52 protein-coding genes (2 of these 52 running past the window's edge) are annotated in these 55,591 nt (G+C 68.9%); 28 read left to right on the top strand and 24 right to left on the bottom strand.

Translation table 11 applies throughout. The features are described from left to right. The 8 genes from BW39_RS17710 to BW39_RS17745 form a co-directional block, all read left to right on the top strand. Positions 1 to 273: the 3' portion of a 5-carboxymethyl-2-hydroxymuconate Delta-isomerase gene (locus tag BW39_RS17710; protein WP_043823359.1), read on the top strand. The gene continues 162 nt to the left of window position 1, outside the view; the window shows 273 of its 435 coding nt (coding positions 163-435); its start codon lies beyond the left edge, outside the window; it ends in the stop codon at positions 271 to 273. A 1-nt stretch (position 274) separates the two neighbouring features. Next, a complete protein-coding gene (hpaH, locus tag BW39_RS17715) occupies positions 275 to 1,108 on the top strand; it encodes a 2-oxo-hept-4-ene-1,7-dioate hydratase (protein WP_043823361.1) in 834 nt (277 codons plus the stop codon). Between the two features lie 45 nt (positions 1,109 to 1,153). After that, positions 1,154 to 2,608, top strand: coding sequence for an NAD-dependent succinate-semialdehyde dehydrogenase (locus BW39_RS17720; RefSeq protein ID WP_043823364.1), 1,455 nt, complete (start codon positions 1,154 to 1,156; stop codon positions 2,606 to 2,608). 18 nt (positions 2,609 to 2,626) lie between these two features. Next, positions 2,627 to 3,448 carry an aldolase/citrate lyase family protein gene (locus BW39_RS17725; RefSeq protein ID WP_012202038.1) on the top strand — a complete coding sequence of 274 codons (822 nt, stop codon included), beginning with the start codon at positions 2,627 to 2,629 and terminating at the stop codon, positions 3,446 to 3,448. An 86-nt stretch (positions 3,449 to 3,534) separates the two neighbouring features. After that, positions 3,535 to 4,023 carry a homoprotocatechuate degradation operon regulator HpaR gene (gene hpaR, locus BW39_RS17730; RefSeq protein ID WP_013800005.1) on the top strand — a complete coding sequence of 163 codons (489 nt, stop codon included), beginning with the start codon at positions 3,535 to 3,537 and terminating at the stop codon, positions 4,021 to 4,023. A 44-nt stretch (positions 4,024 to 4,067) separates the two neighbouring features. Beyond that, positions 4,068 to 4,703 carry a 3'-5' exonuclease gene (locus BW39_RS17735; RefSeq protein WP_043823367.1) on the top strand — a complete coding sequence of 212 codons (636 nt, stop codon included), beginning with the start codon at positions 4,068 to 4,070 and terminating at the stop codon, positions 4,701 to 4,703. Positions 4,704 to 4,893: 190 nt separating this feature from the next. Continuing rightward, the gene (locus BW39_RS17740; RefSeq protein WP_012202035.1) at positions 4,894 to 5,397 is read left to right on the top strand and encodes a flavin reductase family protein; all 504 of its coding nucleotides are present in this window, start codon (positions 4,894 to 4,896) and stop codon (positions 5,395 to 5,397) included. A 210-nt stretch (positions 5,398 to 5,607) separates the two neighbouring features. Next, on the top strand, positions 5,608 to 7,023 hold the full coding sequence (locus BW39_RS17745; protein WP_043823369.1) for an amino acid permease: 1,416 nt from the start codon (positions 5,608 to 5,610) through the stop codon (positions 7,021 to 7,023). Here the strand turns inward: BW39_RS17745 and BW39_RS17750 are convergent. Then, a complete protein-coding gene (locus BW39_RS17750; RefSeq protein ID WP_043823465.1) occupies positions 7,020 to 8,219 on the bottom strand; it encodes a DUF5666 domain-containing protein in 1,200 nt (399 codons plus the stop codon). The two genes, BW39_RS17745 and BW39_RS17750, sit on opposite strands and share 4 nt — an antisense overlap. Before the next feature lie 149 nt (positions 8,220 to 8,368). Between BW39_RS17750 and BW39_RS17755 the strand changes: the two genes are divergently transcribed. The 3 genes from BW39_RS17755 to BW39_RS17765 are packed head-to-tail and all read left to right on the top strand — an operon-like array spanning position 8,369 to position 11,086. Next, positions 8,369 to 9,079 carry a PepSY domain-containing protein gene (locus BW39_RS17755; RefSeq protein ID WP_224986229.1) on the top strand — a complete coding sequence of 237 codons (711 nt, stop codon included), beginning with the start codon at positions 8,369 to 8,371 and terminating at the stop codon, positions 9,077 to 9,079. Further along, positions 9,079 to 9,759, top strand: coding sequence for a response regulator transcription factor (locus BW39_RS17760; RefSeq protein WP_013800000.1), 681 nt, complete (start codon positions 9,079 to 9,081; stop codon positions 9,757 to 9,759). Before BW39_RS17755 ends, BW39_RS17760 begins: the two co-directional genes overlap by 1 nt. After that, entirely contained in the window at positions 9,749 to 11,086 is a 1,338-nt protein-coding gene (locus BW39_RS17765) for a sensor histidine kinase (protein ID WP_043823372.1), read from the top strand. The genes BW39_RS17760 and BW39_RS17765 overlap by 11 nt, the downstream gene beginning before the upstream one ends. Before the next feature lie 19 nt (positions 11,087 to 11,105). Here the strand turns inward: BW39_RS17765 and minE are convergent, their stop codons facing one another. From minE to BW39_RS17800, 7 genes are all read right to left on the bottom strand, one after another. After that, the gene (minE, locus tag BW39_RS17770) at positions 11,106 to 11,369 is read right to left on the bottom strand and encodes a cell division topological specificity factor MinE (RefSeq protein WP_012202033.1); all 264 of its coding nucleotides are present in this window, start codon (positions 11,367 to 11,369) and stop codon (positions 11,106 to 11,108) included. 6 nt (positions 11,370 to 11,375) lie between these two features. Continuing rightward, positions 11,376 to 12,188, bottom strand: coding sequence for a septum site-determining protein MinD (gene minD, locus BW39_RS17775; protein ID WP_012202032.1), 813 nt, complete (start codon positions 12,186 to 12,188; stop codon positions 11,376 to 11,378). A gap of 49 nt (positions 12,189 to 12,237) precedes the next feature. Next, positions 12,238 to 12,984, bottom strand: a complete 747-nt coding sequence (gene minC, locus BW39_RS17780; RefSeq protein ID WP_043823374.1) for a septum site-determining protein MinC — start codon at positions 12,982 to 12,984, stop codon at positions 12,238 to 12,240. A gap of 168 nt (positions 12,985 to 13,152) precedes the next feature. Further along, positions 13,153 to 13,941, bottom strand: a complete 789-nt coding sequence (locus BW39_RS17785) for a crotonase/enoyl-CoA hydratase family protein (RefSeq protein ID WP_043823377.1) — start codon at positions 13,939 to 13,941, stop codon at positions 13,153 to 13,155. A 24-nt stretch (positions 13,942 to 13,965) separates the two neighbouring features. After that, positions 13,966 to 14,982 carry an acyl-CoA dehydrogenase gene (locus BW39_RS17790; RefSeq protein ID WP_043823379.1) on the bottom strand — a complete coding sequence of 339 codons (1,017 nt, stop codon included), beginning with the start codon at positions 14,980 to 14,982 and terminating at the stop codon, positions 13,966 to 13,968. A 196-nt stretch (positions 14,983 to 15,178) separates the two neighbouring features. Further along, positions 15,179 to 16,336, bottom strand: a complete 1,158-nt coding sequence (locus BW39_RS17795) for an acyl-CoA dehydrogenase family protein (RefSeq protein WP_043823381.1) — start codon at positions 16,334 to 16,336, stop codon at positions 15,179 to 15,181. Positions 16,337 to 16,424: 88 nt separating this feature from the next. Continuing rightward, positions 16,425 to 18,488, bottom strand: coding sequence for an acetoacetate--CoA ligase (locus BW39_RS17800; RefSeq protein WP_043823383.1), 2,064 nt, complete (start codon positions 18,486 to 18,488; stop codon positions 16,425 to 16,427). A 195-nt stretch (positions 18,489 to 18,683) separates the two neighbouring features. Between BW39_RS17800 and BW39_RS17805 the strand changes: the two genes are divergently transcribed. The 3 genes from BW39_RS17805 to BW39_RS17815 all read left to right on the top strand — a co-directional run bounded on the left by BW39_RS17805 (position 18,684) and on the right by BW39_RS17815 (position 22,317). Continuing rightward, the gene (locus BW39_RS17805; protein ID WP_012202026.1) at positions 18,684 to 19,991 is read left to right on the top strand and encodes a solute carrier family 23 protein; all 1,308 of its coding nucleotides are present in this window, start codon (positions 18,684 to 18,686) and stop codon (positions 19,989 to 19,991) included. Between the two features lie 207 nt (positions 19,992 to 20,198). Continuing rightward, positions 20,199 to 21,713, top strand: a complete 1,515-nt coding sequence (locus BW39_RS17810) for an acetyl-CoA hydrolase/transferase family protein (protein ID WP_043789488.1) — start codon at positions 20,199 to 20,201, stop codon at positions 21,711 to 21,713. Positions 21,714 to 21,843: 130 nt separating this feature from the next. Beyond that, positions 21,844 to 22,317, top strand: coding sequence for a hotdog fold thioesterase (locus BW39_RS17815; protein WP_043823386.1), 474 nt, complete (start codon positions 21,844 to 21,846; stop codon positions 22,315 to 22,317). Here the strand turns inward: BW39_RS17815 and BW39_RS17820 are convergent, their stop codons facing one another. The 6 genes from BW39_RS17820 to BW39_RS17845 are packed head-to-tail and all read right to left on the bottom strand — an operon-like array spanning position 22,318 to position 28,555. Then, positions 22,318 to 23,031, bottom strand: a complete 714-nt coding sequence (locus tag BW39_RS17820) for an ABC transporter ATP-binding protein (protein WP_442854785.1) — start codon at positions 23,029 to 23,031, stop codon at positions 22,318 to 22,320. It lies immediately after the preceding gene. Further along, positions 23,024 to 23,782, bottom strand: a complete 759-nt coding sequence (locus BW39_RS17825; protein WP_043823391.1) for an ABC transporter ATP-binding protein — start codon at positions 23,780 to 23,782, stop codon at positions 23,024 to 23,026. The genes BW39_RS17820 and BW39_RS17825 overlap by 8 nt, the downstream gene beginning before the upstream one ends. Then, a complete protein-coding gene (locus tag BW39_RS17830) occupies positions 23,775 to 24,860 on the bottom strand; it encodes a branched-chain amino acid ABC transporter permease (RefSeq protein ID WP_043823393.1) in 1,086 nt (361 codons plus the stop codon). Before BW39_RS17830 ends, BW39_RS17825 begins: the two co-directional genes overlap by 8 nt. A gap of 3 nt (positions 24,861 to 24,863) precedes the next feature. Beyond that, a complete protein-coding gene (locus BW39_RS17835) occupies positions 24,864 to 25,736 on the bottom strand; it encodes a branched-chain amino acid ABC transporter permease (protein WP_043823395.1) in 873 nt (290 codons plus the stop codon). 40 nt (positions 25,737 to 25,776) lie between these two features. Continuing rightward, the gene (locus BW39_RS17840) at positions 25,777 to 26,940 is read right to left on the bottom strand and encodes an ABC transporter substrate-binding protein (RefSeq protein WP_013799988.1); all 1,164 of its coding nucleotides are present in this window, start codon (positions 26,938 to 26,940) and stop codon (positions 25,777 to 25,779) included. 58 nt (positions 26,941 to 26,998) lie between these two features. Further along, on the bottom strand, positions 26,999 to 28,555 hold the full coding sequence (locus BW39_RS17845; RefSeq protein WP_043823397.1) for a benzoate-CoA ligase family protein: 1,557 nt from the start codon (positions 28,553 to 28,555) through the stop codon (positions 26,999 to 27,001). Between the two features lie 174 nt (positions 28,556 to 28,729). Here BW39_RS17845 and BW39_RS17850 point away from each other — a divergent pair, with 174 nt between their 5' ends. The 4 genes from BW39_RS17850 (at position 28,730) to boxA (ending at position 34,332) form a co-directional block, all read left to right on the top strand. Continuing rightward, the gene (locus BW39_RS17850; protein ID WP_013799986.1) at positions 28,730 to 29,644 is read left to right on the top strand and encodes a helix-turn-helix transcriptional regulator; all 915 of its coding nucleotides are present in this window, start codon (positions 28,730 to 28,732) and stop codon (positions 29,642 to 29,644) included. Positions 29,645 to 29,837: 193 nt separating this feature from the next. After that, positions 29,838 to 31,508, top strand: coding sequence for a 2,3-epoxybenzoyl-CoA dihydrolase (gene boxC, locus BW39_RS17855; protein ID WP_043823398.1), 1,671 nt, complete (start codon positions 29,838 to 29,840; stop codon positions 31,506 to 31,508). Positions 31,509 to 31,546: 38 nt separating this feature from the next. Continuing rightward, positions 31,547 to 32,974, top strand: a complete 1,428-nt coding sequence (boxB, locus tag BW39_RS17860) for a benzoyl-CoA 2,3-epoxidase subunit BoxB (protein ID WP_043823400.1) — start codon at positions 31,547 to 31,549, stop codon at positions 32,972 to 32,974. Positions 32,975 to 33,000: 26 nt separating this feature from the next. Further along, positions 33,001 to 34,332 (top strand): benzoyl-CoA 2,3-epoxidase subunit BoxA, encoded by a 1,332-nt coding sequence (gene boxA, locus BW39_RS17865; protein WP_043823402.1) that lies wholly within the window; start codon positions 33,001 to 33,003, stop codon positions 34,330 to 34,332. A 170-nt stretch (positions 34,333 to 34,502) separates the two neighbouring features. Here boxA and BW39_RS17870 read toward each other — a convergent pair whose 3' ends face one another. Together BW39_RS17870 and BW39_RS17875 are read right to left on the bottom strand one after the other, a co-directional pair. Next, positions 34,503 to 35,270, bottom strand: coding sequence for an aspartate/glutamate racemase family protein (locus BW39_RS17870; RefSeq protein WP_043823403.1), 768 nt, complete (start codon positions 35,268 to 35,270; stop codon positions 34,503 to 34,505). A gap of 14 nt (positions 35,271 to 35,284) precedes the next feature. After that, positions 35,285 to 36,166, bottom strand: coding sequence for an amino acid ABC transporter substrate-binding protein (locus BW39_RS17875; RefSeq protein WP_012202010.1), 882 nt, complete (start codon positions 36,164 to 36,166; stop codon positions 35,285 to 35,287). Between the two features lie 222 nt (positions 36,167 to 36,388). On the opposite strand from BW39_RS17875, the gene BW39_RS17880 reads away from it, so the two are divergent. Continuing rightward, positions 36,389 to 37,618, top strand: a complete 1,230-nt coding sequence (locus BW39_RS17880; RefSeq protein WP_043823408.1) for a D-amino acid dehydrogenase — start codon at positions 36,389 to 36,391, stop codon at positions 37,616 to 37,618. A gap of 12 nt (positions 37,619 to 37,630) precedes the next feature. Here the strand turns inward: BW39_RS17880 and BW39_RS17885 are convergent, their stop codons facing one another. Next, entirely contained in the window at positions 37,631 to 38,536 is a 906-nt protein-coding gene (locus BW39_RS17885) for a LysR substrate-binding domain-containing protein (RefSeq protein ID WP_016452275.1), read from the bottom strand. A gap of 53 nt (positions 38,537 to 38,589) precedes the next feature. Next, a complete protein-coding gene (locus BW39_RS17890; protein WP_043823410.1) occupies positions 38,590 to 39,162 on the bottom strand; it encodes a cob(I)yrinic acid a,c-diamide adenosyltransferase in 573 nt (190 codons plus the stop codon). A gap of 181 nt (positions 39,163 to 39,343) precedes the next feature. On the opposite strand from BW39_RS17890, the gene BW39_RS17895 reads away from it, so the two are divergent. Together BW39_RS17895 and BW39_RS17900 are read left to right on the top strand one after the other, a co-directional pair. Beyond that, positions 39,344 to 39,697 carry an EF-hand domain-containing protein gene (locus BW39_RS17895; protein ID WP_043823412.1) on the top strand — a complete coding sequence of 118 codons (354 nt, stop codon included), beginning with the start codon at positions 39,344 to 39,346 and terminating at the stop codon, positions 39,695 to 39,697. Positions 39,698 to 39,779: 82 nt separating this feature from the next. Further along, on the top strand, positions 39,780 to 41,204 hold the full coding sequence (locus tag BW39_RS17900) for an FAD-binding oxidoreductase (protein WP_013799978.1): 1,425 nt from the start codon (positions 39,780 to 39,782) through the stop codon (positions 41,202 to 41,204). Here BW39_RS17900 and BW39_RS17905 read toward each other — a convergent pair. Then, positions 41,194 to 42,099, bottom strand: coding sequence for a LysR family transcriptional regulator (locus tag BW39_RS17905; protein WP_043823415.1), 906 nt, complete (start codon positions 42,097 to 42,099; stop codon positions 41,194 to 41,196). The two genes, BW39_RS17900 and BW39_RS17905, sit on opposite strands and share 11 nt — an antisense overlap. Positions 42,100 to 42,228: 129 nt before the next feature. Here BW39_RS17905 and BW39_RS17910 point away from each other — a divergent pair, with 129 nt between their 5' ends. Both BW39_RS17910 and BW39_RS17915 read left to right on the top strand, forming a co-directional pair. Then, positions 42,229 to 43,437 (top strand): CaiB/BaiF CoA transferase family protein, encoded by a 1,209-nt coding sequence (locus tag BW39_RS17910; RefSeq protein WP_013799976.1) that lies wholly within the window; start codon positions 42,229 to 42,231, stop codon positions 43,435 to 43,437. 71 nt (positions 43,438 to 43,508) lie between these two features. Continuing rightward, the gene (locus BW39_RS17915) at positions 43,509 to 44,510 is read left to right on the top strand and encodes a Bug family tripartite tricarboxylate transporter substrate binding protein (protein WP_013799975.1); all 1,002 of its coding nucleotides are present in this window, start codon (positions 43,509 to 43,511) and stop codon (positions 44,508 to 44,510) included. A gap of 314 nt (positions 44,511 to 44,824) precedes the next feature. Here BW39_RS17915 and BW39_RS17920 read toward each other — a convergent pair whose 3' ends face one another. Together BW39_RS17920 and BW39_RS17925 are read right to left on the bottom strand one after the other, a co-directional pair. Next, positions 44,825 to 46,114, bottom strand: a complete 1,290-nt coding sequence (locus BW39_RS17920; RefSeq protein WP_012202000.1) for a M20/M25/M40 family metallo-hydrolase — start codon at positions 46,112 to 46,114, stop codon at positions 44,825 to 44,827. A 157-nt stretch (positions 46,115 to 46,271) separates the two neighbouring features. Next, positions 46,272 to 47,546: an MFS transporter gene (locus BW39_RS17925; RefSeq protein ID WP_043795639.1), complete on the bottom strand. Its 1,275-nt coding sequence runs from the start codon at positions 47,544 to 47,546 to the stop codon at positions 46,272 to 46,274. Positions 47,547 to 47,611: 65 nt separating this feature from the next. On the opposite strand from BW39_RS17925, the gene BW39_RS17930 reads away from it, so the two are divergent. The 5 genes from BW39_RS17930 (at position 47,612) to sorU (ending at position 51,634) form a co-directional block, all read left to right on the top strand. After that, positions 47,612 to 48,634, top strand: coding sequence for an AraC family transcriptional regulator (locus tag BW39_RS17930; protein ID WP_043823416.1), 1,023 nt, complete (start codon positions 47,612 to 47,614; stop codon positions 48,632 to 48,634). 98 nt (positions 48,635 to 48,732) lie between these two features. Further along, positions 48,733 to 49,308: an RNA polymerase sigma factor gene (locus tag BW39_RS17935; RefSeq protein ID WP_043823418.1), complete on the top strand. Its 576-nt coding sequence runs from the start codon at positions 48,733 to 48,735 to the stop codon at positions 49,306 to 49,308. Further along, complete coding sequence (locus tag BW39_RS17940) at positions 49,305 to 49,892, top strand: hypothetical protein (RefSeq protein ID WP_043823419.1); 588 nt, start codon at positions 49,305 to 49,307, stop codon at positions 49,890 to 49,892. The genes BW39_RS17935 and BW39_RS17940 overlap by 4 nt, the downstream gene beginning before the upstream one ends. Positions 49,893 to 49,948: 56 nt before the next feature. Continuing rightward, on the top strand, positions 49,949 to 51,190 hold the full coding sequence (gene sorT, locus BW39_RS17945) for a SorT family sulfite dehydrogenase catalytic subunit (RefSeq protein ID WP_043823468.1): 1,242 nt from the start codon (positions 49,949 to 49,951) through the stop codon (positions 51,188 to 51,190). A 96-nt stretch (positions 51,191 to 51,286) separates the two neighbouring features. Next, positions 51,287 to 51,634, top strand: coding sequence for a SorU family sulfite dehydrogenase c-type cytochrome subunit (gene sorU / locus BW39_RS17950; RefSeq protein ID WP_043823421.1), 348 nt, complete (start codon positions 51,287 to 51,289; stop codon positions 51,632 to 51,634). A gap of 16 nt (positions 51,635 to 51,650) precedes the next feature. Here the strand turns inward: sorU and BW39_RS17955 are convergent, their stop codons facing one another. The 3 genes from BW39_RS17955 to BW39_RS17965 form a co-directional block, all read right to left on the bottom strand. Continuing rightward, positions 51,651 to 53,951, bottom strand: coding sequence for an IPTL-CTERM sorting domain-containing protein (locus tag BW39_RS17955; protein ID WP_161786998.1), 2,301 nt, complete (start codon positions 53,949 to 53,951; stop codon positions 51,651 to 51,653). A gap of 336 nt (positions 53,952 to 54,287) precedes the next feature. Further along, positions 54,288 to 55,112, bottom strand: coding sequence for a hypothetical protein (locus BW39_RS17960; RefSeq protein WP_043823423.1), 825 nt, complete (start codon positions 55,110 to 55,112; stop codon positions 54,288 to 54,290). Between the two features lie 24 nt (positions 55,113 to 55,136). Further along, positions 55,137 to 55,591 carry the final stretch of a peptidoglycan-binding domain-containing protein gene (locus BW39_RS17965; RefSeq protein ID WP_013799966.1) on the bottom strand. Its footprint extends 580 nt past the window's final position, so 455 of the gene's 1,035 nt are visible here — the last part of the coding sequence; its start codon lies beyond the right edge, outside the window; the stop codon is at positions 55,137 to 55,139.

Raw genomic sequence — 55,591 nt, forward strand, 5'->3', positions numbered from 1 at the left:
CACAGCGCCGTGGCCGATGGCGGGGCTGCGGGCCGCGCAGCGGGCGGCGATGGCGACTACGGCTTCATCTACATCAACCTGCGCATGGGCCGGGGCCGCTCGGCCGCCGTGCAGCAGCAGGCCGGCGACGCCCTGCTGGCCTGCGCGCGCCGCCACCTGCAGCCGCTGTTCGCGCAGCGCCACCTGGGCCTGACCGTGCAGGTCGATGAAAGCCCGGGCCAGGTCTACGACGGCAAGCACAGCACACTCCACCCCCTCTTTTCCAAGCCTTGAAATGTTTTCCCAAGAACTGTTGACCCAACTGGCCCAGGAGCTCGACCGCAGCGAGAAGACGCGCGTGCAGGTCGAGCATTTCTCCAAGCGCTTTCCCGGCATGACCGTGGAGGATGGCTACCGCGTCTCGCGCGAATGGGTGCGCCTGCAGATCGCGGCGGGCCGCAAGGTGATCGGCCACAAGATCGGCCTGACCTCGCGCGCCATGCAGATATCGAGCCAGATCGACGAGCCCGACTACGGCACCCTGCTCGACAGCATGCTCTACCGCTGCACGCCGGGCCAGGTGCTGGACATCCCGGCCGCCCACTTCATCGCGCCGCGCGTGGAGGTGGAGCTGGCCTTCGTGCTCAAGGCGCCGCTGCGCGGCCCGGGCCTGCCCGGCGGCAAGGAGATCACGCTGCAGGACGTGCTGGACGCCACCGACCATGTGACGCCGGCCATCGAGATCATCGACGCGCGCATCGAGCAGTTCGACCGCCACACCAAGGCCATGCGCAAGGTCTACGACACCATCAGCGACAACGCGGCCAATGCGGGCATCGTGGTCGGCGCCGGGCAGGCTGTTCCCGGGGTGCTTGACCTGCCCTGGTGCGGCGCCATACTGCGCCAGAACGGGGTGGTCGAGGAGACCGGCCTGGCTGCCGGCGTGCAGGGCCATCCCGCCATCGGCGTAGCCTGGCTGGCCAACAAGCTCTCGCCCTGGGGCGAGGCCCTGGAGGCCGGCCAGACCGTGCTGGCCGGCTCGTTCACGCGCCCCGTGGCGGCCAGGGCCGGCGACCTGTTCGATGCCGACTACGGCCCGCTGGGCCGCCTGCAATTCCGTTTTGTCTAGGCGCCGTCGTCCCGACGCCTGCCCCGCCCTTATTGGAGATTTCCCATGCCGCTTGCCCTGCGTGACCCCAGCCTGCTCAAGAACCTCTGCCTGATCGACGGCCAATGGCTGGCCGCCGACGATGGCAGCCGCATCGACGTCCACAACCCCGCCACGGGCGAGTCCGTGGGCCATGTGCCCCGCATGGGCGAGGCCGAGACGCAGCGCGCCATCGCCGCCGCCGAGCGCGCCTTCACCCTCTGGAAGCAGCAGACCGCCGAGGCCCGCGCGCGCCTGCTGCATCGCTGGTTCGAGCTGATGATGGAGAACCAGGAGGACCTGGCCCTGATCATGACCAGCGAGCAGGGCAAGCCCCTGGCCGAGTCGCGCGGCGAGATCGCCTACGCGGCCTCCTACGTGCAGTGGTTTGCCGAGGAAGCCCGCCGCATCTACGGCTCCACCGTGCCCGCGCCCTGGGCCGACAAGCGCATCATCGTAACCAAGGAGCCCGTGGGCGTCTGCGCCGCGATCACGCCCTGGAACTTCCCGGCCGCCATGATCACGCGCAAGGTCGCGCCGGCCCTGGCGGCGGGCTGCACCATCATCGTCAAGCCCGCGCAGCAGACACCGCTGTCGGCCCTGGCCATGGCCGAGCTGGCCCAGCGCGCCGGCATTCCCGAGGGCGTGTTCAGCGTGATCACGGGCTCCTCGCGCGCCATCGGCGGCGTGCTCACGGCCAGCATGGCCGTGCGCAAGCTGACCTTCACGGGCTCCACCGAAGTGGGCCGCGTGCTGGCCGAGCAATGCGCGCCCACGCTCAAGAAGATGTCGCTGGAGCTGGGCGGCAACGCGCCCTTCATCGTCTTCGATGACGCGGACCTCGATGCCGCCGTCGAAGGTGCCATGGCCTCCAAGTACCGCAACACCGGCCAGACCTGCGTGTGCGCCAACCGCCTGCTGGTGCAGGACGGCGTGTACGACGCCTTCATGGCCAGGCTCAAGGTCGCCGTGCAGGCCCTCAAGGTGGGCAACGGCCTGGAGGCCGGCGTGGGCCAGGGCCCGCTGATCGACCAGGCCGCCGTGGACAAGGTCGAGGAACTGGTGGCCGATGCCGTGAAGAACGGCGCCGAGGTCGTGCTGGGCGGCAAGCGCCACGCGCTGGGCGGCACCTTCTACGAGCCCACCATCCTGGCCAACGCCACGGACCGCATGCGCATCGCCAGGGAAGAGGTCTTCGGCCCCGTGGCGCCCGTGTTCCGCTTCAAGACCGAGGAAGAGGCCATCCGCATGGCCAACGACACCGAGTACGGCCTGGCCGCCTACTTCTACGCCCGCGACGTGGGCCGCGTGTGGCGCGTGGGCGAGGCGCTGGAGTACGGCATGGTGGGGATCAACAGCGGCATCATCAGCACGGCCGTGGCGCCGTTTGGCGGCGTCAAGCAGTCGGGCATGGGCCGCGAGGGCGGCGCCGCCGGCATAGAGGAATACGTGAGCACCAAGTACCTGTGCATGGGCCACTGAGGCCCGGACAATCACACCATGCAGACACCTGTGAACCGCTTCAAGGCCGCCATTGCGGCCGACCAACCCCAGATCGGCCTGTGGCTGGGCCTGGCCGACGCCTATTCGGCGGAAATCTGCGCGGGCGCCGGCTTCGACTGGCTCCTGATCGACGGCGAGCATTCGCCCAACGACACGCGCACCCTGCTGGCGCAGCTGCAGGCCATCGCGGCCTATCCCGACAGCCATGCCATTGCCCGCGTGCCCATGGGACACGGCGAGGTCGGCGAGATGCTGATCAAGCAGTACCTGGACATCGGCGTGCAGACCCTGCTCGTGCCCATGGTGGACACGGCCGAGCAGGCCGCACGCATCGTGCGCGCCGCGCGCTATCCGCAGGCCGACGGCCAGGGCGGCATCCGCGGCATGGGCGGCGCACGCGCCTCGGCCTGGGGCCGGCGCGCCAACTACGCCCATGAAGCCAACGCCCAGGTCTGCGTGCTGGTGCAGGTGGAGACGCGCCAGGCGCTGGCCCACCTGGACGCCATTGCCGCCACCGAGGGCGTGGACGGCGTCTTCATCGGCCCGGCCGACCTGTCGGCCTCCATGGGCCACATCGGCAACCCCGGCCACCCCGAGGTGCAGGAGGCGATTGCCGACGCCATCGCCCGCATACGCCGCGCGGGCAAGGCGCCCGGCATCCTCACGCCCAACGAGGCCCTGGCGCGCAAGTACCTGGAGCTGGGCTGCACCTTCACGGCCGTGGGCCTGGACACCAGCGTGCTGGTGCAGGCCACCAGCGCGCTGGCTGCGCGCTTCAAGCAGGCAGCAGCCCCCGCGCCGAAAAGCCAGACCTATTGAGGCCCCGGCCTGACAAGGCGCCCGCAACGCCGCTCCGGGGAGGGAGCGGCGGCTGCATAGAATCCAGCCGACAGATGCTGCCGAACATGCCCCAGACCACGCCCTCTTTTGCCCCCGAGCCGCTGCGCGCCTTCTCGCGCTCCCTGCCCATGGCGCTGCTGCGCGCCCGCGAATCGGTCATGGTGCGCTTTCGGCCCATGCTGCGCGCCCATGGCCTGACCGAACAGCAGTGGCGCGTGCTGCGCGCCATGGCGGCGGTCACGCACAGGCTGCGGCCCATGGAGCTGTCGCAGGCCACCTACATCAGCATGCCCAGCCTCTCGCGCCTGCTCAAGACGCTGGAAGGCCGGCAGCTGGTGGAGCGCTCGCGCCACGCCAGCGACATGCGCGGCGCCGAGTTCGAGCTCACGGCGGCCGGCCACGCCATCGTGGCCGAGATCGCGCCGCACTCCTCCGAGACCTATGCCGAGATCGAGCGCCTGGTGGGCCATGAAGAGATCGAGCAGCTCTACGCCCTGCTCGACCAGGTCGTGCAGCGCCTGGGCGCGGCCGACGGCAGCCAGGCCGAGGAATAGCCGCCCCGGCACGCCGGTCGGGCACTGCCGGGCACAATCGCCCCATGCCGCAGCCGATTGCCGTCATCGACTTTGAAACCACGGGCATGGCGCCCGCCCAGGGCGCGCGTGCCACCGAGGTCGCCATCGTGCTGATCGAGGGCGGCCAGGTGGTGGACCGCTTCCAGAGCCTGATGCGCACGGGCGCCTGGATACCGCCCTTCATCACGCGGCTGACGGGCATCACCAATGCCATGGTCGCAGCCGCGCCGCCTGCCGAGGAGGTGATGCGCGATGCCGCGCGCTTCGTGGGCAGCGCCCCCATGGTGGCGCACAACGCGGCCTTCGACAGCAAGTTCTGGCAGTCCGAACTGGCCCTGGCCGGCGAGGCCGCACCCCAGCCCTTTGCCTGCACCGTGCTGCTGTCGCGCCGCATCTACCCGGAGGCGCCCAGCCACAGCCTGAGCCGGCTCACCGCCCACCTGGGCCTGCCCGTGGCCGAGCGTGCCCACCGGGCGCTGGCCGATGCCGAGATGGCCGCCGCCCTGCTGGCGCGCATGCAGCAGGACCTGTGCCTGCGCCATGCGCTGGCCTGGCCCGAGCATGCGCTGCTGATGCAGCTGCAGCGCTGCACGCGGGCCCGCATGAAGGCCTGGCTGAACGAGAACGCCGCGCCCGCCCAGATGAGCATGGCGCTGTGAGCCGGCGCCGCGCACACAGGGCAAAGACCTCCCTGGCAGAGGCCCCATCGGCCGCTTCTGCCGGCATCCGCACCCATAATGCAAGGTTGCTGCCCGGCTCCGGGCGCCCGTCCCAAACGCTGCAGCCCTGCTGCGGCCTTGCTGCCGCCTGGTTCTTGCACCCGTGAATTCCGCACTGCCTCCCGCCGCCATGGCCGCCCTGCCTCCACAGTCCCCGTTCTCGTCGCGCGAGTTCCGCGACGCGCTGGGCCAGTTCGCCACGGGCGTGACCATCGTCACCGCACGCAGCCCGCAGGGCCATCCGGTGGGCGTCACCGTGAGCTCGTTCAACTCCGTCTCGCTCACGCCGCCGCTGGTGCTGTGGAGCATGGCGCTGTCGGCGGCCTCGCTGCCCGTGTTCCAGCATTGCTCGCACTACGCCATCCACGTGCTGTCGGCCTCGCAAAAGCCCCTGGCCGAGCTGTTCGCGCGCAAGGGCGTGGACCGCTTCGCCAACACCGCCTGGCGCAGTTCGGCCCAGGGCGTGCCGCTGCTGTCCGAAGCCACCACCGTCTTCGAGTGCCGCAACCGCCATCGCCATGAAGAAGGCGACCATGTGATCTTTATCGGCGAGGTCGAGCAGTGCAGCCACCAGGCCGGCCACACGCCGCTGCTGTACCACGCAGGCCGCATGCACACGGGCGGCCTGGGCTGATACCGGGGCCTGCGGCAGCACTCCCGTCGGCTCTTTCGGCGCCTCCCCCATTCCCGTTTCTTCCCGCCTCCGGGTAATCCCCGGTCCGGGAAATTGCTGTCTGCGCATATTGTATATACAGGCTTATACATCTGATCGCAGACCCATCCGCAGGCTGATGCAGCCTGTGGATGCGGCAGCCATTTCACCAATGACGGGGGGAGACAGCGCATGAGTTCACCATCTGCAGGCAGCCTGCACCGAGGGCTGTCGGCCCGCCATATCCGCTTCATGGCACTGGGCTCGGCCATAGGCACGGGGCTGTTCTACGGCTCGGCCAAGGCCATACAGCAGGCGGGGCCCTCGGTGCTGATCGCCTACCTGCTGGCGGGCGCGGCGGTCTACATGGTGATGCGCGCGCTGGGCGAGATGGCCGTGCACAACCCCGTACCCGGCTCCTTCGGCCAGTACGCCAGCGACTACCTGGGGCCGTTCGCGGGCTTCGTCACGGGCTGGACCTATACCTTCGAGATGGTCATCGTCTGCCTGGCTGACGTGACGGCCTTCGGCATCTACATGGGGTTCTGGTTTCCCGAGGTGCCGCGCTGGATCTGGGTGCTGTCCATCGTCTGCTTCATCGGCGCGCTCAACCTGTGCTCGGTCAAGGTGTTCGGCGAGATGGAGTTCTGGCTGTCCCTGCTCAAGGTGGCGGCCATCATCGCCATGATCGGCGGCGGCCTGGGCATCATGGTGTTCGGCTTCGGCATGGCGGCCGACCAGGCGCCGACCGGCGTGCAGAACCTGTGGGTGCACGGCGGCTTCATGCCCCATGGCGTCTCGGGGCTGATTGCATCGCTGGCAGTGGTGGTGTTCGCCTTCGGAGGCATCGAGATCATCGGCATCTCGGCCGGCGAGGCCAAGGACCCGGCGCGCGTGATCCCGCGCGCCATCAACGCCGTGCCGCTGCGCATCCTGCTGTTCTATGTGCTCACGCTGTTCGTGCTGATGAGCATCTTCCCCTGGCCGCAGATCGGCAGCCAGGGCAGCCCCTTCGTGCAGATCTTCAGCGGCCTGGGCATTTCCTCGGCCGCCACCATCCTCAACATCGTGGTGATCTCGGCGGCCGTGTCGGCCATCAACAGCGACATCTTCGGCGCCGGCCGCATGCTGTACGGCATGGCGCACCAGGGCCAGGCCCCCGCCGGCTTCGGCCGTGTCTCGCGCCATGGCGTGCCCTGGATGACCGTGGTGGTGATGGCCGTGGCGCTGCTGGCCGGCGTGGTGCTGAACTACCTGATCCCCGAGGACGTGTTCCTGCTGATCGCCTCCATCGCCGCCTTCGCCACGGTCTGGGTCTGGCTGATGATCCTGCTGTCGCAGTTCGCGGCGCGCCGCCGCATGAGCCCGCAGCAGGTGGCCGCGCTGAAGTTCCCGGTCCCGCTGTGGCCCGCCGCGCCGCTGGCCGCCATCGGCTTCATGCTGCTGGTGCTGGGCGTGCTCGGCTACTTCCCCCACACCCGTGCAGCCCTGGTCGTGGGCGGCCTGTGGATCGTGCTGCTGGGCGCTGCCTACCTGCTGTGGGTGCGCCCCGCCGCCGCGCGTGCGCAAAGCGAGGCCATGCGGCCTGCGGCGAACGCGAACCCTTAGTCGAACTCGACCTCGGTGGCCACCACCATCGCGCCATCGACCGAGAGCCGGCCCTTGACCTCGACCACGCGCCCCACGGCAATTTGGGCAGCGCTGCCATCCTCGAAGCGCGCATTGCGATAGTCCACGCGCACGCCGCGCAGCTCGAAGATGCCGGCCAGGCTGTCGACAGCGGTGATGCGGCCCTCGATCTCGAAGCCATCGTCACTGTCCAGCCGCAGCTTGCGCTCGACCTCGGAGGCGCGAAGCACCCCGTCCTGGAACATACCCTCGACCTCGACCAGGTCGCCCACGGCAAGGCCGGCGGGCAGGCGTGTGGCGCTGCCCGCGTCCACGCTCAGGCCGTCCACGACGAAGCGGGTCGGCGAATCCATGCGGGTGATATGGCCGGTGACGTCGGCCTCCACGCCTGCCTGTTCGGGCAGCGTGGGACGCTGCACCGACAGTGCGGTGGCCACCCACAGGCCGGCGGCATCGGGCTGGCGCGCCAGGCGCAGGCTGACCACGTCGCCGGCAGCCAGCGCGGCGGCAACCTGCACGCCGCTCCAGTTGACGACGGCCTCGCCGATGCGCAGGGTGCGGCGCGACATGTCAACGGCATCGACAGGCGCGCGCAGGCGCCAGGGCTCGTCGGCGTCATCCTCGATCTCGATGCGGCTGGCAAGAATGCGGCCCTGCGCATCGCGCAGGCCGTGGACTTCCAGCACACGGCCGACCTGCAGCGCCGCCGCGCGGCCGTCCTCGAACACCGTGGCCGCATCGACGATCACGGTCTGGCCCAGTACGGTCAGCCGGTCGCCCACGACCGCGCTCAACGGACCTTCCAGATCGCTGCGCACAAGAATCTGGCGGGCCATGGCGCGCGCCACACCATCGCTTCCGGTGGTCACGGGGTCGGCCGTGACATGGACCGCCATGCCCAGCTTGAGCGCATCGCTGGCCAGCAGGACGCCATCGCCATCGGTGATCCGGGCCTGGCGCTCGTCATACCGCACCCCATTGACCAGGATGGAGCCGAAGCCGTCAATGGTGCCCGACGCATAGCTGGCGCTGGGAGTGACCGGCGTGGGGGCGGGCTTGTCAGCCCCGCCGCCGCCACCGCCGCAGGCGGCCAGCAGCACGGACAGCGAGAGCGCGCCAGCGCCCAGGGCCCGGTGCAATGGCGTGGCGGAGCGGGAAAAGCGAAGAAAGTGCATGGTGTTCGATGCCAGAAAGAAACAGATGAAAAAGGCACCGCGGCGGGGCCATCGGTGCAACCGCCTGCAGTGTCGGCAAAGGCGCCTAAACCGCGCATGAATGGCGCGTTCATGTACTGTTTAAGAACGTGCACATAAGATGCGTGGCCGTGAAACTCCGCCTCGCACTTGCTGCCTTGCTGGCCCTGCCGCTGGCGCCCGCCTCTGCCACCACGCCAGCGGAGCATGAAAGCGTGCGCCGCGAGGTGCAGTCGAAGCGCCTGCGGCCCTTGGCGGAAATCCTCCAGGACGTGCAGCAGCGCCACAAAGGGCGCGTCATCGACATCGAACTCGAGCGCGGCGCCGACGGCCGGCGCTGGTACGAAATCAAGCTCGCCAATGGCCAGCGCACGGAGATCTATATCGATGCAGTCACGGGACAGGACATCCCCCGGCCGGGCGCGACCACCGCCGTGCTGATACCCATGTCCGCCGTGGCGGCAGCCGTCACCCGCTTGCATCCCGGCACCGTGCTGCAGATCGAGCTGGAGGAAACGCGCAGCCCCAGGCCCTACTACGAGATCCAGCTGCTCACGCGAGAAGGCCGTGAGCAGCTGCTGCGCGCCGACGCCCAGACGGGCCGCATCCTGGTGGAGCCTGTCCTGAGCCGGGAGCAGGCCGCCACGCTGCAACCGCTGCCGCGCATTCTTGAGGAACTGGAGCGCAAGTACCAGGCCCGCGCCACAGAGGCCGAGCTCAAGATCGACGTCCGGCAGCGCGCCTACTACGAGGTCGAGTTGCAGCTGAGCGCCGGCCGCAGCATCGAAGTGCATGTGGATGCGTACAGCGGCCAGCCCATCGAAGAGGACGGACTGCGCTGATGCGGGTGCTCATCGTCGAAGACGACGCCGATCTTGCTGCAGGCCTGCAGGCCATCCTGCAGGAGGCCGGCATGCTGGCCGAGTGCTGCGCGGACGGCCGCCTCGCCCAGGAACTGGGCAGCGTCGAACACTATGACGCCGCCTTGCTGGACCTGGGGCTGCCAGGACAGGACGGCGTCTCGGTGCTGCGCCATTGGCGCGAGCAGGGCCGCTCCTTTCCCGTGCTGGTGCTCACGGCCCGCAACCGCTGGAGCGACAAGCTCACGGCCTTCCAGGCCGGCGCGGACGACTACCTGACCAAGCCCTTTCTGCACGAGGAGGTCGTCACGCGGCTGCGCGTGCTGCACCGGCGCGCAGCAGGCGGCAGCCGGCCCCTGGTGCAGATAGGCCCGCTGGCCTACGACACCATGGCAGACCGCTTCACGCTCGAAGGTCGGCCGCTTGCGCTGACCGCGCAGGAGCAACGCATCCTGAGCTTTCTGACCAACCGGCATGGACAGCTCGTCAGCCGCGCCGACATCAGCGAGCATGTCTACGCACGCGACCTGGACCCGGACTCCAACACCGTGGACGTGCTGGTCGGCCGCATCCGCCGCAAACTGTCCCCGCATGGCCTGATCCATACCGAGCGCGGACGGGGCTTTCGCCTGCAGCAGGCCAGCGGCGACCATGCGTCCTAGGCACTGGGGCCTGTCGGAGCGCCTGCTGGCACTGAGCCTGGTGGCCACGCTGGCCTGCGGCACGGCCGCCAGCTGGCTGCTGCGTGAGCAGTTGCACGATGCGGTGCTGCGCAGCTTCAAGGCCGGCCTGCAGGACCGCGCCGAGCGGCTGCAGGCCGAGCTGCAGTCCCCGGGACCCCTGACCGGACAGGGCACGCGGCTCAATCGCGGCGAGTTCGGCCGCATTTTCTCGGGCTGGTACTGGACACTGGAGCAGGACGGGCGCCTGCAGCAGTCGCGCTCGGTCTGGGACGACAGCCTGGAGCTGGACGACGCCCGTCCCTGGCCCCGGCACAAGGGCAGCGAGACGCTGCTGTCGCTGCGCGGGCCGCAGGGGCGCGAACTGCTGGGCCTGCGCCGCAGCTTCGATGTCGCGGGCCGGCGCGTGCAGCTGCACGTCTTCGGCCCACTGGACGGTACGCGCCAGGAATGGCGCCGCATCGACCGCATCCTGCTGGTCACCGAGCTGGGCCTGGTCGCCGCGCTGCTGCTGTGCACGGTGGCGCTGGTGCGCCTGGGATTGCAGCCGCTGCGCAGCCTGCAGCAGGCGCTGCAGGACATGGAAGACGGCACACGCACGCAGCTGGGGCGGCACTTCGGCCCCGACCTGGACCCGATTGCCGAGGCCGTGGACCAGGTGCTGCAGCGCAATGCCCAGGTCGTGGAGCGCGCGCGCCACCAGGCAGCCGACCTGAGCCATGCGCTCAAGAAGCCGCTGGCCGTGCTCGGCATCCAGGCACGCGGCCATCAGGTCGATGGCCCGTGGCTGCGTGACCAGGTACAGGCCATGTCCCACACCATCGACCGCCATCTGGCGCGCTTCGCCAGCGGCGCCGGCAGCGCCGGCAGCGTGGCGCTGGATGAGGTGCTGGCCCGGCTGCTGGATGCCATGCGCCAGATCCACGCCCAGCGGCGCCTGTCCTGGTCCATCCAGACCTCCACGCCGCTGCCCGGCCATGGGCTGCGTTGGCGCGGCGCGGCCTCGGACCTGGAGGAGATGGCGGGAAACCTGCTGGACAACGCCGGCAAGTGGGCGCGCAGCCGCGTCACGCTGGCCGTGCGCCAGGATGGCACGACGACGCTGCTGCAGATCGATGACGACGGCCCAGGCCTGGCGCCGGAGCATCTCGCGCAGGCCATGGAGCGCGGTGTCCGCTTCGACGAACAGGCCCAGGGCCACGGCCTGGGCCTGGCCATCGTGCGCGACATCGCCGAGACCTATGGTGGATCGCTGGAGATGGGGCCGAGCCCGCTGGGCGGGTTGCGCTGCACGCTGCGCCTGGGCTGAGCACGGCGCCGGGCAGCGCTCAACGCGAGGCGTCGGGCAGTTCGATCTTGACTTCGAGCACTTCGAGGTTTTCCTGGCGCTCCAGGTGCACCTTGATATCGTTGACGTCGATGTCCACGTACTTGGAGATCACCGCCATCAGCTCCTTTTGCAGCGCAGGCAGGTAGTCGGGACCGCCGCCATTGCCGCCCACGCGTTCGCGCGCGAGGATGATCTGCAGGCGCTCCTTGGCCACCGAGGCCGTCTTCTTCTTTTCTCCGAGCAGGAAAGAGAGCATGGACATGGCCGCTTACCTCCCCCCGAACATGCGTTTGAAGAAGCCGGGCTTTTGCGCTTCGGTGAAGCGCATGGGCTTTTCCTCGCCCAGGAAGCGCGCGACCACGTCCTGGTAGGCCTCGGCCACGTCCGAGCCCTGCATGTGCACGGCGGGAATGCCCTGGTTGGAGGCCTGCAGCACGGTTTCGGATTCGGGCACGACACCGATCAGCTCGATGCGCAGGATGTCCTGGATGTCCTCCAGCGACAGCATCTGACCGTCCTGCACGCGGTTGGGGTTGTAGCGCGTGATCAGCAGGTGTTCCTTGACGCTCTCGCCCGCGATGGCGCGCGCGGTCTTGGAGCTGAGCATGCCCAGGATGCGGTCGGAGTCGCGCACGGAGGAGACTTCCGGGTTGGTCACGACCAGGGCCTCGTCGGCGAAGTGCATGGCGATCAGGGCGCCGCTTTCGATGCCGGCCGGCGAGTCGCAGATGATGTACTCGAAGTCCATGCCCGCCAGGTCGTCCAGGATCTTCTTGACGCCGTCCTGCGTCAGCGCATCCTTGTCACGCGTCTGGGAGGCGGCCAGCACGAAGAGGTTGTCGCACTGCTTGTCCTTGATCAGGGCCTGGTTGAGGTTGGCCTCTCCCTGGATGACGTTGATCAGGTCGTAGACCACGCGGCGCTCGCAGCCCATGATCAGGTCGAGGTTGCGCAGGCCCACGTCGAAATCGATGACGGCGGTCTTGTGCCCGCGCAATGCGAGGCCCGATGCGAAGCTGGCGCTGGTGGTGGTCTTGCCCACGCCACCCTTGCCGGAGGTCACGACGACTATTTTGGCCATGTTTGCACGGTTCCTTAAAGACTGGAGAGCAAAGAAGAGGGGTCCGGTGTCATACCGGCTCGATGAGGATTTTCTCGCCGTCGAGACGCACCTTGGCGGGCCTGGCAGCCACGTCCGCCGGGAGATCGGTCTCGATTGTGCGATAGATGCCGGCAATCGACAGCAGCTGTGCTTCCATGCAGGTGCTGAAGATGCGCGCCTCGGTGTTGCCGCGTGCCCCGGCGATGGCCCTGCCGCGCAGCGGCGCGTAGACATGGACGTTGCCGTCGGCGATGACTTCGGCGCCATAGCTGACCATGGCCAGCACCACGATGTCGGTGCCGCGCGCATAGACGCGCTGGCCCGAGCGCAGCGGCTTGTCCACGATGAGGGCGTCGGCCTGGGGAGCAGGCACCTCGCGCACCACCTCGATCTCGCGCACGACTTCCTGGATCTCGATCTCGGGCACCGTGGGCCGCACGGGTGCGGCCTCGGGCGCGGGCGCCAGGCCTGCGGCACGCGCCGCCTCCATCTGCGCCGGGCTGCCGCCGCGCACGGCCACGGGCACGGTGCGGTGAAAGCGCAGTGCCTCCACGAGCACGGCGAAGTCGATGGCCTCCTCGGCATCACGCACATGGGCCAGGTCGATCAGTACGGGGTCGTTGTCGAAGAAATCCGGGTCGTCGGCCAGGCGCTGGGCCAGGTCGGCCACGAGCGCACGTACGTCGGTATCCCGCAGGGTCACGGCCACCACGGGCAGCTGCGCACTCTTGAGGTCGAAGCTGGGGCGGGCAGTACTCGTCGTTTCAACGGCCATGGGACTGGGAGTGCGGTGGATGGGAGAGTTGCCTCTCGACGCGCAAAGTGTACTGTGTGCGCAGTACATGGGCGCCCACTCCCGCCGGGAGGCCGGCACCGGGGAGTGTCCATTTGTGTTGTGTCACACACGGCCCATGCCCCCGTGGCGGGGGCCGGGCGGGCCCGGTCACTGAAACCGGGGCTTACGCTTCTCCACGAAGGCCATCACGGCCTCGCGGTGGTCGGCGGTCTTGTGGGCCAGGGCCTGGTAGCCGGCGGACAGCTCCAGCAGCGACTCCAGCGTGCTGTGCTCGCCCTCGCGCAGCAGGCGCTTGGTCATGCGCATCACGGCGCCGGGGTTGGCGGCGATCTTGTCGGCCAGCGCGCGCGCCGTGGCCAGCAGCTGGTCGGCCGGCACGACGCGGCTGACCAGGCCGCAGGCCAGGGCCTGCTGCGCGTCGATGGCCTCGCCCGTGAACGCCATCTCGGCCGCCTTGGCGCGGCCCACGGCGCGCGGCAGCAGCCAGGCGCCGCCGTCGCCCGGCACGATGCCCACGCGCACGAAGCTCTCGGCAAAGGTGGCCGTCTCGCTGGCGATGCGGATGTCGCACATGCAGGTCAGGTCCAGCCCCGCGCCGATGGCCGGGCCGTTGATGGCGCAGATCACGGGCACGTCCAGCTGGTTGAGGGCGCGCGGAATGCGCTGTATGCCCTGGCGGTACTCCTCGCGGATGGCGTCGGGCGTGAGCGCGTCGTCGAAGAAGCGCTGCATGTCCTTGACGTTGCCGCCCGAGCTGAAGATGGGGCCGGCGCCCGTGAGGATGACGGCCTTGACCGAGGCATCGCGCCGGATCTCGTCGCAGACCTGCACGAATTCCTCCACGGCCGTGTTGCCCGTGAGCGCATTGCGCGTCTCGGGCTGGTTCATGGTGAGGGTCCAGATGGCGCCGTCGCGCTCGATGTTCAGAAAGGGCATGGATGGGGTTCCTTCGAGAGCCTGTCAGGCGGTGATATCGGTGGTGGAGCGGATCAGGTCCAGCGTGCTGCCCGCGTGGCCATGGACCAGCGCGGCACCCGCCACGCCATGCCAGTACGACTCGGAGCCGGCCGTCTGGCGCCAGGCATGCAGGCGGCGCGTGAGCAGTTGCAGGTCGTATTCCTCGGTGAAGCCCATGGCGCCGTGGATGGCGTGGGCCGCCTCGGCCACGGCCAGCGCGGCCTGGCTGCAGCGCGCCTTGGCCACGGCCACGCGCAGCCGATCGGGAAAGAGGCCCTGCCCCGCGCAGCCCAGCCGGGCCGCCATGCGCGCGGCGAAGACATGCTCGCTCATCACCGCCAGCTGGTGCTGAATGGCCTGGAACTTGCCGATGGGGCGGCCGAACTGCTGGCGGTCATTCGCGTACTGCAGCGTGCGCTGGAACACCTCCATGAGCGCGCCCGCGAGCTGCGCCGCCACCAGGCCGGCCTGCAGCGTGCGCAGGTCCAGCCCATCCGGCAGGGCGATAGCGGGAGCAGGCACCGCGCGGACCTGATCGGCGCTCCAGCGCAGGTTCACGTCCAGGCAGAAGGCCGCTGGCTCGGACTGCGCCTGCGCCACGGGCAGCAGGCTCCAGCCCTGCGCATGCTGCACCAGCGCGCTGTCCGCCACCGCGCCCAGGCGCACGGGTGCGCAGTGCAGGCTGCCATCCGGCTGGAGCAGGCCTTGCGCCAACGCGATGGCGCCTGGTGGACGCTCCGCCCCCGCGCCCGCCAGCAGCGCGCGCGCCAGCATGGTCTCGCCCAGCGGCACGGGCAGCGCATGGGCGCCTACCTGCGACCACACATCGAACAGCTGCGCCAGCGCCAGCCCCGCGCCGCCCGCATCCTCAGGCACCAGGGCATCGGCAAAGCCAGCCTGCTCCAGCGATTGCCACAGCGCCCGGGGCGAGCCCCCGCCCTCGATGGCGCGCACCCGCGCGGGCGTGCACTCGCCCTGCAGCAGCTGGCGTGCGGCGTCGGCAAACAAATCGTCTTCCATGTCTCTCTCCATTCATGACACATGACGCCAGGCCTTGGGCGTTCCGTTTGAAACTGGCGCGCCTTTAACACCAGGGACACCGAGGAAGGGCCTACGCCGGCCGCGCCGCCCCGCACCGAGGGTGTCGTCCCCCCGCGAAGCGAGAGGGGGCGCCGTGCAACGGGAAGACGCGCAGCGGCTCAGGGGGCGCTTCGTGTCAACGAAGTCCCAAACCTCGCGCGATCATTCCGCGCAGGATGTCGCGCGTGCCGCCGCGCAGCGAATACGAAGGCGCAACCTCCGTCACGTAGTTGAGGGTGCGCAGCAGCTCCAGCGGAACCTCGGACGCCTCGCGTGCGAACAGGTCGTCGGCGATGGCGGCGGGAATGGACTGCTCCAGCGTCGTGCCCAGCTCCTTGACCAGGGCCGCCTCGACGATGGGGCTTTCGCCGCGCACCAGCTTGTCCTGCACGGCCACCGACATGGCGCGCAGCGGGGCCAGCTCGGTGAACACGCGGCCGGCCAGGCGCAGCGCGCCTTCGCTGCGCTCGCCCGTTGCACGCAGCCAGGCCAGCCATTCGTCGAACAGCACGATGCTGGAGAGCAGCCGCTCGGGTCCGCTGCGCTCGAAGGCCAGCTCGGCCGTGACCTGCTCCCAGCCCTGGCCTTCCTGGCCGATCAGGGCGTCGGGCGGCAGCTGCACGTTGTCGAAGAAGACTTCGCAGAAATGGCTGTCGCCCGAGAGGTCGGTGATGGGCCGCACGGTCACGCCCGGCAGCGACAGGTCCACGATGACCTGGGACAGCCCCTTGTGCCGGTCACCCGCCTCGCCCGAGGTGCGCACCAGGGCGATCATGTAGTGGCAGTGGTGGGCGTTGGTGGTCCAGATCTTCTGGCCGTTGAGCACGAAGCCCTTGCCGTTCGGCGCGGCGCGCGTCTTCACGCTGGCCAGGTCCGAGCCCGCGCCGGGCTCGCTCATGCCGATGCAAAAGAAGGCCTCGCCCCGGCAGATGCGCGGCAGGTAGAACCGCTTTTGCGCCTCGGTGCCGTACTTGAGGATCAGCGGACCGCTCTGGCGGTCGGCAATCCAGTGCGAGCCCACGGGCGCGCCGCAAGCCAGGTATTCCTCCACCAGCACGTAGCGCGTGAAGGCGCTGCGCCCGCCGCCACCGTACTCGCGCGGCAGGGTGACGCCTATCCAGCCCTTTTCGCCCAGCTGCCGACTCAGTTCGGCGCTGTAGCCGCCCCAGGAGCGCGCACGCACATGGGGCGGCAGGCCGCTTATGGCCTGGGCGAGGAAGGCGCGCACCTCGGCGCGCAGGGCTTCGTCCTCGGCGGGGATGCGGGTCAGGGCAAGGGAATCAAGCACGCTCATTGCAGGGCTCCATGGTTGGACCCCACTCTAGGCAGCCGGTCTGTCGCAGTCCAATATTAAAAACCGCGCCACTGATACCGTTTGAATATCAGGCAGCCTGTGCCTTGGCATGCTGCGCCGCAAAGCCCACGTACCAGTCCAGGCAGCCCGGGTTGGCCATGGCCTCCTTGTTGACCACCTTGTCCAGCGGCTGGCCCAGCATCAGCTTCTTGATGGGCAGCTCCTGCTTCTTGCCGCTGAGCGTGCGCGGGATTTCGGCCACCTGCACGATCTCGTCGGGCACGAAGCGCGGCGACAGGGCCTGGCGGATGGCGCCCTGCAGGCGGGCGCGCAGGGCGTCGTCCAGCACCACGCCCGGGCGCAGCACCACGAACAGCGGCATGTAGCTTTCGCGGCCCAGGTATTCGAGGTCCACGACCATGGAGTCCAGCACTTCGGGCAGGGCCTCGACGGCGCTGTAGATCTCGCTGGTGCCCATGCGCAGGCCGTGGCGGTTGATGGTGGCGTCGCTGCGGCCGTAGATGATGCAGCCGCCCTCCGGGAGGATGCGTATCCAGTCGCCGTGGCGCCAGACCGGGCCCATGGCGGCAGGGCCGTCGCCGCCACCGGGCGCGCGGCCATGGCCGGCCGGGTACATGTCGAAGTAGCTGGACAGGTAGCGCTTGCCGTCCGCATCGCCCCACAGGTACAGAGGCATGGACGGGATGGGCTGGGTGCAGACCAGCTCGCCCACCTCGTCGATGACGGGCTGGCCCTGCTCGTTCCACGCCTCGACGGCCGCGCCCAGCTGGCGGCACTGCATGATGCCCGGCTGCTGGGGCAGCTCGCGGTGGCCGCCGATGAAGGCGCCCGCGAAGTCGGTGCCGCCGGAAATATTGTTCCACCAGATATCAGGCCGCCCCATGCCTGCGAACTGCGCCGTGCCCCAGCTTTGCACCTCGGGCGACAGCGGCGAGCCCGTGGTGCCCAGGCTGCGGATGCGCGACAGGTCGCCGCACTGGGCCAGGTCCACGCCGGCCTTCATGCAGTTGGCGTAGAAGGCCGCGCCCGAGCCGAAGCTGGTCACGCCGGTCTCGGCCGCGAAGCGCCACAGCACGCCCCAGTCGGGCCTGTCCTTGCTGCCGCCGGGGCTGCCGTCGAAGATCACGCAGGTGGTGCCGCCCAGCAGGCCCGAGACCTGGGCATTCCACATCACCCAGCCCGTGGAGCTGTACCAGTGGTAGCGCTCGCCCCAGCTGTTGGGGTGGTAGCTGCAGCCCACGTCGTTGTGCAGGGCCTTGAGCTGCAGGGCCACCAGCACCATGCCGCCATGGCCGTGGACGATGGGCTTGGGCAGGCCGGTGGTGCCGCTGGAGTAGACGATCCACAGCGGGTGGTCGAAGGGCAGCCATTCGGGCTCGAAGGCCGCCGTGGCCGCGTCGTCGCGGGCCGTGACCTGGCCGTAGTCGGCGGCATCGGCCAGGCTGGCCTGCAGGTCCAGGTTGGGCACAAGGACCACATGCTCCACGCTGGGCAGGCCTGCGCGCAGCTCGGCCAGCACGGCCATGCGGTCGATATCGCGCCCGGCGTAGTGCACGCCATCGACGGCGATCAGCGCCTTGGGCGCGATCTGGCGAAAGCGGTCCAGCACCGCGTTGGTGCCCATGTCGGGCGCGCAGATGCTCCAGACGGCGCCCAGGCTGGCCGTGGCCAGCAGGGCGACCATGGCCTCGGGGATGTTGGGCAGGTAGGCGGCCACGCGGTCGCCGCGGCCCACGCCCTGGGCTTTCAGGTGCAGGGCCAGGGCGGCCACCTGCCGGCGCAGCTCGGGCCAGGACAGTTCGCGGTGGCGGCCCGTCTCGTTGCGGCTGACCACGGCGGGCATGCCGGCCGCATGGGCGGCATCCACATGGCGCAGCGCCTGGCGCGTGTAGTTGATCTGGGCACCCGGAAACCACTGGGCGCCGGGCATGGTGTTGCGCTCCAGCACGGCCGTGTGCGGCGTGGGCGACTGCAGCGCGTTGTAGTCCCAGATGCTTTGCCAGAAGGCGTCCAGGTCGGTCACCGACCAGCGCCACAGGGCGTCGTAGCTGTCGAACTGCAGGCCGTGGCGCTCGCGCAGCCAGTCCTGGTACAGGCGGATCTGGGGGATGAAGGCAGGGGTATGGCTCATGACCGGCCACGGTACGCGCGCGCTGCCCGCGAGCCCAGACGGGAAAGCCACTAGCCTGGCACCTGGGCGACAAAGTCTGCGGGCCGGATCGCGTATCTCCGCACAAACACTGGGAAAAAATTTCCGCTCCACCCCACCTGCCAGAAAACAAATGCCTCTAATATCGCGCCAATTTTTTACAAGGAGCGATGCCACATGGGCCTTTTCCAATGGACGGAAAAATCCGCCAACCAGCTGCAACGGGGAGGCGTGATCGGCCCCGATGAGCGCCTGCCCTGGCCACAGACCGGGCTGATGGGCATACAGCACGTGATCGCCATGTTCGGCTCCACCGTGCTGGCGCCCATCCTCATGGGGTTCGACCCCAACGTGGCCGTGCTCATGAGCGGCATCGGCACGCTGATCTTCTTCCTGATCACGGGCGGCAAGGTGCCCAGCTACCTGGGTTCGTCCTTTGCCTTCATCGGCGTGGTGATCGCAGCCACGGCCTATGGCGGCAAGGGTGCCAACGGCAACATCGGCGTGGCGCTGGGCGGCATCATTGCCTGCGGCGCGGTCTATGCGCTGATCGGCCTGGTGGTGCAGATGGTGGGCACGCGCTGGATCGAGCGCTTCATGCCGCCCGTGGTCACGGGCGCCGTGGTGGCCGTGATCGGGCTGAACCTGGCGGCCATACCCGTCAAGAACATGGCGGCCAACAACTTCGAGTCGTGGATGCAGGCCCTGACCTTCGTCTGCGTGGGCCTGGTGGCCGTGTTCACGCGCGGCATGGTGCAGCGCCTGCTGATCCTGGTGGGCCTGATCGCCGCCAGCCTGCTGTACGGCCTGTTCACCAATGTGCTGGGCATGGGCAAGCCCGTGGACCTGTCGGGCGTGATCAATGCCGCCTGGTTCGGCCTGCCCCAGTTCCACGCGCCCGTGTTCAGCGGCCCGGCCATGGTGCTCATCGTGCCCGTGGTCATCATCCTGGTGGCCGAGAACCTGGGCCACATCAAGGCCGTGACCGCCATGACCGGCAAGAACCTGGACCAGTACATGGGCCGGGCCTTCATCGGCGACGGCGTGGCCACCATGGTCAGCGGCGCGGCCGGCGGTACCGGCGTGACCACCTATGCCGAGAACATCGGCGTGATGGCCGCCACGCGCATCTACTCGACGGCCGTGTTCTTCGTGGCCGCCGTCCTGGCCGTGCTGCTGGGCTTCTCGCCCAAGTTCGGCGCGCTGATCCAGGCGATCCCGCTGCCCGTGATGGGCGGCGTGTCCATCGTGGTCTTCGGCCTGATCGCCGTGGCCGGCGCCAAGATCTGGGTGGACAACCGCGTGGACTTCTCGCAGAACAAGAACCTGATCGTGGCGGCCATCACCCTGATCCTGGGCACGGGCGACTTCACGCTCAAGTTCGGCGACTTCGCGCTGGGCGGCATCGGGACCGCGACTTTCGGCGCCATCATCCTGTACGCGCTGCTGGATCACGCACGCGACGATCAGCCACTGATTCATTGAATGTGAGCGCACGCAAACATTCTTTGAGCCTTTGACTGCGCGGCAGGGCCTTTACGGGGAAACCCGAGGGCCGCTGCCAGCGCTGCTACCATCGGTTTCCGGAGATATACCGCCCTTGCGTTCTTGCATGGGGCGGTTTTTTTTAGGCTTGCAAGCCAGCGCTGCGGCACCCTGCCGGCTGGCGCGAGCCGTCAGCCGGAGCCATAGATGTCCCTCGCAGACCGCGTACGTTTCCCAGAATTCCTTTCGCGCACCATGACGGCCGAGCAGGCCGCCGCCCTGATTCCCCACGGCGTCAACGTCGGCATGAGCGGATTCACGGGCGCGGGCTACCCCAAGGCCCTGCCCCAGGCCATCGCCCAGCACGCCAAGAGCGAACACGCGGCCGGCCGGCCCTACAAGATCAATGTCTGGACCGGCGCCTCCACGGCCGCCGAGATGGACGGCGCCCTGGCCGAGGCCGGCGCACTGGGCCAGCGCCTGCCCTTCAACACCGACCCGACCTGCCGCGCCAGGATCAATGCCGGCGAGATCGACTTCATCGACATGCACCTGTCCCACGTGGCCCAGCATGCGTGGTTCGGCTTCCTGGGCCCCATGAGCGTGGCCGTGGTCGAGGTGCTGGGCGTGACCGAGGACGGACGCCTCATCCCCTCCACCGCCGTGGGCAACAACAAGACCTGGCTGGAGATCGCCGACAAGGTGATCCTGGAGGTCAACACCAAGCCGCCGGCCAAGATGGAAGGCATGCACGACATCTACTACGGCACGGCCATCCCGCCGCGCCGCGTGCCCATTGCCCTGACCCATGCCGATGACCGCATCGGCGAGCCCTACCTGCGCGTGGACCCGGCCAAGGTGGTCGCCGTGGTCGAGACCCACAAGGGCGACCGCGACAACGTCTTCGCCCAGCCCGACGCCAACTCCAACCTGATCGCCGCGTCCATCATCGACTTCCTCGCGCACGAGATGAAGATGGGCCGCCTGCCCAAGGAGATGCTGCCCATCCAGTCGGGCGTGGGCAACGTGGCCAACGCCGTGCTGGCCGGCCTGCTGACGGGTCCGTTCGAGAACCTGCTGGGCTTCACCGAGGTGCTGCAGGACGGCATGCTGGACCTGCTGCGCGCAGGCAAGATGAGCCGCGCCTCGGCCACCTCGATCTCGCTGTCCGGCAGCGCCTACAGGGACTTCGAGGAGAACATCGACTTCTACCGCGACCGCATCATCCTGCGCCCCCAGGAGATCAGCAACCACCCCGAGCTGGTGCGCCGGCTGGGCGTGATCGCCATGAACTCCATGATCGAGGCCGACATCTACGGCAACATCAACTCCACCCACGTCATGGGCACGGGGATGATGAACGGCATCGGCGGCTCGGGCGACTTCGCGCGCAACGGCTACCTGTCCTTCTTCGTCACGCCCTCGGTGGCCAAGGGCGGCAAGATCAGCTGCATCGTGCCCATGTGCTCGCACGTGGACCATACCGAGCACGACACGCAGATCATCGTCACCGAGCAGGGCCTGGCCGACCTGCGCGGCCTGTCGCCGCGCAAGCGCGCCCAGGTCATCATCGACCGCTGCGCCCATCCCGACTTCCGTCCCCAGCTGCAGGACTACTTCGACCGCGCCCAGCGCCAGGGCGCGCTGCACACGCCGCACATCCTGGGCGAAGCGCTGAGCTGGCACCAGCGCTTTGTCGAAACGGGCGACATGCGCGCCTGAACCGTGCTAGCGCGCCAGCACGCAGTCTCCTGGGCTACAGGCGGCCATCGGCATGGCTGCCTGGACTGGCGTAGCATGCAAGGACGGCCCCCGGGGCCGTCTTTTTCGTTGCACCCACAGGACTTCTCCCATGCCGATCTGGAAGCGCAGCTTCACCCTTGAAGACATCACCTCGCTGAGCGCCGACACGGCCGTCTCGCACCTGGGCATCGAGTTCACCGAGATCGGTGACGACTTCCTGCGCGGCCGCGTGCACGTGGACCAGCGCACCTGCCAGCCCTACGGCATCCTGCACGGCGGCGTGAACGTGGTGCTGGCCGAAACCCTGGGCTCGGTGGCCGCGGCCTGCTCCATCCCCGAAGGCTGGCGCAGCGTGGGCCTGAACGTCTCGGCCAACCATGTGCGCGCCGCGCGCCAGGGCTGGGTCACGGGCACGGCCCGCCCCGTGCACCTGGGCCAGACCACCCATGTCTGGGCCATCGAACTGCACGACGAAACCGGCCGCCTGACCTGCACCTGCAGCCTGACCATGGCGCTGCTGCCGCCCACGCATGCGCAGAACGTCAAGCTCGCGGCGCAGCCGCCGGTGGCGGCCCAGTCCTGATCAAACCCCCAGCAACTCCGACAGGCGCTCCGGCTGCGCCAGCAGCTCCCGCGAGTCGGCCTGCAGCGCCAGCCGGCCCTTGGCCATGACCACGGCGCGGTCGGTGTGGGCCAGGACCTTTTTGTAGTCGCGGTCCACGATCAGGGTGGAGATGCCGGTGCTGCGGATGGCGGCGATCACGCGCCAGATTTCGGCGACGACCAGGGGGGCCAGGCCTTCGGTGGCTTCGTCGAGGATGAGCAGGCGCGGATGCGTCATCAGCGCGCGGCCTATGGACAGCATCTGCTGCTCGCCGCCAGAGAGCTGGTCGCCGCCGTTGGACAGGCGCTCCGCGAGCCGGGGGAAGGTGTCGAGCACGCGCTCCAGCGTCCAGTGGCGCTCGCCCTGCAGGCCGGGGCGGGCGCTCATGACCAGGTTCTCGCGCACGCTGAGGTTGGGGAAGATGCCGCGCCCCTCTGGCACATAGCCAATGCCCAGCCGCGCCATGCGCTCGGGCGGCGCGCCCGTGCAGTCGCGGCCATCGGCGCGCAGGCGGCCGGCGCGTGCCGGAACATAGCCCATGAGCGTGCGGATCAGCGTGGTCTTGCCCATGCCGTTGCGCCCCAGCAGGCCCACGGCCTGGCCCGCGCCCAGCGCCAGGCTCACGCCCTGCAGGATGTGGCTGTCGCCGTAGTAGGTATGCAGCTCGTCGATGGCGAACATGGGCTCAGTCATGGTCTTCTCCCAGATACGCAGTACGGACCACGGGATCGACACGGATCTGCGCGGGCGTGCCCGTGGCCACCACGCTGCCGTTGACCATCACGGTGATGCGGTCGGCGATGCGGAACACGGCGTCCATGTCGTGCTCGACCAGCAGTACCGCATGGCCGCGCTTGAGCTCCTGCAGCAGGGCCAGCATGCGCTCGGTCTCCTCGGCGCCCATGCCGGCCAGCGGTTCGTCCAGCAGCAGCACGCGCGGGCCGGTGGCCAGGCACATGGCCACTTCAAGCTGGCGCTTGGCGCCGTGGCTCAGCGTGCCGGCCACGGCCAGCGCCTGCCCGGCCAGGCCCGCACGCTCCAGGGCCGCATGGGCCTGGCGCAGGCTGGCCGCGCAGCGCTGTGCGGACAGGCCCAGCTGCCAGGGCCTGAGCGCCATTTGCGCCTGGGCCGCGAGCCGGCAGTTCTCCAGCGCCGAGAACTCGGGAAAGATGGTGGTGCGCTGGTAGCTGCGGCCCACGCCGGCACGCGCACGCCGGGGCTGGGGCATGCGCGTGACATCCTGGCCGGCGAGCGCAATGCGCCCCGCGCTGGCCGCCAGTTCGCCCGAGAGCATGTTGACCAGGGTGGACTTGCCCGCGCCGTTGGTGCCGATCACGGCATGGACCTCGCCCTCGTGCAGGTCCAGGTCCACGCCGCCCACGGCCGTGAGCCCGCCGAAGCGGCGCGTGAGGCCGCGCACCGAAAGCAGTGCCGCATCAGCCATGGTCGGCCTCCTTGTGGTGGACCTCGTTGTGCACTCCAGCGCGTTGCCGTGCAAGGCCCGCCAGCCCGATCAGCCCCATCAGTCCTTTCGGCAGCAGGGCCACGAGCACGATGATGGCCAGGCCCAGGCTCAGCTGCCAGTGGTCGGCCATGGGGCCGACGATGGCATGCGTGGACAGCACCTCCTTGAGCGCGATGAAGGCCACCGTGCCCAGCACGGCGCCGCGCAGCGAGCCCAGGCCGCCGAGGATGACCATCAGCAGCACCTCACCCGAGTGGTGCCAGGACAGCAGCTCGGGGTTGACCACGGCATCGCGCACCGCCAGCAGAAAGCCGGCCACGCCGGCCAGCATGCCGGCCAGCACGAAGGCCGCGAGCTTGTACCCGTAGGTGGTGAAGCCGGCCGCACGCATGCGCTGTTCGTTGACGCGTATGCCCGCCAGCGCCGCGCCGAAGCGCGACTGGCGCAGCCCGGCCAGGAAGGCATAGACCAGCACCAGGGCGGCCAGCACCACGTAGTACTGCACGCGCGGGATTTCCATGTCGATGGCGCCCAGCGCGGGCCGGGCCATCAGGTAGATGCCATCGCTGCCGCCGCCGATGCCCGTGTCGTGGACCACGAAGTAGGCCATCTGTGCGAAGGCCAGCGTCACCATGATGAAGTAGATGCCGCGCGTGCGCAGGCTCAGCAGGCCCACCAGCAGCGCATAGCCGCCCGAGGCCAGCAGCGCCCAGCCCAGCATGGCCGGCAGGCTGCCGCCTTCGTTGCCTGCGGACAGCACGGCGGCATAGGCGCCCAGGCCCATGAAGGCCGCATGCCCCAGGCTCACCAGGCCCGTGCCGCCCACCAGCAACTGCAGGCTGAGCGCGAAGATGGCCAGGATCATGGTCTTGACCACCAGGCCCGACAGATAGTCCGACCACCAGGGGCCGGCCAGCGCCAGCAGCGCCACGCAGGCCAGCGGCACGGCGCAGGCCTGCCATCGGCAGGCGCGCCGCGGCATCTCTGCGGGCTGCACAGGCTGCAGGGGCTGCACGGCGGCCGCCAGCAGGGCCGGAGAAGGATTGGATACGGCCATTGTTCAGCTCCTTTGCCCCATCAGGCCCTGGGGCCGCCACACCAGCACCACCGCCATCAGCAGGTAGACGCTCATGCCGCTGAGCTCCTGGAAGAACAGCTTGCCGAAGGTATCGACAAAGCCCACCAGCAGCGAGGCCAGCAGCGCGCCCGTGATCGAGCCGATGCCGCCGATCACCACCACCACGAAGCAGATGATGAGCACGTTGCCGCCCATGCCCGGATAGACCGAACTCATGGGCGCGGCGATCATGCCCGCCAGTGCCGCCAGCGCCACGCCGATGGCGAAGACGATGCGGTACAGGCGCTTCACGTCGATGCCCAGGCCGCGCACCATGTCGCGGTTGCTGGCGCCCGCGCGCACCATCATTCCCAGGCGCGTGCGGTTGACCACCCAGTACAGCGCCAGCGCCACCAGCAGGCACACGCCCGAGGCGAACAGCCGGTACCACGGATAGCTCATGAGCCCGCCCAGCGAGAAGCTGCCCGACAGCCAGCCGGGCAGCGGCACGCCATGCACGTCGTTGCCCGCCAGCAGCGAGCGCAGCTCCTCGAACACCAGGATCAGCCCGAAGGTCATCAGCACCTGCTGCAGGTGCTCGCGCTCGTAGAGGTAGCTGAAGAAGGCCCACTCCAGCGCATAGCCCAGCACCACGGTCAGCGCCACGCCGGCCAGCAGCATGGTGATGAAGTGCTGGCCCAGCAGCGGGGTCAGCGCAAAGGCCATGTAGGCGCCGATCATGTAGAAGCTGCCATGGGCCAGGTTGATCACGCCCATGATCCCGAAGATCAGCGTCAGGCCCGAGGCCAGCAGGAACAGCAGCAGCCCGTACTGGACGGCGTTCAGGCACTGCACGAGAAAGGTGGCAAGGTCCATGGCGATGTCCGTATGCGTCCGTATGAATGCGCCCCGCGCCTCACATGCGGCAGCCGCGGCCGGTATCGCCCAGGGCCTTGATGGCCACGCCCATGCGCTGGTTCTCCTTGCCCACGACCTTGCGCAGGTACATGTCCTGCACGGGGTTGTGCGACTTGCTGATGGTGAAGTCGCCGCGCGGGCTGGGGATGGTGGCCTTCTCGATGGCCTGGCGGAACTCGGCCTTCTTCGCGATGTCGCCGCCCGCCGCCTTCAGGCCTACGCCCAGCATCTGGGCGGCGTCGTAGCCCTGCACGGCATACACATCGGGCATCAGCTTGTAGGCCTGGGCATAGGCGGAGCGAAAGCGCCGGTCGCGCTCCGTGCCCAGCTCGTCGGCGTAGTGCAGCGTTGTCAGCACCCCCTGGGCGGCCTCGCCCTGGGCCTCCAGCGTGCCGTCGGTCAGAAAGCCCGAGCCGTACAGCGGGATGGTCTTGTGCAGGCCGGCCGCGTGGTAGTCCTTGACGAACTTGACGGCGCCCGCACCCGCGAAGAAGGCAAACACCGCATCGGGCCTGGCGGCCGCGATCTCGGTCAGCAGGGCCTGGAACTCCACGTTGGGAAAGGGCACGGTGAGCTGCTTGCTGACCTTGCCGCCCTCCTTCTCGAAGCCTTCCTTGAAGGCATTGGTCATCTCCTCGCCGGCCGCGTATTTCCAGGTGATGGTCATGGCGGTTTTCCTGCCCTCCTGCCTGGCGGCCACCACGCCCATGGGATAGGAGGACTGCCAGTTGGAGAAGGACGAACGGAAGATGTTGGGCGCGCACATGGCGCCCGTGACCGCATCGGCGCCCGCATTGGGCACGATGAGCACGGTGCCGCTTTCCTTGGCCGCGCGCGCCATGGCCATGGCCACGCCCGAATGCACGGTGCCCACCAGCACATCGACCTTGTCGCGCTTGATCAGGCGGTTGACGTTGTCCGTGGCCTTGGCCGGATCGGACTCGTCATCGACCTTGAAGAACTCGATCTCGCGCCCGCCCAGCCTGCCGCCCTGCTCGTTCACGAACATGCGAAAGCCGTTTTCTATGGCCGAGCCCAGCGCCGCATAGGTGCCGCTGTAAGGCAGCATGAAGCCGACCTTGATCCTGTCCTGCGCATATGCGCCGCAGGACAGGGAGGCCGTCAGGGCGAGGACGGCCCAGTGTTTGCGATCGGTGTTCATGCGTGTCTCCTTGTGGTGGATGGGTCTTGCTTTTGTCAGGGGAATCGGAAGGGGCCGTTCAGCCGACGCTGGCTTCGCGTTCACGCAGGCGGAAACGCTGGATCTTTCCGGTGGCGGTCTTGGGAAGTTCGTCCACGAACTCGATGAAGCGCGGGTACTTGTAGGCGGCCAGGCGCTGCTTCACGAAGGCCTTGAGTTCGGCCTCGGTGGCGCTGCAGCCGTCCTTGAGCACGACGAAGGACTTGGTCTTGAGCAGGCCGTCGGCGTCGGTCTTGCCGATCACGGCGGCCTCCAGCACGGCCGGGTGCTGCATCAGCGTGGCCTCGACCTCGAAGGGCGAGACATAGATGCCGCTGACCTTGAGCATGTCGTCGCTGCGCCCGGCATAGGTGTAGTAACCATCGGCGTCGCGCACGTACTTGTCGCCGCTCTTGAGCCAGCCGCCCTGGAAGGTCTCGCGCGTTTTGTCGCGGTTGCCCCAGTACATGAGGGCGGCGCTGGGGCCCTGGATGAACAGGTCGCCCACCTCGCCATCGGCCACGGGGCGGCCGTCCTCGCCGCGCAGCTCCACGCGGTAGCCGTCCACGGGCTTGCCCGTGGTGCCGTAGCGGATGTCGCCGGGCCGGTTGGACAGGAAGATGTGCAGCATCTCGGTGGAGCCGATGCCGTCCACGATGTCGGCGCCGAAATGCGCCTTGAAACGCTGGGCGATCTCGGCCGGCAGCGCCTCGCCGGCCGAGGAGCACATGCGCAGGCTGACCTGCTCGCGCGCGGGCAGCAGCGGCGAGGCCAGCATGCCCGCAAAGCCCGTGGGCGCGCCGAAGAACACCGTGGGCCGGTGCTGCACCCAGCGCGCGAAGGTGGCCTCGGGTGTGGGCCGCTCGGCCATCAGCAGCACGGTGGCGCCCACGCTCAGCGGAAAGCTCAGGGCATTGCCCAGGCCGTAGGCGAAGTAGAGCTTGGCGGCGGAAAAGCAGATGTCGCCCTCGCCCAGGCCCAGCACCGGGCCGCCATAGAGTTCGGCCGTCCAGTACGGATTGGCATGCGTGTGGACCGCGCCCTTGGGCTTGCCCGTGGAGCCCGAGGAATACAGCCAGAAGCCCGGGTCATCGCCCAGCGTGGGCGCCGGTGCGGGCAGCGGCGGCTGCGCCGCCAGCCAGGGCTGCAGGGGCGCAAAGCCTGCGGCGCGCGCGGCCGCTTCGTCGCCGGCCACCCAGACATGGCGCACCTCGTTGGGCGCCCGGTCCATCGCCTGGCGCAGCAGGGGCAGCAGTGCATCGCAGGTCAGCACGGCCTGGGCGCGGCTGTGGCCCAGCATGTAGGCGTAGTCGTCGGCCGTGAGCAAGGTGTTCACCGCCACCGGCACCACGCCCGCATACAGCGCGCCCAGAAAGGCCACGGCCCATTCATGGCGGTCGTGCATGAGCAGCAGCACGCGCTCCTCGCGGTGGATGCCCGCCGCCAGCAGGCCGCTGGCCATGCGCTGCGCCTGCTGCTGCAGCTGGCCGTAGCTCAGCGTGCCGTGGTCGTCGATGTAGGCGATCTTGCCGGGCCGCCCCTCATTGAGCGCGAACAGGTGCGCGGCGAAATTGAAGGGCTGGGTGAAGTCGATCATCGGGGTCTCCTTCGACATCGGGCATCCGGCCCGACTTGTGATCTTCCGCACAACATGCAATATTGTGCGTGCATCAGAAAGATAGTTAGAACACCACCGAGCGTCAAGCACTATATTGCATGGCTGGTGTTAACCCCGACTGTTTATCATTCACGCCCTCTTCAAGGAAACTCTATGGACCAGTTCGAGACGGCAGCCCAGTCCGCCGGGGCGGCGGATTCCCTCTCAGAAGCCCCCAGGAACCAGGTGCTGCAGGCGCTGGGCGAGCGTGTGCGCAGCCTGCGCTCGCGCCGGGGCATGACGCGGCGCGCCCTGGCGGCGGCGGCCGATGTCTCGGAGCGCCACCTGGCCAACCTCGAGTACGGCACGGGCAATGTGTCGGTGCTGGTCCTGCACCATATTGCACAGGCCCTGCAATGCTCCATGGCCGAGCTGCTGGGCGACGTGACCACCACCAGCGCCGAATGGCTGCTGATCCGCGAGCTGCTGGAAGGCCGCGATGAAGAGGATCTGCGCCGCGTGCGCCTGGCCGCAGGCGAGCTGCTGGGCACGGCGCCCAGCGACCGCCAGCGCCACACGCGCATCGCCCTGATCGGCCTGCGCGGCGCGGGCAAGTCCACGCTGGGCCGCATGCTGGCCGAGCAGCTGGGCGTGCCCTTCCTCGAACTCAACCAGGAAATCGAGCGCATTGCGGGCTGCAGCGTGCGCGCCATCCACGACCTGTACGGTGCCAACGCCTACCGCCGCTACGAGCGCCGCGCGCTGGAGGAAGCCGTGCAGATCTACAGCGACGTGGTCATCGCCACGCCGGGCGGCATCGTCTCCGACCCGGCCACCTTCAACGAGCTGCTGTCGCACTGCACCACGGTCTGGCTCAAGGCCCAGCCCGAGGAGCACATGGCCCGCGTCGTGGCCCAGGGCGACACCCGCCCCATGGCCGCCAATCCTGAGGCCATGGACGATCTGCGCAGCATCCTCGAAGGCCGCGCCGGCTTCTATGCCAAGGCCGACCACGTGGTGGATACCAGCGGGCAGACGCTGGAGCAGAGCTTCGATCAGCTGAAGGCACTGTTCCTGCCCGCACGCTGAGACGGCGGCAGCAACCCACGGCATCCAGGCCCCAGGCCTGGATTTTTTTCGCCTGTACTGCTGGTGTTTACCCTGGATATCAACAAAACACGCACTATCGTGCGTGTTGCTGCGTGCATTTTTGGGATGAATCTGCATAATTGTGCCTGCACCGTATCTGCGACTGCACTATTTTTCATCCAAGAGGCCGTCCATGCACCCGTCCAGCCCCACTGTCGATTACCGCACCGAGCCCGCCCAGTACCGCCACTGGTCGTTCACCGTCGAGGGCGCCATCGCCCGCATGCAGCTGAACATCGCCGAGGACGGCGGCATACGGCCCGGCTACAAGCTCAAGCTCAACAGCTACGACCTGGGCGTGGACATCGAGCTGCACGACGCGCTCAACCGCATCCGCTTCGAGCATCCGCAGGTGCGCACCGTCATCGTCACCAGCGGGCGCGACCGCATCTTCTGCTCGGGCGCCAACATCTTCATGCTGGGCGTGTCCAGCCATGCCTGGAAGGTGAACTTCTGCAAGTTCACGAACGAGACGCGCAACGGCATCGAGGACAGTTCGCGCCACTCGGGCCTGAAGTTCCTGGCCGCCGTCAACGGGGCCTGCGCAGGCGGCGGCTACGAGCTGGCCCTGGCCTGCGACGACATCGTGCTGATCGACGACCGCTCCTCCTCCGTCTCCCTGCCCGAGGTGCCGCTGCTGGGCGTGCTGCCCGGCACGGGCGGCCTCACGCGCGTGACCGACAAGCGCCATGTGCGCCATGACCTGGCCGACATCTTCTGCACCAGCGTCGAAGGCGTGCGCGGCCAGCGCGCCGTGGACTGGCGCCTGGTGGATGCCGTGGCCAAGCCCGCGCAGTTCGAGGCCGTGGTGGCCCAGCGCGCGCAGCGCCTGGCCGAAGGCAGCACGCGCCCCGCCAATGCGCAGGGCATCACGCTCACGCGCCTGGAGCGCGAGGCCACGGACGACGCCCTGCACTACCGCCATGTCAGCGTGCAGATCGACCGCGCGCGCCGCAGCGCCACGCTGACCGTGAAGGCGCCCATGCTTGGGCAAGGCCCGCAGCCCGCCACCATCGAAGCCATCGAGCAGGCCGGCGACGCCTGGTGGCCGCTGGCCATGGGCCGCGAGCTGGACGACGCCATCCTGCACCTGCGCACCAACGAGCTGGACGTGGGCACCTGGCTGCTCAAGACCGAAGGCGATGCCACCGCCGTGCTGGCCGCAGACGCAGCCCTGCTGGCCCACCAGGACCACTGGCTGGCGCGCGAGACGCTGGGCCTGCTGCGCCGCAGCTTTGCGCGGCTGGATGTGTCCTCGCGCACGCTGTTCGCGCTGATCGAGCCCGGCTCCTGCTTCGTAGGCATGCTGGCCGAGCTGGCCTTCGCGGCCGACCGCGCCTACATGCTGGTGCTGCCCGATGACACCGAGCGCGCCCCGCGCATCCAGCTGGACGAATTCAATTTCGGCCTGCTGCCCCTGGTCAACGACCAGTCGCGCCTGCAGCGCCGCTTCTACGAGGAGGCCGCACCGCTGGAGGCCGCGCGCGCCGCCACGGGCCGCGCGCTGGACGGCGACCAGGCCCTGGCCCTGGGCCTGGTCACGGCCGCGCCCGACGACATCGACTGGGACGACGAGATCCGCATCGCCATGGAAGAGCGCGCCGCCATGTCGCCCGATGCGCTCACGGGCCTGGAGGCCAACCTGCGCTTTGCCAGCCGCGAGAACATGGTCACGCGCATCTTCGGGCGCCTGTCGGCCTGGCAGAACTGGATCTTCAACCGCCCCAATGCCGTGGGCGACAAGGGCGCTCTCAAGCTCTACGGCACGGGCCAGAAGGCCGGCTTCGACTTCAACCGCGTCTGACCGCAGGCACGCCCCGAAACATCCACGGAGACCCCACCATGAGCGCCATCAACTACAGCGAGAAGATCCCCAACAACGTCAACCTCGGCGAAGACCGCACCCTGCAGCGCGCGCTGGAGAGCTGGCAGCCCAACTTCCTGAACTGGTGGGGCGACGTGGGCCCCGAAGGCTCCACCGACTACGACGTCTACCTGCGCACCGCCATCAGCGTGGACCCGCAGGGCTGGGCCCAGTTCGGCCACGTGAAGATGCGTGACTACCGCTGGGGCATCTTCCTGAACCCGGCCGAGGCCGACCGCAAGGTGCACTTCGGCGACCACGCGGGCGAGAAGGCCTGGCAGGACGTGCCCGGCGAGCACCGCGCCAACCTGCGCCGCATCATCGTCACCCAGGGCGACACCGAGCCCGCCTCGGTGGAGCAGCAGCGCCACCTGGGCCTGACCGCGCCGTCCATGTACGACCTGCGCAACCTGTTCCAGGTCAACGTGGAGGAAGGCCGCCACCTGTGGGCCATGGTCTACCTGCTGCACAAGCATTTCGGCCGCGACGGCCGCGAGGAGGCCGAGGCCCTGCTGGAGCGCCAGTCCGGCGACGAGAACAACCCGCGCATCCTGGGCGCCTTCAACGAGAAGACGCCCGACTGGCTGTCCTTCTTCATGTTCACCTACTTCACCGACCGCGACGGCAAGTTCCAGCTGGCCGCGCTGGCCGAGAGCGCCTTCGACCCGCTGGCGCGCACCACCAAATTCATGCTGACCGAGGAGGCCCACCACATGTTCGTGGGCGAGTCCGGTGTCTCGCGCGTGCTGCAGCGCACCTGCCAGGTCATGAACGAGCTGCGCACCGACGACGTGGGCCGCCTGCGCGCGGCCGGCGTGATCGACCTGCCCACGCTGCAGCGCTACCTGAACTTCCACTACAGCGTGACCATCGACCTGTTCGGCGCCGACCAGTCCAGCAATGCCGCCACCTTCTACAGCAGTGGCCTCAAGGGCCGCTACGAGGAAGGCAAGCGCGCGGACGACCACCGCCTGCACGACCAGCACTACAAGGTGCTGGAGGTCGTGGACGGCAGGCTGCAGGAAAAGGAAGTGCCCATGCTCAACGCGCTCAACGAGGTGCTGCGCGACGACTACATCAAGGACTCCAACGCGGGCGTGGGCCGCTGGAACAAGGTCATGGAAAAGGCCGGCATCGATTTCCGCCTCACCGTGCCGCACAAGGCCTTCAACCGCCAGATCGGCGCACTGGCCGGCGTGCGCATGAGCCCCGACGGCCGCGTGGTCAGCGAGCAGGAATGGCGCATGCGCGAGGCCGAATGGCTGCCCTCGGACGCCGACCGCGCCTTCGTCGCCTCGCTCATGGGCCGTTGCGTGGAGCCGGGCCAGTTCGCGGGCTGGATCGCGCCGCCGGTCATGGGCATCAACCGCCAGCCCGTGGATTTCGAATACGTGCGCTTCAACTGAAGCGCCGCGCCAGCAGGGAGTCGCCCATGACAGTCGCCTTGGTAGAACACGGCATCCTCACGCAGCACCTGATCGACCCGGAGATCTGCATCCGCTGCAACACCTGCGAGGCCACCTGCCCCGTGGGCGCCATCACGCACGATGACCGCAACTACGTGGTACTGGCCGAGCAGTGCAACGGCTGCATGGACTGCGTCTCGCCCTGCCCCACGGGCGCCATCGACAACTGGCGCAAGGTGCCGCTGGCAAGCGCCTATCCCGTGGCCGAGCAGCTGCTCTGGGACGAGCTGCCCGAGGAGCTGCCGCCTGAGGCGCTGGTCCAGGCACGGGCCCAGGCACAGGACACAGGGGACGCACCTGCCGCCGAGGACCTGAGCCAGGCCCAGGCCGTGATCGCGGCGGCCGCCACGCGCGGTGCAGATGCGGCCCGGCCCGACGACAAGGCCGATACCCAGGTGTTGCGCAGCGCCAGCTACGGCGCCACCGTGCCGCCCTGGTCGGCCGCCCATCCGTACACCAACCTGCATGGCCCCAGGAGCCCCGTCACGGCCACCGTGGTCGGCAACCTCAACTGCACGGAGGCGGGCTTCGACAGCGAGACCCACCACATCGTGCTGGACTTCGGCAGCCAGCCGTTCCCCGTGCTCGAAGGCCAGTCCATCGCCGTCATTGCACCCGGCACCGATGCCCAGGGCCGCCCGCATGTGGCGCGCCAGTACTCGGTGGCCAGTGCGCGCAATGGCGAGCGGCCCGGCTACAACAACCTGGCGCTGACCGTGAAACGCGTCACCCAGGACCACCAGGGCCGCCCTGTGCGCGGCGTGGCCAGCAACTACCTGTGCGACGCACGCATCGGCGACAGGGTCCAGGTCATAGGCCCGTTCGGCCAGTCGTTCCTGATGCCCAACCATCCCCGCTCGCACATCGTGATGATCTGCACGGGCACGGGCAGCGCCCCCATGCGCGCCATGACCGAATGGCGCAGGCGGCTGCGCAAGAGCGGCAAGTTCGAAGGCGGCAAACTCATGCTGTTCTTCGGCGCACGCACGCCGCAGGAGCTGCCCTACTTCGGCCCGCTGCAAAGCCTGCCGCGCGACTTCATCGACAACAACCTGGCCTTCTCGCGCGTGGCCGGCCAGCCCCGGCGCTACGTGCAGGACCTGCTGCGCGAACGTGCGGCCGACCTGGCGGCCCTGCTGCGCGACGACAACGCGCACTTCTACGTCTGCGGGCTCAAGAGCATGGAGGAAGGCGTGGTACTGGCACTGCGCGACGTGGCGCAGCAAGCCGGGCTGGACTGGGAACAGATCGGCACACGCCTCAAGCGCGAAGGCCGGCTGCATCTGGAGACTTATTGAAACACCCCCTGAGTCGCTTCGCGCCTTCCCCCTGAAGGGGGCATACGGGCACCCGGCGACACCCTCGGTGCGGGGCGGCGCGGCCGGCGTAGGCCCTTCCTCGGTGCCCCTGAGTTGAGCCGCGCCAGGTTCCTAGGCAGTTATTGAATGGCGCGCAACACCTTGAAAAACTAATGCGCTGGAGTTCGGACCTGTCCATAGGCATCGCCGGCCAGGGCCTGAGCCAGTATCCAGGCAGGGTCCACCAGCTCGGCACCGCGCGCCAGCGGCGACTGCGGCAGGACCAGCGGGATCTCGGTGCAGCCCATGATCACGGGCACATCGCCATGGCGCTGCAGCAGCGGCGCCAGCACCTCGCCGAAGCAGCGCGCGGCCAGGTCCATGTCGCCCTGCTTGACGCCGTCGTAGATGCCCTGCATGAGCCGCGCGCGGCCCTGCGCATCGGGCTGCAGCGCGGTGATGCCGCACTCGGCCAGCGCCGCGTCGTACAGGCCGCTGTCATAGGTGCCCTGCGTGGCCAGCACGATGGCCTGCTGCGCGCCGCCGGCCTGCAGGTGCAGGGCGGCCTGGCGCGCGATATGCAGTACATGCAGCTGCGGAAACAGCGCCTGCAGCTGCCCATGCCAGGCATGGGCCGTGTTGCAGGCCAGGGCCACGCTGCGCACGCCCAGCGCCGCCATGCGGCCCACGCCCTGCAGCAGGTGCTGGGCCGGCCCCGTGGGCGACTGCGGGTCCGCGCGCAGCGCGGCGCTGCGGTCGGGCATGGGCAGTTGCACCAGCCAGTGCTCGGGATAGGCCTGGTCATGCACGGGCAGGCCCTGCTGCTGCAGGTGCGCCGTGCAGGCCTGCACGAACAGGCGCACGAAATCCGCGCCTGCGGCCGGGCCCATGCCCCCGAGAATGCCCACCGCGCGCGGGGGCTGAAGCTGCTGCTGCATGCTGCGATCCGAAATCAAAAAGCGGGTTTGTCGCTGAGGTCCTGCAGGTTTTTCTGCAATTGCTCGCTCATCGGCAGGCCCAGGGCCACGTTCCTCGGGGCAATGGGCTGCATGAACCACTTGTCATAAAGCCTGGCGAACGCGCCCGACTTCATCATGTCGCCGATCACGCCATCGACCAGCTGCTTGAACTGGGGGTCGTCCTTGCGCAGCATGCAGGCATAGGGCTCGACCTGCAGCGAGTCGGCCACCACCTCGAAGTCGCCGGGGTTCTTGGCCGTGGGGATCAGGCCGAAGAGCAGGATGTCGTCCATGCCGAAGGCCGCGGCGCGGTCGTTCTCCACCAGCAGGAAGCCGTCCGCATGGTCCTTGGCCATGACGATGTTCATGCCCCAGGCCTTGTCGGCATTGGCCTTGCGCAGCACCTGCAGATTGGTGGTTCCCGTGGTGATGGCCACGGTCTTGTCCTTGAGGTCGGCGTAGTTTTTGATGCCCGAGCTCTTCTTCACCAGCAGCCGCGTGCCCGTGTAGAAATGGTTGATGGCAAAGGCCACCTCCTTGCCGCGCACCGTGTTGTTGGTGGTGGATCCGCATTCCAGGTCGATGGTGCCGTTGGCCAGCAGCGGCATGCGGTTCTGCGAGGTCACGGCCTGCCACTGCACCTTGAGATCGGGCCGGTTCACCGCCTTCTTCACGGCCTCGGCCACGGCCTGGGACATCTCCACCGTCATGCCGATGGGCTTGCCGTTGTCCAGGTAGCTGAAGGGCACGGAGGACTCGCGGTAGGCCAGCGTGATGCGGCCGCTGTCGCGCACCTTGGCCAGCGTGTCGGCATGGGCCGCAGCCAGGCCTCCCAGGGCCAGGGCCGCGCACAGCGCGGTGGTGTGAAGTTGCATGCTTGTCTCCTCGTCTTTGGTGGATGTGCGGCCAGTGTAGGAAGGGCGGCGGCCTTTGCGGAATGACAATATCGGGCCGGTCCATGCCCGCCGGTTATGGGCTGTCGCCCTGCCCTGAGCAGCAGCCCCCGGCCATAACCTGCGTGCATGGCCCCTGTGCCAAATGCCATGGCCCGGCCTGCCGCGCGCGGCCTACAGTGCGGCTGCATGGAGAAACGATCAATGCATGTCTGCATCGTGGGCGCCGGCATCGTCGGCCTGGCAACGGCCTGGGCGCTGCAGCAGGCCGGCCATCGCATTACCGTACTGGACCGCGCACCGGGCCCCGCCCAGGGCGCCAGCGGCGGCAATGGCGCGCAGCTGAGCTATTCCTACGTGCAGCCGCTGGCCGATCCCGGCATCTGGAAGATGCTGCCCCGCCTGCTGCTGGAAAAGGATTCGCCGCTGGCCTTCCGCCTGCGCGCCGACCCCGCGCAATGGGCCTGGGGACTGCGCTTTCTGGGCGCCTGCAATGCCCATGCCTCGGCCGAAGGCACGCGCGCCCTGCTGGCCCTGGCCGCCGAAAGCCGCCAGGCCTTCGAGTCGCTCCAGGCCGACGAAGCACTGGCCTGCGACCTGCACACGCCGGGCAAGCTGGTGCTCTACCCCACCCAACAGGCGCTGGATGCCGCCGCGCAGCAGGTGGCACTGCAAGCGGGCCTGGGTGGCGCGCCGCAGCGCATCGTCAACGCCGCCGAAGTGGCGCGCGTCGAACCCGCGCTCGCCGGCTACGCCCAGCGCATTGCAGGCGCCGTGCACACGCCCAGCGAGGCCGCCGCCGACTGCCGCCTGCTGTGCGAACAACTGGCCGCCCGGCTCACCGCACGCGGCGCCGAACTGCGCTACGGCGTGGAGCTGCAGGGCTTCGAGCGCGAAGGCGACGCCATCACCGGCCTGCGCACCGCCGCAGGCCCGCTGCCGCTGCGCGCCGACCACTACGTGCTGGCCAGCGGCTGGGAAAGCGCGGTCCACGCGCGCCAGCTGGGCCTGCGCATTCCCGTCTACCCGCTCAAGGGCTACAGCATCACCGCCGATGCCGCCGCGCAGCTGCCGCACGCCGCGCCCCGGGTCAGCGTCACCGACACCGCACGCAAGGTCGTCTTCGCACGCATCGGCGAACGCCTGCGCGTGGCCGGCATGGTGGAGATCGTGGGCCGGGACACGCGCACCGACCCGCGCCGCATCGCCAGCCTGCGCCGCTCCACGCAGGAGGTCTTCGCCGACCTGCCGCTGGACGGCAACCTCCACCCCTGGACCGGCATGCGACCCGCCACACCCACCGGCCTGCCCCTCACCGGCCGCCAGCGCGGCGGTCCGCGCAACCTGTGGCTGCAGACAGGGCACGGCGCGCTGGGGCTGACGCTGGCGTTCGGATCGGCGCAGAGGCTGGTGGGGCAGATGGAGCAGGCCTGAAACCCGCAGGCCTCAACCAGCCAGCAACTCGCGCAAGGCCTTGCGCATTTCCTCGGTCATTGCCCGCGCCAGCACCGACCCCGGCCGCTGGGGCAGGCTGAGTGCATTCACACCCACCGTGATGCGCGGCAGCAGGGGGACGACATGGACCTTGCGGCGGTCGGCGGCCAGGGCGGTGCAGCCGTCCATGATGGCGGCGCCCAGGCCGTACTCGGCCATGGACAGGGCCGCGTGGTAGGTCTGCACGGTGACCACGGGCGACAGGCCCACGCCGTGCTCGCGGCAGGCCTGGCCCAGGCGCATGCCCAGCGGGTCGCGCGCATCGAGAGCGACCACGGGCAGCTCGGCCAGGTCCTTGAGCTCCATGCCCTCTTCGCGCACGCGCGAGGGCGGCAGCAGGCCCTTGGGCAGCACGCAGAACATGTCCACCTCGGCCAGCAGTTCATGCTCCAGCGCGGGCTGGCCCACGGAGCTGATGACGAAGCCCACGTCGGCCTCCTGCAGCAGCAGGGCCGAGACCACCTGGGGCGTGTGCAGCGCCTGCACATGGACCTGCACCTGGGGGTGGCGGCGCCGAAATCCGGCCACGGCGCGCGGCAGCACCTCGCGGCTGAGCGCGAAGACGGTGAGCACGGTGAGCCGGTCCGCTGCCCGGCCATGGCGCAGGTTGTCGGCCAGACGCTGGACCTCGTCGAGCTGCTCGAACAGCTTCTCGATGTGGGGGAACAGCGCCAGCGCCTCATTGGTCGGCGTGAGCCGGCCGCGTGCGCGCTGGAACAGCGCAAAGCCCAGCTGCAGCTCCGCGTGCTGCAGGGTGCGGCTGACGGCCGGCTGGGTGATGTTGATCAGCCGTGCGGCAGCGCTGACGCTGCCCGTCTGCATGACGGCATTGAAGACCTCGATGTGGCGCAGGCGCATGGGCCGTCCTAAACGCGGAATTGGCGCGGGATTAGCGCAGGTTCAGTGCAGGTTCACTCTTCGGCGGACTGCGCGCGGGCCATCCGCTCGCTCTTCCAGTAGACGTCGTCGCCGCCATCCATGCGGTTGAGCACGCGCGCCATTACGAACAGCAGGTCCGACAGGCGGTTCAGGTATTGGCGCGGCGCGGGCCGCATGGCCTCGCCCTGCTCCAGCGCCACCACCATGCGCTCGGCGCGGCGTGCCACCGTGCGGCAGACATGGGCCTGGGCTGCGGCACGGCTGCCGGCCGGCAGGATGAATTCCTGCAACCGGGGCAGCTGCGCGTTGTAGTGGGCCAGCGCTTCATCGAGCTGCAGCAGGGCGTCGTCCTTGAGCAGTTCATAGCCGGGAATGGACAGCTCGCCACCGAGGTTGAAGAGCTGGTGCTGCACATCGACCAGCAGTTCGCGCACGTCGTCGGGCAGGGCCTCGCACAGCAGCAGGCCGATGTGGGAATTGAGCTCGTCCACATCGCCCATGGCGTGCGGGCGGCCGCTGTTCTTGGAGACGCGCGTGTTGTCGCCCAGGCCCGTGCTGCCGTCGTCTCCGGTGCGCGTGGCGATCTGTGTCAAACGGTTGCCCATGGGCGTTCTCCTTGGCGGTGCGGGGGTGGAAAGCCGGACCCGTAACGGCCCAACACCCAATTGTGCGTTACAGGCGGCACGCAAATGTTGTAGCAGGCAACAGCCGGCAAAAGTGCTGGCCCTGCTGCGCTGCAACAGGTGGAATGCAGTCATGTTCCACGTTCGACAAGGAGTTCGACACATGACCTCTCAACTGCGCAAAGTCTCTGGTTTTGAAATCCGCAGCGTGATGTTGTTCGCGGCCATTTCGCTGGGCAGCGTCACTGCCATGGCGCAGACACAGGCACCTGCCGCGCCCCCGCCTCCCGCCGCCCAGATGGGACCTGCCGCTGGCGTGCAAAGTGCCCCCGCCCCCGCTGGCACCAACGATGTCCAGGCCGCATTCGACCGCGCCGACACCAACCGGGACGGCAAGCTGAGCAAGAAGGAGGCCGAGGCCCTGCCCGCCGTGAGCAGCAATTTCGCCCAGATCGATGCCGACAAGAACGGATCGCTGTCGCGCGATGAATTCAGCAAGGCTGTCCAGCCGCGCTGACACCCGGATGCCTGGCGGCTGACCCACACGGTTGGGCGGCAGGGCCGGTGGTATTCTTTCCAGTTCCCCCTGGAGAACACCGATGAACGCCCCTGTCGCCCCCGTCCGCCTGCAGCCTGACTTCGCTCAGCGCCCCATCCCTGAAGCCTTCCTCCAAGCCCTGGCCCAGCGTTTCGGCGCCCAGTGCTCCACGGCTTTGGCGGTGCGCGAACAGCACGGCCGCGACGAGGGCGCCATCCAGGCGCCCCCGCCTGCGGCCGTGGTCTTTGCCGAAAGCACGCAGGACGTGCAGGACGCGCTGAAGCTGGCCGACCAGCATGCCGTGCCGGTCATCCCCTACGGCGCAGGCTCCTCGCTCGAAGGCCATCTGCTGGCCGTCGAGGGCGGCATCAGCCTGGACCTGAGCCGCATGAACCGCATTCTCTCGGTCAACACCGAGGACCTCACGGTCACCGTGCAGCCCGGCATCACGCGCAAGCAGCTCAACGATGCCATCAAGGACACGGGCTTCTTCTTCCCCATCGATCCCGGCGCCGATGCCTCCATCGGCGGCATGACCGCCACGCGCGCCAGCGGCACCAATGCCGTGCGCTACGGCACCATGCGCGAGAACGTGCTGGCGTTGGAACTGGTCACGGCCAGCGGCGAGCTGATGCGCACCGGCACGCGCGCCAAGAAAAGCAGCGCGGGCTACGACCTCACTCGCCTGATCGTGGGCAGCGAAGGCACGCTGGGCGTGGTCACCGAGATCACGGTGCGCCTGTACCCGCTGCCCGAGGCCGTGAGCGCGGCCATCTGTTCCTTCCCCAGCATCGAGGCCGCCGTGCGCACGGTCATCCAGACCATCCAGATGGGCGTGCCGATCGCCCGCGTGGAGCTGGTGGACGTGAACTCGGTGCGCATGGTCAATGCCTACAGCAAGCTCACGCTGCGCGAGGAACCCATGCTGCTGATGGAGTTCCACGGCTCGCCCACGGGCGTCAAGGAGCAGGCCGAGATGGTGCAGGACATCGCAGGCGAGTTCGGCGGCAACGCCTTCGAATGGGCCGAGCGTCCCGAGGACCGCACGCGATTGTTCACGGCCCGCCACAACGCCTATTTCGCGGCCGTCTCCAGCCGCCCCGGCTGCCGCTGCATCACCACCGATGCCTGCGTGCCCATCAGCCGCCTGGCCGATGCGCTGCTGGACTCGGTGCGCGAGGCCGATGACAGCGGCATTCCCTACTTCCTCGTCGGCCACGTGGGCGACGGCAACTTCCACTTCGGCTACCTGATCGACCCGGACAACGAGGACGAGCGCTCGCGCGCCGAGCAGCTCAACCACCAGCTGGTGTCGCGCTCCATTGCGCTGGGCGGCACCTGCACGGGCGAGCATGGCGTGGGCATCCACAAGATGGATTTCCTGCGCGAGGAAGCCGGCGACGGCGCGGTGCAGATGATGCGCTCCATCAAGCAGGCGCTGGACCCGAAGAACATCCTGAACCCCGGCAAGATCTTCAGCCTCTGAGTCCCTCCGCCGCGGCCTTCTCGCGCAGGAAGTCGATCAGCGTGGTGATGGCCCGCGTCTGGAAGTGGGACGGCATGTACAGCAGGTACTGGCGCGTGGCCAGAAAGTCCAGGCTGCCCGGCGGCAGCGGCAGGCGCTCAAGCGCGCCGCTGGCCAGCTCGGCTGCCACCATGTAGCGCGGCACCACGGCCACGCCCAGGCCCTGCAGCACGGCATCGCGCAGGAAATGGAAGTTGGGCGACATCAGGCGCGGGCGTATGCGCAGCTCGGTGGGCCGGGCACCGTTCATGCCCGCCGTGCGCAGCTTCTGGCCCGTGAGCGCCGAGGTGATCAGCGGCACGCGCTTGAGCGCCAGCAGCGAATCGGGATGGCCATGCTGCGCCAGGAACTGCGGCGTGGCGCAGGCCTCGTAGAGCACATCGCCGAGCTTGCAGGCCACCAGGCTTTCAGGCGGCTCGGTCATCACGCGCACGGCGAAGTCCACCGCGCCCTGCATCAGGTCCTCGATGTCGTTGTCGAAGATCACCTCCAGCGTGATGCCCGGATGCATGCGCATGAACTCCGTCAGCCAGCCCGACATCTGCAGCTGGCCGTAGCCGCTGGGCACGCTCAGCCGCACGGTGCCCTGCAGGCTCTGGCCCAGGCTGTCCACCGACTCGTCCGCCGCCATGGCTTCCTGGCGTATCGCGCGTCCATGCGCGTACAGGCGCAGGCCCAGCTCGGTGGGCTCGACCTGGCGCGTGGTGCGGCGCAGCAGCTGCTGGCCGATCTGGCGCTCGAACTGGTTGAGCCGGTGGCTGACGTTGGCGCGGCTCATGCCCAGGCGCACGGCGGCGCGGCTCAGGTTGCCGGCTTCGATGATGTCCACCAGCAGGGACAGTCCGCCCAGATCCATTGTCAAACCTCAGTACACACAATGTCCATTTTTTAGCACGATTGTCAAAGTCCATAAACGAATGAAGAATGCGGGCCTGCCCGGGCATCACCGGCCCGTTGCGGTTTTCGTGGTTCGACAAGGTTTCGCATGAGTGCTCTCCCCTCTTCCCTGCCGCTGGACGGCGTGCGCGTCCTGGATCTTTCGCGCGTGCTGGCCGGCCCCATGTGCGCCATGGCGCTGGCCGACCTGGGCGCCGATGTCGTCAAGGTCGAGCACCCGGGCCGCGGCGACGACACGCGCGACTGGGGCGTGCGCGTGGGCCAGCGCAACACCTCCTACTTCAACAGCGCCAACCGCAACAAGCGCTCGGTCACGCTGGACCTGCAGGCCGAAGAGGGCCTGCGCATCGCACGCGAGCTGGCGGCCGACAGCGATGTGGTCATCCAGAACTTCAAGGTCGGCGGCGCCGAGAAGCTGGGGCTGGGCTACGAGCAGCTGTCGCAGCTGAACCCGCGCCTGGTGTACTGCTCCATCTCGGGCTACTCGCGCAGCGGCCCCGAGGCCACGCGACCCGGCTACGACCTGGTGGTGCAGGGCGAGTCCGGCATCATGGCCATGAACGGCGAGCAGGGCCAGGGTCCGCTGAAGTTCGGCGTGGCCGCCGTGGACATGTTCACGGGCATGTACTCGGCCCAGGCCATCCTGGCCGCGCTCTACGAGCGCGAGCGCAGCGGGCGCGGCCGTCATGTGCAGATGGCCCTGTACGACTGCGGCCTGATGATCACCAGCTACTACGGCATGGAGGCCTTGCTCAAGGCAGGCGACCCGCCCAAGTTCGGCAACGCCCATCCGTCCATCGTGCCCTACGGCGTGTTCGAGGCGGCCGACGGCCCGCTGGTCATCACCGTGGGCAACAACGGCCAGTTCCAGCGCTTTTGCACCGACGTCATCGCCAAGCCCGAGTGGGCCGCCGATGAGCGCTTTGCCACCAATACCGCACGCTCGGCAAACCGCGATCTGCTGATGCCGCTGGTGCAGGCCGAGCTGCTGCGCTTCACGCGCGCACAACTGCTCGAATGCCTGACGGCCGCGCAGATTCCCTGCGGCGAGGTGCTGGGCCTGTTCGAGGCCCTGAACTCGCAGCGCACGGCCGACGCCGGCCTGCTGCACCGCTTCGAGGACAGCGAGGCCGGCAGCCAGTCCGTGCTGGCCCCGCCCTATGCGCTGGACGGCCAGCGCCTGCCCGTGCGCCGCCCGCCGCCGCACCAGGGCGAACACACCGACGAGGTGCTGCAGCAGCGCCTGGGCCTGGACGAACAGGCCCGCGCCGCACTGCGCGCCAAAAACATCATCTGAGAGCGCGCAGACGTTCCCACCCAGACCGCTCCACGGCTCTCATTTCCACCCCTTCCCGCTTGAGGAGACATATGACTTCCACCCCCTTCCAGGCCTCGCGCCGCCAGATCCTTTCCGCCGCCTGCGCCACCGCCATCGCCACGCTGGCCCCCGCCGCCCGGGCCCAGAGCCAGTGGCCCGACAAGCTGATCAAGCTGACCGTGGCCTTCCCGCCCGGCGGCCCCACCGACACGGCCGCGCGCATCGTCGCGCAGCGCCTGACCGAGCGCCTGGGCCAGACCATCGTCATCGACAACCGCCCCGGCGCCTCGGGCTCGGTGGGCACGGCGGCCTTCATCAAGTCGCAGCCCGACGGCTACTCGCTGTCCATGTTCGGCATGCCCGCGCTGCTGGCGCCCATGCTGTTCAACAACAACCTGTACGACGTGCGCAAGGACTTCCTGCCCGTGGCCACGGTTTATGACCTGCCCATGGCCATCGTCATCAACCCGCGCGAGCTGCCTGACGTGACCAACCTGCAGCAGCTGATCGAGCACGCCAAGAAGGCCAAGCCGGCGCTGAACTACACCAGCTCGGGCACGGGCAGCTTCGGCCACCTGTCCATGGAGCAGCTCAAGGACCTGGGCGGCTTCGACATGCAGCACGTGCCCTACCGCGGCAGCGCGCCGGCCGTGACCGACCTGATCGGCGGCCAGATCGCCGTGATGTTCGCCGACGTGGTCGCGGCCCTGCCCCACATCCAGGCAGGCAAGCTGCGCGCCATTGCCGTCAGCTCGCAAAAGGCCAAGCAGCTGCTGCCCAATGTGAAGTCGGTGGCCGAGCAGGGCTTCCCCGGCTTCGACGCCGACACCTGGGGCGGCCTGATCGCCCCGCTGAACACACCTCCCGCCGTGGTCCAGCGCCTGAACCAGGAGCTCAAGCTCATCCTGGCCGAGCCCGAGCTGCAAAAGAAGATGCTGGCCGCAGGCGCCATCGCCACCTACCAGGACGGCGCGGCCATGAAGGCACGCCTGAACGCCGACTTCACGCGCTGGAGCAAGATCGCCAAGGACAAGAACATCTCTTCGCAGTAAAGAACACAGAGCGCCCCACGATGCGCCTTCAGGGCATGCCGCAAGGCATGCCCTTTTTTGCGTCCGCAAATGCTCGGCGCCTGTTGTTCACTCCCGTATGGCCACGACGCAGGTTGCCCGCAGCGAAGCGGAGGGTCGCGGACGTCCGGATCGCCTTCTTTGACCTGACCTTTCTTGGCGAAACAAGAAAGGGCAGTCGGCTGCCGGGCCGAGACCCGGCCTCGAAAAACAACCACCCGGCAGGGTCAGAAAAAGCGACTCAAGCCACCGTCTGGCTTTGGCTTAACGCAGGAGTGAAGCCTGATAGCCAACCCTTACTTGGAAAGGTCCATGATCATGCGCGTGGCCAGGTACAGGCGCGGCACGATGGTGTTCAGCTGCACATACTCCGCATCATTGGAGTGCGCACCGTAGCCGCTCAGGCCAAAGCCCTCGATGACCGCACCCTTGGCCTTGAGCGCCGCAAACGCCGCGTCGGTGCCGCCGCCCGTGGCCTTTTCCATCACGCTCATCTTCAGGCCCAGCTCATCGCTGTAGATGGTCTGCGCCTGTTTGGCCAGGCTGCGCGAGGCCTCGTTGGCCTCCAGCGGCGGGCGGCGCACTTCGAACTTGAGCTGCACCTTGCTGGCGTCCAGCAGCTTGTGGCCCACCTTGGCCTGCATGGCCTGCTCCAGCGCCGTGAAGTCGGCCACGCGCAGCGCGCGGGCGTCGGCCTGGGCCGTGGCCTCGGCGGGAATGACGTTGCGGTTGGTGCCGGCCTTGGCCACGGTCCAGTTGAGCTTGAGGCCGGTCTCGGGCTTGGACAAGTCCTTCATCTGCAGCAGCTGGTGCGACAGCTCGTACAGCGCGTTCACGCCGTCCTCGGGCTTGGCGCCCGCGTGCGAGGCCTTGCCCTCGACCTTGAGGTAGGCCGCGCCGATGCCGCTGGTGGCCAGGCGCACGCCGCCGTCGGTGCCGCCGCCTTCGAACGAGAAGACCGCATCCTGCTCGGCGCCCATGCGCGTGATGGTGCTGCGCGCGCCGGGGGAGCTGATTTCCTCGTCGCTGTTCATCAGCACGGTCAGCGTGCCGTAGTTGTCGAAGCCCAGCTGGCGCAGCATGGCCACGGTGTGCAGGATCAGGGCCACGCCCTGCTTGTCGTCGGCAATGCCCAGGCCGTAGGCGCGCTCGCCGTCGATGCGAAACGGCTGGTCCTTGAGCATGCCGCGCAGGTAGACCGTGTCCATGTGGGCGATCAGCATGATGCGGCTGGTGCCCTTGCCCTTGAACTCGGCATGCACCATGGGACCGATCTTCTCGGGCGTGTCACCCAGCCGGTAGACGTCGGTGGGCTGCAGGATCTCGACCTTGCCGCCCTGCTCGCGCAGCTTGCCGGCCACGTAGTTGGCGATCTGCTCCACGCCCTCCATGTCCTTGCTGCCCGACTCGATGTGCACCAGGTCGCGCAGCGTGTCCAGCAAGGGCTGCTGGTGCTTTTGCGCCAGCGCCTGGATATCGGCCTTGGGCGCAGCCAGGGCACTGCCGGACAGGCCGGCCATGGCAAGGGCCAGCGCCAGCGGGGCGCTGCGGAACATGAGGGAAAGCGGTGCGAAGGCGGAACGCATGGACAGGTCTCCTGTGTTGAAAAAGTTGTGCCTGCACGATAGCAGGCGCCGCGCAGGACGCACGCAATTGCCGTGCCTGTTTTGTCCATCTCACCGCCCAAAGCAAAGGCCCCGCAAGCCTTGGCCTGCGGGGCCTTGTGGGGAGCGAGACCCGGGATCAGCCCGCGCTCAGCGCCATGCCGCCCTTCTTGCTCACGCCATCGCCCACGACCACGGCCGACACCACGCTCAGCACCAGGGCAATGGCCGATCCGTAGAACACGCCGTGGCTCATGCCGTGGTCCAGCATGTAGCCGAACACCGGCGCGGCCAGGCAAAAGCCCAGGTCCAGGCCCGAATACACCGTGCCGTAGACGCGGCCGGTGGCGCCGGGCGGGGCGGCGCGCTTGATCAGCATGTCGCGCGAGGGGCCGGCCAGGCCCGTGCCCAGGCCCGCGATGGAGGCCACGGCCACGGCCGCCATGGCCGGCAGCCAGCCCGTGCCGACCAGGAACAGCGCAACGCCCGAGCCCAGCATGCAGATGGAGATCACCTTCTCCAGCCGCTGCACGCGTCCCACGAGGAAGCCGCCGGCCAGCATGCCTGCCGCGCCGCACAGCATGTAGCCCGTGACGATGAGCGCCGTCACGCTCAGCGGCAGTCCGTACATGGACTGCATGGCGGGGCTGGCAAAGCTCTGGATGGCGCTGAGCGCGCAGGTGCTCCAGAAGAAGAACGAGAAGCACAGCCAGACCGAGGGCAGCTTCAGGAAGGCCATGGGATGCTCCTGCGGCACGGCGGCCGCAGCGGCGCGCGCCGCGGGGGCCTGGGCATCGGCCGCACGGTCGTCCAGCGCCTCGCGGTTGAGCACCATGATGGTGAGGATGACGGCGGCCAGGGCCGCGCCGCACAGGCAGGCCAGGCGCCACGAGCCCGTGGCCGTGGTGATGCCCGCCATGAACAGCGGCGCCAGCGCCCAGCCGATATTGCCCGACAGGCCGTGCACCGAGAACGCATGGCCGATGCGCTTGGCCGACACGCGCTTGTTGAGGATGGTGAAGTCCACCGGGTGGAAGGGCGCATTGCCCAGGCCCGCGAAAAAGGCTGCCAGCAGCAGCATTCCATAGCCCTGTGCCAGGCTGGCGACCACGCCCGCCACGGTGAAGCTGCCCAGCGCCGCAAACAGAATGGGGCGCGCGCCGAAGCGGTCCACGGCAAAGCCGGCCATGGCCTGTCCCACGCCGGAGACCACGAAGAACAGCGACACCATCACGCTGAGTTCGGCATAGCTGTAGCCGAACTCGGCAATCAGCCACGGGAACAGCGGCGGCAGCAGCAGGTGGAAGAAATGCGAGGAACCATGCGCCAGGCCGATCAGGCCGATGGTGCGCACATCGCTGCGCAGCGGGTCCGGAGCCACGGCGTCCGGCATGGAAGAAGAAGAGGCGGTCATGGGCCGCATCTTAGGCAGCAGCGTTTCGTCTTGTATGCGATAGTCTGCCAACTTCTGTCGCAAACATGCCAAAGCCTGTCTCCACGCCCGGCACCCCTGCCCACACTTTTGCCGACCCTTCTGCCGACACCCTGCCCAGCGCCTGTCCCGCAGCCGCACTGCGGTCGGTGCGCAGGGCCCGGCCAATGGAGCCGGTCGAGGCCCTGCATCCGCACCTGTTCGTGCCCACGCCCCAGCGCCCCGTGCGCGCCAAGCAGCACCGCCTGTCGGCACGCACGCGCGTCATACCGCACAGCCACAGCTGGGCACAGATCGCCATCTCGCTGGACGGCGTGCTGCACCTGTCGGCCCCCCAGGGCACGCTGATCGCACCACCCTCCAAGGCCGTGTGGATTCCGCCCGGCCTGGTCCACGCCGTGGCCATGGTCGAGGAAGCCGATCTCGTCTCCATCTACGTGCTGCAGGACGATCCGGCCCAGGGCCCCGTACTGCCGGACCTCCCGCCCTGCGGCGTGGCCTGCAACCCGCAGGACTGGGCACGCTGCCGCGTGCTGGAGGTTTCGCCGCTGATGCGCGAGCTGATCACGGCCCTGCCCAAGCAAAGCGATGACCAGCCCGCCCCGGACGCCGCCACCCTGCAGCGCGAGCACCATCTGAGCGCCCTGCTGCTGGAAGAACTGCGCCGCGCCAGCGAAGTCCACCTTGGCGTGAACATGCCCCAGGACAAGCGGCTGCGCATGCTCTGCGAGGCCGTGGTGGCCGACCCCACCCAGCACGAGAGCCTGGCCGACTGGGCGGCAGACACCGGCGCCAGCCCGCGCACCGTGGCCCGGCTGTTCCAGCAGCAGCTGGGCTGCAGCTTCACCACCTGGCGCCAGCAAGTGGTGCTGGCCCATGGCCTGAGCCTGGCCGCGCGCGGCCTGCCCATACAGCAGATCGCCGCCGAGCTGGGCTACAGCCCCAGCGCCTTCAGCGCCATGGTGCACCGCACGGTGGGCATGCCTCCGGCACGGTTCTTCGGGCAGCAGGCCGGTTCCGCTGCCCACAGGGTCGGAACAGGCGCTGTATCGCGGCCGACCAGGGAATGACAGGGAACCATCGCCTCTTCGCGATAGCTGATCCGATATAGGGTTTGCCTAAGGCCAGCCCATGGAATAGGGCGGCGCCCTGCGTGCTCTTATGCCGCATGATCTCCACCGCCGAGTCGCGCTACAACCAGTGGGTGCGCGAGCACTACCGATTCCTGTTGCGCAGCGCCTGGGCGCTGACCGGCTCGCGCGCGCTGGCCGAGGACGTGGTGCAGGACTGCTTCACCAGCGCCTGGCGCTTTCGCCACCAGCTGCGCGAGGCCGCAATGGCGCGGGCCTGGCTGTTCCAGATCATGCGCCGCCATGCCTTCCGGCACCTTGCGCCATCGGCCCATCTGGTCAGCGATGACGAGGCGCTGGACCAGCATCCCGCCCCCACCCCCTCGCCTTCGGCGCTGGACGACCGGCTCGACGTGGTCAAGGCGCTGGCGCGCATCGCGCCCATCCACCGCGAAGTGCTGGTGCTCTATTACTTCGACGACATGCCCACGGCCCAGATGGCCGAGGCCCTGGACATTGCGCCGGGCACGGTGCTGTCGCGCCTGTCACGCGCCCGCGATGCGCTGAAGGCGGCGCTGGAGCAGGCGGCCCCGGCGCCTGCTCCAGAGACTGCCAGCGTGATTCCGCTGCGCCCCAACCCGCTGCGCGCCACACGATACCAAGGCTTGAAATGACTGCCCCGGACACGACCGACGAATCGGCATTCGACCTGCGCGCACGCGCCGAACTGGCCCTGGCCTTCGACCCCGGGCCGCACGGCGAGCCCCCCGCCCATCTGCTGCGCCACACGCCCTGGCATGCGCGCAGCGGCGTGCGCCGGCTGATCGCCGCGCTGCTGGTGGGCAGCTCGGCCGCCACCGCCGTGTTCGCCATGCGCCCGCCCGAGCTGGTGCGCGCCGCCATCGAGCACGAGTACTACGAGCGCACGCTGCGCGGCAGCTTCATGCCCGAGGCCGAGGTCGCGCGCCGCATGGACCTGCCGGCCGGCGAGAAGCTGCCCGGCTACACCCAGCTGATGCGGCCCTGCGACATCGACGGCACGCGCGCCTACCACCTGACCACCTTCTTCGAGAAGGGCGGCATCGTCACCGTGCTGGCCTTCGACCAGCCCCAGCGCCTGGCCGATGGCCAAGGCTGGTGGGCCAACATGCACTGGCAGGTCGTCCGCTCGCGCGAAGGCCGGCCGCTGGTGCTGGTGGCCCAGAAGAAACAGGCCCTGGCCGTGGCCAGCAAGGCCCTGGGCCCCCCTGCCCCATGAGATGCCCCATGAGACGCCATGACACGCCCCCTGACAACCACCACGAGGAGACAACCATGAACCACTTGCCGACATCGCCCACCTCCCCCGCGCGCCGCAGCCTGCTGGCCGGCAGCGCCAGCGCACTGGCCGCCGCAGGCCTGGCCGGCCTGCATCAGGGCGCACTGGCCCAGGCCCAGGCACCGGCAGCTGCGGCAGCACCGGCCACCAAGCCCCTGCCCGGCTACGCGGGCTGGAAGAAGGCCGATGCCCTCATCGTCCACAGCTCCACCACCATAGAGACGCGGCGCGGCGCCTTCGGCACCAGCGTGATCACGCCCAGCGACCAGCTCTATGTGCGCAACAACCTGCCCACGCCGCCCGAATCCATCGTGGCCGACCGCGATGCCTGGCAGCTGCAGGTGGAGGGCGTGCGCCAGCCCCGCAGCCTCAGCGTGCGCGAGCTCAAGTCCCTGGGCCTGGAGACCGTGGCCATGGTGCTGCAGTGCTCGGGCAATGGCCGGGCCTTCTTTCCCAGCAAGCCCAGCGGCACGGCCTGGACCGTGGGTGCGGCCGGCTGCGTGGTCTGGAGCGGCGTGCCCGTGCGCGAGGTGGTCAAGGCCCTGGGCGGTGTGTCAGACGGCGGTCTCTACATGACCGGCACGGGCGGCGAGGTGCTGCCTGCGGGGCTGGACCCCAAGAGCGTCATCGTCGAGCGCTCGGTGCCGCTGTCGGCCATGGAAGACGCGCTGCTGGCCTGGGAGATGAACGGCGAGCCCATCCCGCTGGCCCATGGCGGGCCGCTGCGCCTGATCGTGCCCGGCTACACCGGCGTGAACAACATCAAGTACATCAAGCAGCTGACCTTCACGCCGCGCGAGAGCGAGGCCCACATCATGTCCCACGGCTACCGCATCTCGCCACCCGGCAGCAAGGGCGACCCGAGCCAGCCCTCGGTGCAGGAGATGAGCGTCAAATCCTGGATCAACTCGCCCCTGCCCGAGGACGGCGGGCAGGCCGCCGGCCTGGTGCAGATCCACGGCGTGGCCTTTGGCGGCATGGACGCCGTCAAGGGCGTGGAGGTGTCCACGGACGGCGGCAAGAGCTGGCAGGCCGCGCGCCTGGTCGGCCCCGACCTGGGCAAGTACGCCTGGCGCCAGTTCGTGCTGCAGGCGCGCCTGCCCAAGGGCACGCATGTGCTGGCCAGCCGCGCCACCGACGCACGCGGCCGGGTCCAGCCCGAGACGCGCGGCGAAAACCAGAGTGGCTACAACAACACCAGCTGGGCCGACCACGCCGTGACCGTCACCGTGGCCTGAGCACGGCCCGCGCGCTCATCCCGCCACCTCTTCTCTTCACTCCCGTCACTTCCCGCACACGGCGCCCGACCGTGGCGGGCCCGTACCCCCATTGCCATGTTCACGATGAAATACCTGATCCACACCACCCTGCTGGGCAGCACTTTGCTCGGCAGCGCCCTGCTGTCCGCCCCCGCCTTGGCCGATGAAGCGGCCCAGATGGCCCTGGGCAAGAAGCTGTTCGCCACGGCCACGCCCGCCTGCGCGCTGTGCCACACGCTCAAGGACGCGGGTGCCGAGGGCGCCATCGGCCCCGTGCTCGACGAGCTCAAGCCCGACGCCGCGCGCGTGGCCCGTGCCCTGCGCGACGGCATAGGCGCCATGCCCTCGTTCAAGGCCACGCTCAGCGAGGCCGATATCGCCGCGCTGTCGCTCTACGTGAGCAAGGCCAGCGCGAAGAAGTAGAGGCAGGCCGCCGTGCTCAGTCCCGCACGGCGCCCGGGCGGCGGCGCTGCCGCCAGGCAGCCAGCCCGCCCAGCATCAGGGCCAGGCCAGCCAGGCCGGCCGTGCCCAGCGCGGGAATCTGCTGCACCCCTGTGGCACCCGCCAGGCGTGACTGCAGATACCAGTGGCTGCCCACCTGCACCAGCTGGTAGCTGTAGCCTCCGGCCTCCAGCGGCGCCGCCAGCACGAAGGCACCTGCAGGCGATGCCGCACCATTGACCTGCACGACCAAAATACCGTTGCCCGCGGTCGCCGCGCCCAGGCCTGCGGCGTTGGCAATGTCCAGGCGCGTGGGCGCACCTGCCGTCACGCTGCCGTTCACCACCAGGCGGTCGCTGGGCGACGCTTCATTGCCCAGTTGCGTGGCCATGGCCAGCACGCCGCCGCCGCTGTAGTTGCCTGTCACGCTCAGCGTGGTGCCGGGTACGGCCGGAGCGCCGTTCCTGGGAAGGCGCACCGTGCCCGCGTTCACCAGGCTGGCCACGGTCTGGGCCAGGCCGTCGAGATCCAGCACGCCCGAAGCCTGCACCTCATGGGCCGAAACGCTGGTCAGCACATTGGCAGCGCCGGCACGCAGACTGCCGCCCTGGACCGTGGTGGCGCCGCCGTAGCTGCCGGCAGCTTCCAGCACCAGCGTGCCGGTACCGGCCTTGGCCAGGCCACCCGGGCCGGACAGCACCAATGCCACCGTCGCCGTCGCGCCGCTGGCCACGTTGACCGTGTTGGCTCCCGCGCCCTGCAATTCCAGGGCCGCACCCTGGAGGCGGTAGCCATCGACATCGAACTGCATGCCGGTAATGCCGATGGCCCCCGCACCGGCATCCGCCGTCACCACACCGGCCACGCCCTGGAACCGGGCCACGGTGGGGTTGGGTTGATAAGGGCCGTTGAGCGCGCCGCCGGCACCGGTCCAGTTGCGGCCATCGGCGCGCCAGACGCCTGTGCCGCCGTTGACCACGTTGTTGTCCCTGAGCGCGGCATTGCCACCATCCCAATAGCCCAGGGCCACGCCGACCGTTGAGAGCAGGTTCACCTGCCCGGGCACCGAAGTCTGCAGGGTCAGGTTGTCCGCCACCACGCCTGCGGGCAGCGCGCCGAAGGCCAGGCTCCCGGCCAGCGTGCCGCGATAGTCGAACAGCCGGTACACGCCTGCGCCAAAGCCGCCCAGGTCATTGATGCCAAGCGTGCCGCCCAGCGTGAGATTGCCGTTCACATCGAACAAGGCCGTGGCCGAAGGCGCTCCCAGGCCGGCCTGTACCACCGCACCGCCGCCCAGCGTCGCCAGGCCTGCAACGCTGAGCTTGCGGCCTTGCTGGCCCAGCAGCACGCCGCCGGCGGTCTGGTCCAGGTCGCCAGAGACCGTGCCCGCCCCGGTCACCACGCCGGAGCCGCTGGCCGTGATGGTGCCGCCCTGCGTGCCATCGACATCCAGCTGCCCGCCCGTGACCGACGCCGTGCCGCCAAGCGCATTGGCGACCACCAGCCGCCCCCCGGAGACCGCGGTGCTGCCCGAGAAGCCGGAGCTGTTGGCCGACAGCGTGGTCGTGCCGGCCTGATGGGTGATGCGGTGCGTGCCGGGATCGACGCTGGACAGCGCAAGCGCAAAGCCCAGGTTGGCGCCCGTGTGGTTGAAATGCAGGGTGCCTGTCCCCAGGCTGAAGTCGATGCGGGCCGCATCGACCACGCCGGGCGCCATGGCGGCGTCGGCCGGTCCACCGCCCACCTGGAGGGTTCCGACAGCGCCCGGGTCAGCATCCATGGTGATGGTCCCGGCGCCCCCCTGCACAGACAGCGCACCACCATCGCGCACGGTGACCGTGCCTGTTCCGTTGAAGCTGGTGAAGAAATCCTGGGTGCTGCGCCAAGCCGAGCCTGTTCCACTGATCGTCGCCGTGCCCACGCCTTCAGGGACATCGCCCAAAGCACCCACCACGCCTGACACCACGCCCCCATCTTCGACCTTCAAGGTGCCTGTGCCCATGCCACCAATCACGAGACTGCTTGAACCGTTCCACGTGGAACCCACGCCCCGGACGGTGACCGTGCCATTGCTGCCCAGGTCGTAGCCCACGGTGCCGACCCCGGAGTGGGTCACTGAGCCTCCGCTGTCCATGGTGAGCGTTCCCGTGCCCGTACTGCCGACGTGCAGCGTGGTGCCCGCATTCCAGCTGGGCGAGGGGTTGGGCACCTGGACAGGCACCACATCGCCGGTGGACGTGACCGTCTGGGCCTGCGCCTGGGTGCAGCACAAGGCCACGCCCCATGCCAGGATTTTCAACACGGACCGAGGGGGCACAGGCAGCGAAGAAGAAGGCGAACGCATGCGGCTGCGGGCCGTGCATGCACGAGACAGTTCCATATCCATCTTGGCGATCTTTGTGTTTGTCATCTGCACCGCAGCCTGGCGCAGCAGATGGGTCAAGGCTTGCAGGGCCTGCATCTGTGGATGGCAGGCACAGCAAGTCTTGCGCACGAACACAAAGAGTCAATTCCGGGGAGCATGGAGAGCCGGCCTTTCTCCTGTAAGACAAAGGCGCGAAGTGTGTGGGCCCGCCGTCCGGACTCAGTGCCTGGCCCCGGCCGTGCAATGCCACGGCTGGAGCGGCACAGGCTCTCATCGGCGCTGCTGCAGCTCCCGCCGCGCCTTTTCGTAGGGCGTCTCCTCGGGCTCGGGCACATGCACCACGGCCTCGCCGGCACCGCCCAGCGGCATGCGGTAGACCCAGAGGCTATGCCGGCCCGGGCCCTGGCGCTGCCAGGAGGGCTCCACGCCGGGCAGCGCAAAGTCCAGGCTGACCAGCCAGGCGCCTTCGGGCAGCTCCGTGGCGGCCTTGACGGCCGCACGGCCCATGCTTTCAGGGCGCTGGAACAGGTAGACCATCTGGTAGCCGCTCCAGTCGGCCAGCCAGATGTCGGCACGGCGCACGCGGGCCCAGGGGCAGCGCAGCGCGCACAGCCAGCGCAGCGGCCAGCTCCACTCCATGCCGTTGAGCCGCGCCTGCGGGTACTGCCCGCGCAGCGCGCGCAGGCCGTCACCCAGGCCGCAACCCGCATCGAGCACGGCGGCGCCATCGGGCAGCGGCGCAGCATCGGCCAGGCCTTGCAGCGCATCTGTCGGCGTGGGAAACAGCGGCGCATCGCGCCAGGCGTTGAGCGGGTAGACCAGGGTGAGCAGACCCAGCGCCGCCAGCCACAGCCAGGGGCTGATGGCGGCCAGGCCGCCCGGCCCCCACAGCATCAGGCAGGACAGCGGAAAGCCCGCCGCCACGGCCAGGCGCCGCCACCAGGGCGTGGCCAGCAGGCTGGCGAGCACGCCCAAAAAACAGGCCGCCAGCCAGGCGGCCAGCGGCCCTAGGGTCGATTGCAGCGCGGCGTAACCAAGCCAGGCGCCCGCCCAGGCAAGAAGGGCCGGGGCCGGCCAGGGAAGGCGCCGCATCATGCGCGCCCTCCGGCCGGGAGCCGCTTATTGCTGTTGCAGTGCTTGCGAGGTGGCACGGTCGAGGCGGCCGGTCTGCGGCAGGCTCTGGTCGCGCTGGAACTCGCGCAGGGCGTTCTGGGTGTTCTTGCCCATGGAGCCGTCAGGCGTGCCTGCGGTGTAGCCCAGGGCATTGAGCTTTTGCTGTGCGGCGCGCAGCGACATGCCGGCGGCATTGGCGCCCGGAGCCGATGTCTGCGAGGGTGCGGCACCGCCGTCCACGCCCAGGCGTCCACCGCCGCCCAGGCCCTGGCCCTTGACGGTCTGCGCCTTGTAGTTGCGCAGCGAGCGCACCATCTGGTTGTAGGCGTCCATGAAGGCGGCGGCGATCACCTTGCCTTCGGCCGTGCGCGTGTAGCCGCCCAGCGAGGCGCCGGCAGAGCCGCCGAACAGCGCGCCCATGCCGCCCCAGTCGGTCTTGGAGGACGAGCCTTCGGAAGCCG

Origin of the sequence: Delftia sp. RIT313, assembly GCF_000632165.1 — a bacterium.
Taxonomy (GTDB): Bacteria; Pseudomonadota; Gammaproteobacteria; order Burkholderiales; family Burkholderiaceae_C; genus Comamonas; species Comamonas acidovorans.

Excerpts from the sequence above, each read along its gene's own strand:
- minC (WP_043823374.1), bottom strand. The coding sequence starts at position 12,984 with ATGGCCGTTGAAACGACGAGTACTGCCCGCCCCAGCTTCGACCTCAAG.
- hpaR (WP_013800005.1), top strand. The coding sequence starts at position 3,535 with ATGCCCCAGACCACGCCCTCTTTTGCCCCCGAGCCGCTGCGCGCCTTC.
- BW39_RS17840 (WP_013799988.1), bottom strand. The coding sequence starts at position 26,940 with ATGAACACCGATCGCAAACACTGGGCCGTCCTCGCCCTGACGGCCTCC.
- BW39_RS17940 (WP_043823419.1), top strand. The coding sequence starts at position 49,305 with ATGACTGCCCCGGACACGACCGACGAATCGGCATTCGACCTGCGCGCA.
- BW39_RS17930 (WP_043823416.1), top strand. The coding sequence starts at position 47,612 with ATGCCAAAGCCTGTCTCCACGCCCGGCACCCCTGCCCACACTTTTGCC.
- BW39_RS17815 (WP_043823386.1), top strand. The coding sequence starts at position 21,844 with ATGCCGATCTGGAAGCGCAGCTTCACCCTTGAAGACATCACCTCGCTG.
- BW39_RS17920 (WP_012202000.1), bottom strand. The coding sequence starts at position 46,114 with ATGCGTTCCGCCTTCGCACCGCTTTCCCTCATGTTCCGCAGCGCCCCG.
- boxA (WP_043823402.1), top strand. The coding sequence starts at position 33,001 with ATGACAGTCGCCTTGGTAGAACACGGCATCCTCACGCAGCACCTGATC.
- BW39_RS17805 (WP_012202026.1), top strand. The coding sequence starts at position 18,684 with ATGGGCCTTTTCCAATGGACGGAAAAATCCGCCAACCAGCTGCAACGG.
- BW39_RS17810 (WP_043789488.1), top strand. The coding sequence starts at position 20,199 with ATGTCCCTCGCAGACCGCGTACGTTTCCCAGAATTCCTTTCGCGCACC.
- BW39_RS17785 (WP_043823377.1), bottom strand. The coding sequence starts at position 13,941 with ATGCCCTTTCTGAACATCGAGCGCGACGGCGCCATCTGGACCCTCACC.
- BW39_RS17900 (WP_013799978.1), top strand. The coding sequence starts at position 39,780 with ATGAACGCCCCTGTCGCCCCCGTCCGCCTGCAGCCTGACTTCGCTCAG.
- BW39_RS17795 (WP_043823381.1), bottom strand. The coding sequence starts at position 16,336 with ATGAGCGTGCTTGATTCCCTTGCCCTGACCCGCATCCCCGCCGAGGAC.
- BW39_RS17720 (WP_043823364.1), top strand. The coding sequence starts at position 1,154 with ATGCCGCTTGCCCTGCGTGACCCCAGCCTGCTCAAGAACCTCTGCCTG.
- BW39_RS17880 (WP_043823408.1), top strand. The coding sequence starts at position 36,389 with ATGCATGTCTGCATCGTGGGCGCCGGCATCGTCGGCCTGGCAACGGCC.
- BW39_RS17745 (WP_043823369.1), top strand. The coding sequence starts at position 5,608 with ATGAGTTCACCATCTGCAGGCAGCCTGCACCGAGGGCTGTCGGCCCGC.
- BW39_RS17750 (WP_043823465.1), bottom strand. The coding sequence starts at position 8,219 with ATGCACTTTCTTCGCTTTTCCCGCTCCGCCACGCCATTGCACCGGGCC.
- BW39_RS17830 (WP_043823393.1), bottom strand. The coding sequence starts at position 24,860 with ATGGCCGTATCCAATCCTTCTCCGGCCCTGCTGGCGGCCGCCGTGCAG.
- minD (WP_012202032.1), bottom strand. The coding sequence starts at position 12,188 with ATGGCCAAAATAGTCGTCGTGACCTCCGGCAAGGGTGGCGTGGGCAAG.
- hpaH (WP_043823361.1), top strand. The coding sequence starts at position 275 with ATGTTTTCCCAAGAACTGTTGACCCAACTGGCCCAGGAGCTCGACCGC.
- BW39_RS17885 (WP_016452275.1), bottom strand. The coding sequence starts at position 38,536 with ATGCGCCTGCGCCACATCGAGGTCTTCAATGCCGTCATGCAGACGGGC.
- BW39_RS17825 (WP_043823391.1), bottom strand. The coding sequence starts at position 23,782 with ATGGCTGATGCGGCACTGCTTTCGGTGCGCGGCCTCACGCGCCGCTTC.
- BW39_RS17925 (WP_043795639.1), bottom strand. The coding sequence starts at position 47,546 with ATGACCGCCTCTTCTTCTTCCATGCCGGACGCCGTGGCTCCGGACCCG.
- BW39_RS17760 (WP_013800000.1), top strand. The coding sequence starts at position 9,079 with ATGCGGGTGCTCATCGTCGAAGACGACGCCGATCTTGCTGCAGGCCTG.
- BW39_RS17820 (WP_442854785.1), bottom strand. The coding sequence starts at position 23,031 with ATGACTGAGCCCATGTTCGCCATCGACGAGCTGCATACCTACTACGGC.
- boxB (WP_043823400.1), top strand. The coding sequence starts at position 31,547 with ATGAGCGCCATCAACTACAGCGAGAAGATCCCCAACAACGTCAACCTC.
- BW39_RS17875 (WP_012202010.1), bottom strand. The coding sequence starts at position 36,166 with ATGCAACTTCACACCACCGCGCTGTGCGCGGCCCTGGCCCTGGGAGGC.
- BW39_RS17850 (WP_013799986.1), top strand. The coding sequence starts at position 28,730 with ATGGACCAGTTCGAGACGGCAGCCCAGTCCGCCGGGGCGGCGGATTCC.
- sorU (WP_043823421.1), top strand. The coding sequence starts at position 51,287 with ATGTTCACGATGAAATACCTGATCCACACCACCCTGCTGGGCAGCACT.
- BW39_RS17910 (WP_013799976.1), top strand. The coding sequence starts at position 42,229 with ATGAGTGCTCTCCCCTCTTCCCTGCCGCTGGACGGCGTGCGCGTCCTG.
- BW39_RS17960 (WP_043823423.1), bottom strand. The coding sequence starts at position 55,112 with ATGATGCGGCGCCTTCCCTGGCCGGCCCCGGCCCTTCTTGCCTGGGCG.
- BW39_RS17740 (WP_012202035.1), top strand. The coding sequence starts at position 4,894 with ATGGCCGCCCTGCCTCCACAGTCCCCGTTCTCGTCGCGCGAGTTCCGC.
- BW39_RS17915 (WP_013799975.1), top strand. The coding sequence starts at position 43,509 with ATGACTTCCACCCCCTTCCAGGCCTCGCGCCGCCAGATCCTTTCCGCC.
- BW39_RS17870 (WP_043823403.1), bottom strand. The coding sequence starts at position 35,270 with ATGCAGCAGCAGCTTCAGCCCCCGCGCGCGGTGGGCATTCTCGGGGGC.
- BW39_RS17790 (WP_043823379.1), bottom strand. The coding sequence starts at position 14,982 with ATGGAAGACGATTTGTTTGCCGACGCCGCACGCCAGCTGCTGCAGGGC.
- BW39_RS17895 (WP_043823412.1), top strand. The coding sequence starts at position 39,344 with ATGACCTCTCAACTGCGCAAAGTCTCTGGTTTTGAAATCCGCAGCGTG.
- BW39_RS17835 (WP_043823395.1), bottom strand. The coding sequence starts at position 25,736 with ATGGACCTTGCCACCTTTCTCGTGCAGTGCCTGAACGCCGTCCAGTAC.
- minE (WP_012202033.1), bottom strand. The coding sequence starts at position 11,369 with ATGTCCATGCTCTCTTTCCTGCTCGGAGAAAAGAAGAAGACGGCCTCG.
- boxC (WP_043823398.1), top strand. The coding sequence starts at position 29,838 with ATGCACCCGTCCAGCCCCACTGTCGATTACCGCACCGAGCCCGCCCAG.
- BW39_RS17765 (WP_043823372.1), top strand. The coding sequence starts at position 9,749 with ATGCGTCCTAGGCACTGGGGCCTGTCGGAGCGCCTGCTGGCACTGAGC.
- sorT (WP_043823468.1), top strand. The coding sequence starts at position 49,949 with ATGAACCACTTGCCGACATCGCCCACCTCCCCCGCGCGCCGCAGCCTG.
- BW39_RS17735 (WP_043823367.1), top strand. The coding sequence starts at position 4,068 with ATGCCGCAGCCGATTGCCGTCATCGACTTTGAAACCACGGGCATGGCG.
- BW39_RS17845 (WP_043823397.1), bottom strand. The coding sequence starts at position 28,555 with ATGATCGACTTCACCCAGCCCTTCAATTTCGCCGCGCACCTGTTCGCG.
- BW39_RS17725 (WP_012202038.1), top strand. The coding sequence starts at position 2,627 with ATGCAGACACCTGTGAACCGCTTCAAGGCCGCCATTGCGGCCGACCAA.
- BW39_RS17905 (WP_043823415.1), bottom strand. The coding sequence starts at position 42,099 with ATGGATCTGGGCGGACTGTCCCTGCTGGTGGACATCATCGAAGCCGGC.
- BW39_RS17890 (WP_043823410.1), bottom strand. The coding sequence starts at position 39,162 with ATGGGCAACCGTTTGACACAGATCGCCACGCGCACCGGAGACGACGGC.
- BW39_RS17800 (WP_043823383.1), bottom strand. The coding sequence starts at position 18,488 with ATGAGCCATACCCCTGCCTTCATCCCCCAGATCCGCCTGTACCAGGAC.
- BW39_RS17935 (WP_043823418.1), top strand. The coding sequence starts at position 48,733 with ATGATCTCCACCGCCGAGTCGCGCTACAACCAGTGGGTGCGCGAGCAC.